The organism is Halomonas sp. NCCP-2165 (assembly GCF_023708045.1).
Classification (GTDB): domain Bacteria; phylum Pseudomonadota; class Gammaproteobacteria; order Pseudomonadales; family Halomonadaceae; genus Bisbaumannia; species Bisbaumannia pacifica.
In genome coordinates, this window is sequence record NZ_BRCY01000006.1 from 115,210 (window position 1) to 171,454 (window position 56,245).

46 protein-coding genes and 1 pseudogene (2 of these 47 running past the window's edge) are annotated in these 56,245 nt (G+C 67.6%); 21 read left to right on the forward strand and 26 right to left on the reverse strand.

The window, feature by feature from the left end:
- From NFU04_RS05105 to NFU04_RS05115, 3 genes are all read right to left on the reverse strand, one after another.
- Nucleotides 1-686 carry the 5' portion of a DUF2254 domain-containing protein gene (locus NFU04_RS05105; protein ID WP_251308420.1) on the reverse strand. It extends 646 nt beyond the left edge of the window, so 686 of the gene's 1,332 nt are visible here — the first part of the coding sequence; its start codon is at nucleotides 684-686; its stop codon lies beyond the left edge, outside the window.
- Nucleotides 687-823: 137 nt separating this feature from the next.
- On the reverse strand, nucleotides 824-2,485 hold the full coding sequence (gene ettA / locus NFU04_RS05110; protein WP_251308421.1) for an energy-dependent translational throttle protein EttA: 1,662 nt from the start codon (nucleotides 2,483-2,485) through the stop codon (nucleotides 824-826).
- Nucleotides 2,486-2,597: 112 nt separating this feature from the next.
- Nucleotides 2,598-4,013, reverse strand: coding sequence for a PhoH family protein (locus tag NFU04_RS05115; RefSeq protein WP_251308422.1), 1,416 nt, complete (start codon nucleotides 4,011-4,013; stop codon nucleotides 2,598-2,600).
- 382 nt (nucleotides 4,014-4,395) lie between these two features.
- On the opposite strand from NFU04_RS05115, the gene NFU04_RS05120 reads away from it, so the two are divergent.
- Nucleotides 4,396-4,773: a CidA/LrgA family protein gene (locus NFU04_RS05120; RefSeq protein WP_251308423.1), complete on the forward strand. Its 378-nt coding sequence runs from the start codon at nucleotides 4,396-4,398 to the stop codon at nucleotides 4,771-4,773.
- Nucleotides 4,770-5,480, forward strand: a complete 711-nt coding sequence (locus tag NFU04_RS05125) for an LrgB family protein (protein WP_251308424.1) — start codon at nucleotides 4,770-4,772, stop codon at nucleotides 5,478-5,480. The genes NFU04_RS05120 and NFU04_RS05125 overlap by 4 nt, the downstream gene beginning before the upstream one ends.
- A gap of 11 nt (nucleotides 5,481-5,491) precedes the next feature.
- Here the strand turns inward: NFU04_RS05125 and nirD are convergent, their stop codons facing one another.
- From nirD to NFU04_RS05150, 5 genes are all read right to left on the reverse strand, one after another.
- A complete protein-coding gene (gene nirD / locus NFU04_RS05130) occupies nucleotides 5,492-5,890 on the reverse strand; it encodes a nitrite reductase small subunit NirD (protein ID WP_251308425.1) in 399 nt (132 codons plus the stop codon).
- Nucleotides 5,891-5,935: 45 nt separating this feature from the next.
- Nucleotides 5,936-8,455, reverse strand: coding sequence for a nitrite reductase large subunit NirB (gene nirB, locus NFU04_RS05135; RefSeq protein ID WP_251308426.1), 2,520 nt, complete (start codon nucleotides 8,453-8,455; stop codon nucleotides 5,936-5,938).
- A 1-nt stretch (nucleotide 8,456) separates the two neighbouring features.
- On the reverse strand, nucleotides 8,457-9,740 hold the full coding sequence (locus tag NFU04_RS05140) for an NAD(P)/FAD-dependent oxidoreductase (protein WP_251308427.1): 1,284 nt from the start codon (nucleotides 9,738-9,740) through the stop codon (nucleotides 8,457-8,459).
- Between the two features lie 200 nt (nucleotides 9,741-9,940).
- The gene (locus NFU04_RS05145) at nucleotides 9,941-10,987 is read right to left on the reverse strand and encodes a CmpA/NrtA family ABC transporter substrate-binding protein (protein WP_251308428.1); all 1,047 of its coding nucleotides are present in this window, start codon (nucleotides 10,985-10,987) and stop codon (nucleotides 9,941-9,943) included.
- Nucleotides 10,984-11,583, reverse strand: a complete 600-nt coding sequence (locus NFU04_RS05150; RefSeq protein ID WP_251308429.1) for an ANTAR domain-containing response regulator — start codon at nucleotides 11,581-11,583, stop codon at nucleotides 10,984-10,986. The genes NFU04_RS05145 and NFU04_RS05150 overlap by 4 nt, the downstream gene beginning before the upstream one ends.
- A gap of 593 nt (nucleotides 11,584-12,176) precedes the next feature.
- Here NFU04_RS05150 and NFU04_RS05155 point away from each other — a divergent pair.
- From NFU04_RS05155 to arfA, 3 genes are all read left to right on the forward strand, one after another.
- A complete protein-coding gene (locus NFU04_RS05155; RefSeq protein WP_251308430.1) occupies nucleotides 12,177-14,909 on the forward strand; it encodes a nitrate reductase in 2,733 nt (910 codons plus the stop codon).
- Nucleotides 14,897-15,829, forward strand: coding sequence for a uroporphyrinogen-III C-methyltransferase (cobA, locus tag NFU04_RS05160; RefSeq protein ID WP_251308431.1), 933 nt, complete (start codon nucleotides 14,897-14,899; stop codon nucleotides 15,827-15,829). Before NFU04_RS05155 ends, cobA begins: the two co-directional genes overlap by 13 nt.
- Before the next feature lie 79 nt (nucleotides 15,830-15,908).
- Entirely contained in the window at nucleotides 15,909-16,049 is a 141-nt protein-coding gene (arfA, locus tag NFU04_RS05165; RefSeq protein ID WP_251308432.1) for an alternative ribosome rescue factor ArfA, read from the forward strand.
- A gap of 102 nt (nucleotides 16,050-16,151) precedes the next feature.
- On the opposite strand, the gene NFU04_RS05170 is transcribed toward arfA, so the two are convergent.
- Complete coding sequence (locus tag NFU04_RS05170) at nucleotides 16,152-16,745, reverse strand: GNAT family N-acetyltransferase (protein ID WP_251308433.1); 594 nt, start codon at nucleotides 16,743-16,745, stop codon at nucleotides 16,152-16,154.
- Between the two features lie 162 nt (nucleotides 16,746-16,907).
- Between NFU04_RS05170 and NFU04_RS05175 the strand changes: the two genes are divergently transcribed.
- The 4 genes from NFU04_RS05175 (at nucleotide 16,908) to NFU04_RS05190 (ending at nucleotide 23,472) form a co-directional block, all read left to right on the forward strand.
- Entirely contained in the window at nucleotides 16,908-18,257 is a 1,350-nt protein-coding gene (locus NFU04_RS05175; protein ID WP_251308434.1) for a purine-cytosine permease family protein, read from the forward strand.
- Between the two features lie 336 nt (nucleotides 18,258-18,593).
- Nucleotides 18,594-20,339, forward strand: coding sequence for a caprolactamase subunit beta (capB, locus tag NFU04_RS05180; protein WP_251308435.1), 1,746 nt, complete (start codon nucleotides 18,594-18,596; stop codon nucleotides 20,337-20,339).
- 19 nt (nucleotides 20,340-20,358) lie between these two features.
- Nucleotides 20,359-22,449, forward strand: coding sequence for a caprolactamase subunit alpha (gene capA / locus NFU04_RS05185; protein WP_251308436.1), 2,091 nt, complete (start codon nucleotides 20,359-20,361; stop codon nucleotides 22,447-22,449).
- 75 nt (nucleotides 22,450-22,524) lie between these two features.
- Nucleotides 22,525-23,472, forward strand: coding sequence for a helix-turn-helix domain-containing protein (locus NFU04_RS05190; RefSeq protein ID WP_251308437.1), 948 nt, complete (start codon nucleotides 22,525-22,527; stop codon nucleotides 23,470-23,472).
- A gap of 66 nt (nucleotides 23,473-23,538) precedes the next feature.
- On the opposite strand, the gene NFU04_RS05195 is transcribed toward NFU04_RS05190, so the two are convergent.
- From NFU04_RS05195 to NFU04_RS05210, 4 genes are all read right to left on the reverse strand, one after another.
- On the reverse strand, nucleotides 23,539-24,015 hold the full coding sequence (locus NFU04_RS05195) for a peroxiredoxin (protein WP_251308438.1): 477 nt from the start codon (nucleotides 24,013-24,015) through the stop codon (nucleotides 23,539-23,541).
- A 147-nt stretch (nucleotides 24,016-24,162) separates the two neighbouring features.
- Nucleotides 24,163-25,572: an NAD(P)/FAD-dependent oxidoreductase gene (locus NFU04_RS05200; RefSeq protein ID WP_251308439.1), complete on the reverse strand. Its 1,410-nt coding sequence runs from the start codon at nucleotides 25,570-25,572 to the stop codon at nucleotides 24,163-24,165.
- Nucleotides 25,573-25,583: 11 nt separating this feature from the next.
- On the reverse strand, nucleotides 25,584-27,071 hold the full coding sequence (locus NFU04_RS05205; protein WP_251308440.1) for a Na+/H+ antiporter NhaC family protein: 1,488 nt from the start codon (nucleotides 27,069-27,071) through the stop codon (nucleotides 25,584-25,586).
- Nucleotides 27,072-27,111: 40 nt separating this feature from the next.
- Nucleotides 27,112-28,401: an NAD(P)/FAD-dependent oxidoreductase gene (locus NFU04_RS05210; protein ID WP_251308441.1), complete on the reverse strand. Its 1,290-nt coding sequence runs from the start codon at nucleotides 28,399-28,401 to the stop codon at nucleotides 27,112-27,114.
- Between the two features lie 136 nt (nucleotides 28,402-28,537).
- On the opposite strand from NFU04_RS05210, the gene NFU04_RS05215 reads away from it, so the two are divergent.
- The 4 genes from NFU04_RS05215 to NFU04_RS05230 all read left to right on the forward strand — a co-directional run bounded on the left by NFU04_RS05215 (nucleotide 28,538) and on the right by NFU04_RS05230 (nucleotide 33,465).
- Nucleotides 28,538-29,197, forward strand: coding sequence for a GntR family transcriptional regulator (locus NFU04_RS05215; RefSeq protein WP_251308442.1), 660 nt, complete (start codon nucleotides 28,538-28,540; stop codon nucleotides 29,195-29,197).
- Between the two features lie 67 nt (nucleotides 29,198-29,264).
- On the forward strand, nucleotides 29,265-30,128 hold the full coding sequence (locus tag NFU04_RS05220; RefSeq protein WP_251308443.1) for a LysR family transcriptional regulator: 864 nt from the start codon (nucleotides 29,265-29,267) through the stop codon (nucleotides 30,126-30,128).
- Nucleotides 30,129-30,274: 146 nt separating this feature from the next.
- The gene (locus tag NFU04_RS05225) at nucleotides 30,275-31,099 is read left to right on the forward strand and encodes a formate dehydrogenase accessory sulfurtransferase FdhD (RefSeq protein ID WP_251308444.1); all 825 of its coding nucleotides are present in this window, start codon (nucleotides 30,275-30,277) and stop codon (nucleotides 31,097-31,099) included.
- Entirely contained in the window at nucleotides 31,096-33,465 is a 2,370-nt protein-coding gene (locus tag NFU04_RS05230) for an FdhF/YdeP family oxidoreductase (protein WP_251308445.1), read from the forward strand. The genes NFU04_RS05225 and NFU04_RS05230 overlap by 4 nt, the downstream gene beginning before the upstream one ends.
- 55 nt (nucleotides 33,466-33,520) lie before the next feature.
- Here the strand turns inward: NFU04_RS05230 and NFU04_RS05235 are convergent, their stop codons facing one another.
- From NFU04_RS05235 to NFU04_RS05255, 5 genes are all read right to left on the reverse strand, one after another.
- Complete coding sequence (locus tag NFU04_RS05235) at nucleotides 33,521-34,135, reverse strand: NADPH-dependent FMN reductase (RefSeq protein ID WP_251308446.1); 615 nt, start codon at nucleotides 34,133-34,135, stop codon at nucleotides 33,521-33,523.
- 31 nt (nucleotides 34,136-34,166) lie between these two features.
- Entirely contained in the window at nucleotides 34,167-35,108 is a 942-nt protein-coding gene (locus NFU04_RS05240; protein WP_251308447.1) for a pirin family protein, read from the reverse strand.
- Between the two features lie 150 nt (nucleotides 35,109-35,258).
- Nucleotides 35,259-36,611, reverse strand: coding sequence for an MFS transporter (locus tag NFU04_RS05245; RefSeq protein ID WP_251308448.1), 1,353 nt, complete (start codon nucleotides 36,609-36,611; stop codon nucleotides 35,259-35,261).
- A 328-nt stretch (nucleotides 36,612-36,939) separates the two neighbouring features.
- A complete protein-coding gene (locus tag NFU04_RS05250; RefSeq protein ID WP_251308449.1) occupies nucleotides 36,940-38,529 on the reverse strand; it encodes a peptidoglycan DD-metalloendopeptidase family protein in 1,590 nt (529 codons plus the stop codon).
- 223 nt (nucleotides 38,530-38,752) lie between these two features.
- The gene (locus tag NFU04_RS05255) at nucleotides 38,753-39,604 is read right to left on the reverse strand and encodes a pirin family protein (RefSeq protein ID WP_251308450.1); all 852 of its coding nucleotides are present in this window, start codon (nucleotides 39,602-39,604) and stop codon (nucleotides 38,753-38,755) included.
- A 96-nt stretch (nucleotides 39,605-39,700) separates the two neighbouring features.
- On the opposite strand from NFU04_RS05255, the gene NFU04_RS05260 reads away from it, so the two are divergent.
- Entirely contained in the window at nucleotides 39,701-40,600 is a 900-nt protein-coding gene (locus NFU04_RS05260; protein WP_251308451.1) for a LysR family transcriptional regulator, read from the forward strand.
- A gap of 87 nt (nucleotides 40,601-40,687) precedes the next feature.
- The gene (locus NFU04_RS05265; protein WP_251308452.1) at nucleotides 40,688-41,692 is read left to right on the forward strand and encodes a glutathione S-transferase family protein; all 1,005 of its coding nucleotides are present in this window, start codon (nucleotides 40,688-40,690) and stop codon (nucleotides 41,690-41,692) included.
- Between the two features lie 4 nt (nucleotides 41,693-41,696).
- On the opposite strand, the gene NFU04_RS05270 is transcribed toward NFU04_RS05265, so the two are convergent.
- The gene (locus tag NFU04_RS05270; protein ID WP_251308453.1) at nucleotides 41,697-41,810 is read right to left on the reverse strand and encodes a DUF188 domain-containing protein; all 114 of its coding nucleotides are present in this window, start codon (nucleotides 41,808-41,810) and stop codon (nucleotides 41,697-41,699) included.
- A gap of 46 nt (nucleotides 41,811-41,856) precedes the next feature.
- Nucleotides 41,857-42,327, reverse strand: coding sequence for a YaiI/YqxD family protein (locus tag NFU04_RS05275; protein ID WP_251308454.1), 471 nt, complete (start codon nucleotides 42,325-42,327; stop codon nucleotides 41,857-41,859).
- A 402-nt stretch (nucleotides 42,328-42,729) separates the two neighbouring features.
- Here NFU04_RS05275 and NFU04_RS05280 point away from each other — a divergent pair, with 402 nt between their 5' ends.
- The 3 genes from NFU04_RS05280 to NFU04_RS05290 all read left to right on the forward strand — a co-directional run bounded on the left by NFU04_RS05280 (nucleotide 42,730) and on the right by NFU04_RS05290 (nucleotide 46,659).
- Nucleotides 42,730-44,433 carry a DEAD/DEAH box helicase gene (locus tag NFU04_RS05280; protein ID WP_251308455.1) on the forward strand — a complete coding sequence of 568 codons (1,704 nt, stop codon included), beginning with the start codon at nucleotides 42,730-42,732 and terminating at the stop codon, nucleotides 44,431-44,433.
- 113 nt (nucleotides 44,434-44,546) lie between these two features.
- Entirely contained in the window at nucleotides 44,547-45,530 is a 984-nt protein-coding gene (locus tag NFU04_RS05285) for a DMT family transporter (protein WP_251308456.1), read from the forward strand.
- A gap of 151 nt (nucleotides 45,531-45,681) precedes the next feature.
- Nucleotides 45,682-46,659, forward strand: coding sequence for a DMT family transporter (locus NFU04_RS05290; RefSeq protein ID WP_251308457.1), 978 nt, complete (start codon nucleotides 45,682-45,684; stop codon nucleotides 46,657-46,659).
- A gap of 55 nt (nucleotides 46,660-46,714) precedes the next feature.
- Here the strand turns inward: NFU04_RS05290 and NFU04_RS05295 are convergent, their stop codons facing one another.
- Both NFU04_RS05295 and argE read right to left on the reverse strand, forming a co-directional pair.
- Nucleotides 46,715-47,419, reverse strand: coding sequence for a glutamine amidotransferase (locus NFU04_RS05295; protein WP_251308458.1), 705 nt, complete (start codon nucleotides 47,417-47,419; stop codon nucleotides 46,715-46,717).
- A gap of 13 nt (nucleotides 47,420-47,432) precedes the next feature.
- Nucleotides 47,433-48,587: an acetylornithine deacetylase gene (argE, locus tag NFU04_RS05300; RefSeq protein ID WP_251308459.1), complete on the reverse strand. Its 1,155-nt coding sequence runs from the start codon at nucleotides 48,585-48,587 to the stop codon at nucleotides 47,433-47,435.
- A 15-nt stretch (nucleotides 48,588-48,602) separates the two neighbouring features.
- Here argE and NFU04_RS05305 point away from each other — a divergent pair, with 15 nt between their 5' ends.
- The 3 genes and pseudogenes from NFU04_RS05305 (at nucleotide 48,603) to NFU04_RS05315 (ending at nucleotide 51,187) form a co-directional block, all read left to right on the forward strand.
- Nucleotides 48,603-48,752 (forward strand): hypothetical protein, encoded by a 150-nt coding sequence (locus tag NFU04_RS05305; RefSeq protein ID WP_251308460.1) that lies wholly within the window; start codon nucleotides 48,603-48,605, stop codon nucleotides 48,750-48,752.
- 168 nt (nucleotides 48,753-48,920) lie between these two features.
- The gene (gene fic / locus NFU04_RS05310) at nucleotides 48,921-50,027 is read left to right on the forward strand and encodes a protein adenylyltransferase Fic (protein WP_251308461.1); all 1,107 of its coding nucleotides are present in this window, start codon (nucleotides 48,921-48,923) and stop codon (nucleotides 50,025-50,027) included.
- A 227-nt stretch (nucleotides 50,028-50,254) separates the two neighbouring features.
- A pseudogene (locus NFU04_RS05315) lies at nucleotides 50,255-51,187 on the forward strand (5'-nucleotidase).
- A 52-nt stretch (nucleotides 51,188-51,239) separates the two neighbouring features.
- On the opposite strand, the gene NFU04_RS05320 reads toward NFU04_RS05315, so the two are convergent.
- The 4 genes in view from NFU04_RS05320 to NFU04_RS05335 are tightly spaced (at most 34 nt apart) and all read right to left on the reverse strand, a layout consistent with a single transcriptional unit that may run on beyond the window.
- Nucleotides 51,240-51,521, reverse strand: a complete 282-nt coding sequence (locus NFU04_RS05320) for a DUF503 domain-containing protein (RefSeq protein ID WP_251308463.1) — start codon at nucleotides 51,519-51,521, stop codon at nucleotides 51,240-51,242.
- 34 nt (nucleotides 51,522-51,555) lie between these two features.
- Nucleotides 51,556-54,852 carry an AAA family ATPase gene (locus tag NFU04_RS05325; protein WP_251308464.1) on the reverse strand — a complete coding sequence of 1,099 codons (3,297 nt, stop codon included), beginning with the start codon at nucleotides 54,850-54,852 and terminating at the stop codon, nucleotides 51,556-51,558.
- The gene (locus NFU04_RS05330) at nucleotides 54,849-55,010 is read right to left on the reverse strand and encodes a hypothetical protein (RefSeq protein WP_251308465.1); all 162 of its coding nucleotides are present in this window, start codon (nucleotides 55,008-55,010) and stop codon (nucleotides 54,849-54,851) included. Before NFU04_RS05330 ends, NFU04_RS05325 begins: the two co-directional genes overlap by 4 nt.
- Nucleotides 55,007-56,245, reverse strand: the 3' portion of a protein-coding gene (locus NFU04_RS05335; RefSeq protein WP_251308466.1) for an exonuclease SbcCD subunit D C-terminal domain-containing protein. The gene runs 12 nt beyond the window's last position; only the last 1,239 of its 1,251 coding nucleotides appear in the window; its start codon lies off the right edge, out of view; its stop codon occupies nucleotides 55,007-55,009. Before NFU04_RS05335 ends, NFU04_RS05330 begins: the two co-directional genes overlap by 4 nt.

Sequence of the window (56,245 nt, forward strand, 5' to 3'; positions counted from 1 at the left end):
TGCAGGTCGGCGTTCTGCAGGTAGCCTGCCCGGGTGGCGCGAATCTCGTGACAGCGCCTCAAGGGCACCGCCGAGGCCGCAACGAAGCGCCAGCGGGGATGCTGTTCCCGGGCCTTGGCCCGAGTCATGGAGACTAGGGTGGTCTGATGCAGGTTGCTGATCACGGCATCGACCTGGATCGACTGGGAGGCGTTGTGGATAAAGAAGACGAACAGTCCCAGGCAGTGGGTGACCATGGCGCAGGCGGCGTAAACCGCGAGGGAGCGCCAGGTCGCCTCTTCATCGGCCACATCGGGCACGATCAAGAGCATCAGAATGAACAGGATGGTGCCGAGGTAATGCCCCAGTACCCACTGGTGGCGACGCTCGGAGATCAGCCCGAAGACCAGCTTGTGAGAGAAGTTGCCGCCGGCCTGGGAGAGCACCGACATCACCATCGAGAAGCTGAATACCATCAGCGAAATCATCCCGCCGAGCAGGGCGGCGAGCAGCGACTGGGCGTCGCTCGGCGAGGACAGGCTCAGTCGCCGAAGGGCCAGGGGCAGGACATCGTCGGTGACGGGGGGCAGCCAGGCCAGTAGCCCCAGGGCGACGTAGGCCAGGGCGGCCAGTGTCGGCAGGTAGGCGATGCTGGTGGTGAAGCGCTTGAACAGCTCGATTGGGTGAAGCAACTGAGTCATCGACATGGCGGTTCCTTCCCTGACAGGCCTTCTGACTTATGAGCCCTTCCTCGGCGTGCTGCAAGGGGGATTCCCAACGCAAATGCCCCCGACGAGAGGCTCGTCGGGGGCATTTGCGTTGCCTGGGGGCCGTGGGCCTGGGCTCAGGCGTCGATGCGCTTGTACTTCATGCGGTGCGGGGTGTCGTTACCGACCCGCTTCTTGTGATCCGCCTCGTACTCGGTGTAGTTGCCCTCGAAGAACACCACCTGAGAATCGCCCTCGAAGGCGAGCACATGGGTGGCGATACGGTCGAGGAACCAGCGATCGTGGGAGATCACCATGGCGCAGCCGGGGAAGGCCAGCAGGGCCTCTTCCAGGGCGCGCAGGGTCTCGATATCCAGGTCGTTGGAGGGCTCGTCGAGGAGCAGCACGTTGGCGCCCTGCTTCAGGGTCTGGGCCAGCTGCAGGCGGCCGCGTTCCCCCCCGGAAAGGTCCGACAGGCGCTTCTGCTGGTCGTTGCCCTTGAAGTTGAAACGCCCCACATAGGCCCGCGAGGAGACCTCGTAGCCGTTGATATTGAGGATGTCCTGGCCGTCGGAGACCGCTTCCCAGACCGTCTGCTTGTTGTCCAGGGCGTCGCGGAGCTGCTCCACATAGGCGATGTCGACGGTCTCGCCGATCACCACCTCGCCGACATCCGGCCGCTCGGTGCCCTTGACCAGCTTGAACAGCGTCGACTTGCCGGCGCCGTTGCCGCCGACGATGCCGACGATGGCCCCCGGTGGCACGGTGAAGGAGAGGTCCTCGTAGAGCAGCTTGTCATCGAAGCGCTTGGAGACCCCATGGAACTCGATGACCTTGTCGCCCAGGCGCTTGCCGGGCGGAATATAGATCTCGTTGGTCTCGTTGCGCTTCTGGAAGTCGCCGGACTGCATCTCCTCGAAGCGGTTGAGGCGCGCCTTGCTCTTGGCCTGGCGACCCTTGGCGTTGGAGCGCACCCACTCCAGCTCGTGCTTGATGGCCTTCTGGCGCGAGGCCTCCTGCTTGGCCTCCTGCTCCAGGCGCTTCTCCTTGGATTCGAGCCACTGGGAGTAGTTGCCCTCGAAGGGGATGCCCTGGCCGCGGTCGAGCTCGAGGATCCAGCCGGCCACGTTGTCGAGGAAGTAACGGTCGTGGGTGATCGCCACCACGGTGCCGTTGTAGTCGTGGAGGAAACGCTCCAGCCAGGCCACGGACTCGGCGTCCAGGTGGTTGGTGGGCTCGTCCAGCAGCAGCATGTCGGGACCGGAGAGCAGCAGGCGGCACAGCGCCACGCGGCGGCGCTCGCCCCCGGAGAGGTTGCCGACCTTGGCGTCCCAGGGTGGCAGGCGCAGGGCGTCGGCGGCGACCTCGAGCTTGCGCTCCAGGTTATGGGCGTCGGCGGCCTCGATGATGTTCTCGAGACGCGCCTGCTCGGCGGCCAGGGCATCGAAATCGGCGTCCGGCTCGGCATAGGCGGCGTAGACGGCGTCGAGCTTTTCCTGGGCCGCCTTGATCTCGCCCAGGGCCTCTTCCACGGTCTCGCGGACGTTCTTGTCGTCGTCGAGCTCGGGCTCCTGGGGCAGGTAGCCGACGTTGATGCCCGGCATGGGGCGCGCCTCGCCCTCGAACTCGGTATCGACGCCGGCCATGATGCGCAGCAGGGTCGACTTGCCCGCGCCATTCAGGCCCAGCACGCCGATCTTGGCACCGGGGAAGAAGGACAGGGAGATGTCCTTGAGGATCTGCTTCTTGGGGGGCACGATCTTGCCCACCCGGTTCATGGTGTAGACGTATTGCGCCATGGAAAGCCACTTCGGTTGAGGGGTTTTTTCGCTGGCACGATGATAGTGCCCGGGGCCCGGAAAGGCCAGCCGGCGGCAAGTGCCGCCGGTAGCCTCTGGCGTGTCGATGGGGTTAGAGCAGCTCTTCGGCGGCCAGGGCCAGCCGCGAGCGCTCGATGCTGCGCAGGGTGATATGGCCGGCATGGGGCCAGTGGCGGAAGCGCTGCACCAGCGCCGCCATGCCGCAGGTGTTGGGGGTGAGGTAGGGAGTATCGATCTGCCCTACGTTGCCCAGGCAGACGATCTTGGTGTTGCGTCCGGCCCGGGTGACCAGCGACTTGAGCTGCTTGGGCGTGAAGTTCTGCGCCTCGTCGATGATCAGGAAGGTGTCGTTAAGGGTCCGCCCGCGCATGAAACCCGGCGAGCGGATCTGCACCCGGGAGCCGATCAGCGAGCGAGTGGCATCCTCGCTCCAGCTGGTGGAACCGTCCTTCTCGTCGCGCAGCAGGTTATCCATGTTGTCGTGGAAGGCGCCCATCCAGGGCGACATCTTCTCTTCCTCGGTGCCGGGCAGGAAGCCGATGTCCTCGCTCATGGAGATCGGCGCCCGGGTGAAGACGATACGCTCGAACTGCTTGGTGTCCAGGGTCTGCTGGAAGGCCGCCGCCAGGGTCATATAGGTCTTGCCGGTGCCGGCGCCGCCGGCGATGGTCACCAGGTCCACCTCGGGGTCCATCAGCAGGTTCAGGGCGAAGTTCTGGCGGCTGTCATGGGCATGCACGCCCCAGACGCTGGCCTTGTGGCGATAGTTGGTGAGCAGCTGCAGGCGCGCCCGCCCCGGCTCCAGCTCGCGGACGATGGCCTCGAAATGGGCGCCGTTCTCGTCATCGGAGACCAGCATGCCCACGTGCCAGTCGTCGGGCAGCTCGCCGCGCAGGGCATAGAAGGTGTGGTGATCGGCGCGTTCCACCTCCACCTCGACGGCCAGGGATTCCCAGAGGGCGCTGCCGTCATGACCGGCACTGGCGACGATCTGGGCGCCCTCGGTCATGGCGTCGCTGTCGTCGAAGGCGCGGTCGGTCAGGTAGTCCTCCACCGGCACCTTGAGGGCCGCGGCCTTGACCCTGAGGTTGATGTCCTTGGTGATCAGGACCACCGAGGCGTCCGGGTACTCGTCGCGCAGGCGACAGGTCTCGGCGAGGATCTGGTTGTCGGGACTCTCCTCCAGGTGGTCCAGGGGGGCGAGGTCCTGATAGCAGAGAAAGCGCAGGCGTCCGCTGGGGGCGTCGTTGGCCCGGGGAATCGGGATACCGTGGGGGATCTCGTCGAAGTCGACCTGGTTGGTCAGCTCCGAGAGGGTACGGCTGACCTGGCGGGCGGTGCGGGCAATTTCACGAATGCCGTTCTTGTGCTTGTCGAGCTCCTCGAGGACCGTCATGGGGATGGCGACGTCGTGTTCCTCGAACTGATAGATGGCCGTGGGGTCATGCAGCAGGACATTGGTATCCAGCACGTAGAGCCGAGTGGGCTTCTTGTCGATTCGCACCATCGTTGGAAGCGCTCCTTGGTTGACGGCATGATCGACATTGGCAGTGACACCTTACGGTCATATGACACCCTGTCATAAGGGCACCGCGCCAATGCCGCTTCCCTGGTATGACGTCCCTCCTCTATGGCCCGGGATACTCCCTTTGACCCTAGAATGCGCCGGCCGATTCATGAGTTCCAGCACCCGGGTTCAACGTTATTTAGCGCCTGTCGATGCGCCCCGGTGGGGTGCGTGTCGGGCATAGGGCGCGGGTCCCGGCGGCCGGAGCGAGGCGGGCCATCCCGCGATAATGATAGCGTGATAACCTTAGTGCGACTTTCATGATGGCTTGCCGCCGTTACCCCGCGGCAGGCTCCCTCTATCGTCGTTTTCTGGAGATGGCATGACACTGTTGCGCGGGTTCCTGTGGCTGCTCGGGTTCCAACTGCTGGGGCAGGCGGCCGTCGAGTGGCTGTCGCTGCCGGTCTCCCACGCCATGGCCGGGCTGCTGTTGCTGCTGGTCTGGCTGTTGGTGACGCGGCGGCTCAACGAGAGCGTGGCCACGGCGAGTCAGGCATTGATCGGGCTGCTCGCCATGCTGATCATGCCCGGGGTGGTGGGGGTGTTCTTCGTGATCGACGAGTTCGCCGGCCATTGGACGGCGGTGATGGTAGCCCTGGTCCTGGGGACCCTGCTTAGCGTGTTGACCACCTTCTGGTTGATGCGGCGCTTTATGCCCGGGGATCTGGCGAGTGGCGATACGCCGGAGCCACGGCCATGAGCGGCTGGCAGGCGTCGATACCGAATGGCCCCATCCTGGCCATCGCCCTGACCCTGGCCGCCTATCTCGGCGGCGTCCGGCTGTTCGAGCGGCTCGGCCGGCCGAGCTGGTGTCCGGCGGTGCTGATCGGGGCGTTGTTGATCGCCACCGGCCTCTGGCTGCTGGGCATCCCGTACCGCGATTACCGGCACGATATCGCCTGGCTGACCCTGCTGCTGGGGCCTGCCACCGTGGCCTTGGCGGTGCCCCTCTACCAGCAGCGCCAGGCGATCTTCGCCCTGTGGAAGCCGATCCTCTGCTGCCTGCCGCTCGCCGCCGCCCTGGCGGCATGTTATGCCGTGGCGATCGCCTGGCTGCTGGGGGCGCCGCCGGCGGTGCTGGCCTCCCTGGCGCCGAAGTCGGTTACCGCGCCCCTGGCCATCGGCATCCAGGAGCAGATCGGCGGCTCGCTATCGCTGATGCTGGGCGGCCTGCTGATCACCGGGGTCATGGCGACCCTCTTCGTGAGCTGGCTGGCGCGCCTGCTCGATATTCGCGACCCACGGCTGATCGGCTTCACCCTGGGCGTCAATGGCCACGCCATCGGCACCGTCCGCGCCTTCGAGCTCGGCCCCACCGCCGGCGCCTTCGCCTCCCTGGGCATGAGCCTGACCGGGGTCTTTACCGCGCTCTTCCTGCCGCTGGTCTGGCGGCTCTTCGGCGCCTGAGGGCAGGCCCTTCAGGCGTGGATCAGCACCCGCTCGCCGTCGAAACGCACCGGCCAGGTGCGCAGTCGGACGGCGTCGTCCTCCAGGCACTGGCCATCGGTGAGGCGGAAGTGCTGCTTGTAGAGCGGCGAGGCGACGACGGGGTCGCCCTGGAGGTCGCCGACGATGCCCCGGGCGATGACGTTGGCGCCGGAGAAGGGATCGTGGTTATCCAGGGCATAGAGCGCCTGCTCGTGGCCCGGCTGCGGCGTGTTCGGGCCGCTTGGAAGGTAGAACAGGGCCACCTGGGCGGGGCCGTCGGCGGTCTCGATCCAGGCGGCGACGCCGGAGAAGGGCACCAGGTCGGCGTGGTCACAGAGGGCTTGCCAGGTCATCTCGGTCTCGTGCTCAAGGGCGGTAGCGGTGGTCATGGGAGTCTCCATTGTCTTGGGTGAGGGCGTCCGGGGCGCCATTCGCTAGGCGGGCCTTAGCTGGCCGCGCTCGCTGGTCATAATGATGTCCGGGTCCGGGCGGCTGTCGTTGACGAAGCTTCTGAAGCGCTTGAGCTTCTCCGGGTCCTTGACGGCATTCGCCCATTCGCACTCGTAGGTGTCCACCACCGCCTGCATCTGGCGCTCCAGCTCCTCGCCTATCCCTAAGCTGTCCTCCAGGATCACCGCCTTGAGGTAGTCGAGGCCGCCCTCCAGGTTCTCGCGCCACACCGAGGTGCGCTGCAGGCGGTCGGCGGTGCGCACATAGAACATCAGCACCCGGTCGATGGTGCGGATCAGTGCCTCGTCGTCCAGGTCGGTGGCGAACAGCTCGGCATGGCGGGGGCGCATGCCGCCGTTGCCGCAGACGTAGAGGTTCCAGCCGTGCTCGGTGGCGATCACGCCGATGTCCTTGCTCTGGGCCTCGGCGCACTCCCGGGTACAGCCGGAGACGGCCAGCTTGAGCTTGTGGGGCGAGCGCAGGCCCTTGTAGCGATGCTCGAGGCGGATCGCCATGCCCACGCTGTCGTCGACGCCGTAGCGGCACCAGGTGCTGCCGACGCAGGACTTCACGGTGCGCAGCGACTTGCCGTAGGCGTGGCCGGTCTCGAAGCCCGCCTCGATCAGCTCGCCCCAGATCGCCGGCAGGTCCTCCAGGCGGGCGCCGAAGAGGTCGATGCGCTGGCCGCCGGTGACCTTGGTGTAGAGCGCGTACTTCTGTGCCACCTGGCCCAACACCACCAGCTTGTCCGGGGTGATCTCCCCGCCGGCGATGCGCGGCACCACCGAGTAGGTGCCGTTCTTCTGCATATTGGCCATAAAGGTGTCGTTGGTGTCCTGCAACGGGATATGTGCCGCGTCGGTGATCGGCTCGTTGAAGCAGGAGGCGAGGATCGAGGCCACCGCCGGCTTGCAGATATCGCAGCCCAAGCGATGGGTCTCGGGATTGCCGTGCTTCTCCATCAGCTCGCCGAAGGTCTTGATGCCCTCGACGCGGACGATATCGTAGAGCGCCTGGCGGGTATGGGCGAAGTGCTCGCAGAGGGAGCGGTCCACCTCGACGCCGCGGCTCTCCAGTTCATGGTCGACTACGCTCTTGAGCAGGGCCGCGCAGCCGCCGCAGCCGGTGCTGGCGCGGGTCGCGCCCTTGACGGTGGCGAGGTCGCAGGCCCCCGCGTCGATGGAGGCGCAGACGTCGCCCTTGGTGATGTTATGGCAGGAGCAGATCATGGCGGCGTCGGGCAGGGCGTCGGGGCCCAGCGCCGGGGCGCCCTCGCTCGAGGGCAGGATCAGCGAGGCGGGATCCTGGGGTAGCTCGATGCCGCCCGCGTAGTACTGCATCAGGGTGTCGTAATAGCCGTTGTCGCCCACCAGCATGGCGCCGAGCAGTCTCTTGCCGTCGCCGGAGACCACCAGCTTGCGGTACTCCTGCTTGATCTCGTCCAGGTAGCGGAACATCCGCGCGCCGGGGTGCTGGGTGCCGTGGGCGTCGCCGATGGCGCCCACGTCGACGCCGAGCAGCTTGAGCTTGGTGCTCATATCGGCGCCGCGGAAGGTCTCGGCCTCGCGGTCGAGGACGTCGGCCATCAGGGTGTCGGCGGCGGCCCGGGCCATCTGGTAGCCGGGGGCCACCAGGCCGAAGATGCTCTGGTTCCACAGCGCCACCTCGCCGACCGCCAGGATCATGGGGTCGCTGGTCAGGCAGCGGTCGTCGATCACCACGCCGCCGCGCTCGCCGAGTTCCAGGGCGCTGTCGCGGGCCAGCGCGTCCCGGGGGCGAATGCCGGCGGAGAAGACGATCAGGTCGGCCTCCAGCACCTTGTCGTCCTGGAATACCATGCGATGGCGGCCGGCCTCGCCGTCCTCGATGCGCTGGGTGGCGCGCTCGGTGAGCACCTGCACGCCCAGCGCCTCGATCTTCTCGCGCAGCAGTTCGCCGCCCTCGGCATCCACCTGCATGGGCATCAGCCGCGGGGCGAATTCCACCACGGCGGTATCGAGATTCAGGCCACGCAGGGCGTTGGCCGCCTCCAGGCCCAGCAGGCCGCCGCCCACCACCACGCCGGTGGCGGCGTTCTCGGCGGCGGCGCGGATGGCGTCCAGGTCATCCAGGGTGCGGTAGACCAGGCAGCCCTCCCGGTCGTTGCCGGGAATCGGCGGCACGAAGGGATAGGAGCCGGTGGCCAGCACCAGGCGGTCGTAGGGATAGCGGCCCCGGGGGGTGACCACCTCGCCCGCGTCGCGGTCGATGGCGGTGACGGCCTCGTCGAGGCGCAGTTCGATGCCGTGCTCGGCGTAGTAGTCGGCGGTGGACAGCGCCAGCGATTCGGCGTCGCGGCCGGCGAAGTACTCGGAGAGGTGGACCCGGTCGTAGGCGAGATGACGCTCCTCGCCGAAGACGGTGATCCGGTAGCGCCGATGGGCGCCGCGCTCGATGAGCTGCTCGACCAGGTGGTGGCCGACCATGCCGTTACCGATGATGATCAATGGCTGTTGCGTGGACATCTTAGGCGGCCTCCTTCACGGGGCGGGACGTTGAAGCGGATAAGGGGGTGTCGAGCAGGGCGTCGGCATCGGCCGCGCCCAGCAGCAGGGCCGGGCGGCAGGCGCCGAGGTCGCGGCCGGTCTGGGCCTGGGCGAAGTACCAGGGGCCCATGGCGGTATCGCCATAGAGCACCGCGCCCTCCAGGCGGCCGTCGCGCAGCAGCAGCCGGCGGTAGTCGCCCTGGTCGGGGTCCTGGTAGACCAGCACCTCGTGGTCGTCGTCGGGATCAATGGGGCCGAAGGCGTAGAGGGAGATGCCGCTGACCTTGAGCTTGGTGGCGGTCTCGGCCTCCCGGTAGCCTGGCGTTGGCTCGCCGGACAGGCGCGCGGCCAGTACCTCCACCTGGCGCCAGATCGGCTCCACCAGGCCGTAGGTGTGGCCGGCGAACTCGCAGCATTCGCCGAGGGCGTGGATATGCGGGTCGGAGCTGGTGAGGCCGTCGTCGACCCGGATGGCGCGGCCCATGGCCAGGCCGGCGGCCTCGCCCAGTTGGGTATTGGGGGCGATGCCGGCGGCGATCACCACGCAGTCGGCGGGCAGCCGGCGCCCGTCCTCCAGGTGCGCCGCCGCCACCCGGCCGCGGCCGTCGTCCTCCAGTCGTGCCAGGCGCGCGCCGGTATGGATCGCGAGGCCGCGGCCGCGAAGTGCTGCCTCCAGCAGGGCGGCGGCGGTGGCGTCGAGCTGGCGATTCATCAGCCGGCCGGCGCGCTGCAGCACGCCGACCCGGGCGCCGCGCTTGCGCATGCCCTCGGCGGCTTCCAGGCCCAGCAGGCCGCCCCCCACCACCAGGGTCTCGGCGCCGGCCTCGGCGGCGGCCATCAGCGCCTCGGCGTCGTTGAGGTCGCGGAAGCCGTGGACCCCCGCCAGCTCGATGCCGGGCACCGCCGGCATGGCCGGCCGCGAGCCGGTGGCCAGCACCAGGCGGCCATAGTCGAGGGTGCGTCCCGCGTCGGTGGTCAGGCGCCGGGCCCGGCGGTCGATATCGGTGACCCGCTCGCCGAGGAGCAGCTCGATGCCCTGGTCGGCATACCAGGCCGCGTCGCGCAGGGTCAGGGCGTCGCGGGCCATCTCGCCGGCAAGCCAGGGGGAAAGCAGGATGCGGTTGTAGGCCGGGGCGGCCTCCTCGCCCAGCACGATGATGCGTGTCGGCCGATCGGCCCGCTGGAGCAGGGCCTCCACCAGCCGATGGCCGGCCATGCCGTTGCCGATGATCACCAGGGGCTCGTCCGGGGTGAGTTGAGGCATGGGGAGCGTCTCCTGTCGTGGCGAAAACCAAAAACGGCGCCTTCCTCTGGCCCGTAGGCCAGGGGAAGACGCCGTTGTCTGAATCCTGTCGAGGCGATCGCCGTTGATGCCCCGTACTGATCAAGGACTTTCAAGAACCCGGCCAGAATGCCGGGGTAAGTCGATTTTTTCTGTGATTACATAGGGTTGTAATATCTCCGTCAGGGGGTGGCATGGCCGGCGCCTGCACCCGCCTGGTGCAGGGCCGCGTCATAATGCACGGGGTCATGGCAGGCCCGCAGGCCGGCCAGGCCCAGGCGCCGCCCCTCCCGGCGTAGGGCCTGGTCCAGGTGCTCGGCGACGCCGGCGGCGGCCTGGGGATCGGGGCGCAGGCTGCCGGCGAGGCGCTGACGCATCGGTGCCTCGTTGAGGGCCAGCCGCGACAGGTGGGCCACCGAGCGATCCAGGTAGGGGGGCAGGGCCAGCCACTCCAGGGCACGGCGGGCGTGGCCGGGGTCCGCCGCCAGCCAGTCGCTGGCCCGCTGCAGGGCGACGATCAGTCGCGCCAGGGTGGCCGGATAGTCGCGCGCCCAGGAGCGGGTCACCCCAAGCACCTTCTCCGGGGCTTCCGGCCAGAGCTGGGCGCCGGTGGCGACGATGCGCCCCGCGCCCCGGTGCTTGGCCAGGCTGCCCCAGGGCTCGCCGGCGCAGTAGCCGTCGATCTCCCCGGCTTCCATGGCCTCCACCATGCGCGGCGGCGGCAGCACCACCAGCTCGACGTCGCGCTGCGGGTCGAGGCCGCCCAGGTCGAGCCAGTGGCGCAGCTGATAGTGCTGGCAGGAGTAGGGGTAGACCATGGCCAGCCGCGGCGGGCGGGGCAGCGTCGGCAGAACCGCGGCCAGGGCCCGGGCGCCGCGGGCCGGGTCCACCGCCAGGTGGGCGTGGCTGGCCTCGGCGAGGCGTTCGGCGAGCACCAGGGCATTGCCGTTGCGGGACAGGGTCACCGGGGCCAGGGTCTCGCAGGGGGCCCGGCCCAGCCCCAGGCTCATGGCCAGCGGCATCGGGGCGAGCATCTGGGCGCCGTCCAGCAGGCCGGCGGCCACCCTGTCGCGCAGGGTCGACCAGGTGTTCTGGCGGGCCAGGGTCACGTCCAGGCCCTGGTCGGCGAAGAAGCCGGCCTCCCGGGCGATCACCAGCAGGGCCGAATCCAGCAGCGGCACGAAGCCCAGGGTCAGGTCGGGACGTTCGGCATCCGGTAGGCGGGTCATAGGCCGTTCTCCAGGCGTTCGAGGATATCGATGACGTTGTCGGCCACCTGGGCGATGCGCTGGCCGCGATCCATGGCCAGCTTGCGCAGCATGCGGTAGGCCTGCTCCTCGTCGGTGTTCTGATGCTTCATCAGCAGCCCCTTGGCGCGCTCGATGCGCTTGCGTTCGCTGAGCTGGCTGCGGGTCTTGTCCAGCTCGCGGCGCAGCGACTGGAAGGCATCGAAGCGGGCGATGGCCACCTCGATGATCGGCTTGACCCGGCCGGGCACCAGGCCGTCCACCACGTAGGCGCTGACCCCGACCTTGAGGGCGGCCTGCAGGGTGTCCGGGTCGTGTTGATCGGCGAAGAAGACCACCGGGCGGGGGTTCTCGCGATTGAGCAGTGCCATGCTGTCCAGGGTGTCCCGGTCCGGGGACTCCATGTCGATGATCACCACATCGGGGGCATGGCGGACCACCATCTCGTTGAGGCTGGCGGGGCTGGTCAGGCGGCAGATCACCTGGTGCCCCTCGTGGGTCAGAGCCTCCTCGACCATGGCGGCGCGCACCACTTCGTCGTCGACCAGCAATATCTTCAGGGACGTGGGTGGGGACATAACGGGACTCGCGGGAAGATCAGGTCTTATAGCCCTGCAATAAGCGTTCCAGCTCGCCGGGGATCGGATCAGGGCACCCAGGGCTATCGCAGTCGCGTGCACTCTGTAGGAGGCCCGGGGCTACCCTGGGGGCAGGTCGTCGCGGGGCGCTGTAAACCCCTCCCTGGGCGCTACTTTTGCCATCCCTGGCAAAAAACACCCGCTCCATCCTGCCCCCAGCGCCCCTCGTCATTCCGATGGCGATAGCCCTGGAAGTGGGCCGACTTGTTTGCTGCCTGGCGAAGGCCTGCACCGCCATGGGGTGGCCGGGATTGCGTCGATAGGGTGCAGTCGCGTCTCGAGGCGCCTTGTGATGGTGCGTGGGGGCGCGGTCGGGGTAACCCGGGGGCCTGGTCGTTCGCCAAGATACTCAGGCTAGTCAAATGGTTAGATATGTTTTCCGGGCATATGGCATACGCCTTGCTTACCAGGAAGTAACCCGGGACCAATGGCGGTCCTGTCGATATCAGCAGTTCAGCGAACACGACGATGGCGTCCTGCTCACGGCCTAGCGGCCGAGGGAGGGCGCCATCGTCGTTTCAAGAGGCAACCCTATGCATCAGGCGCGAACCACCTGCCCCTATTGTGGCGTCGGCTGCGGCGTACTGGCGGAGCTGGAGGACGAGCGGATCGTCGGCGTCAGCGGCGACAGCGAGCACCCGGCCAACTATGGCCGCCTCTGCGTCAAGGGCTCGGCCCTCCACGAGACCCTCGGTCACCGGGGCCGACTGACCCGGCCCCGGGTCGACGGCGTCGAGGTGGACTGGGAGACGGCGCTGTCCGCCGTGGCCGAGCGCCTGGCGGCGACCCGAAGCGAGCACGGCGACGGCGCGGTGGCGGCCTACCTTTCCGGCCAACTGCTCACCGAGGACTATTACGTGGCCAACAAGCTCTTCAAGGGCTTCCTCGGTACCCCGCACCTGGATACCAACTCGCGGCTGTGCATGGCCTCGGCGGTGGCCGCCTACAAGCGCAGCCTGGGTGCCGACGCCGTGCCCTGCAGCTATGAGGACCTGGAGGAGGCCGAGCTGGTGGTGCTGGTGGGCTCCAACCTGGCCTGGAACCACCCGGTGCTCTATCAGCGGCTCAAGGTGGCCAAGACCCGCAACCCGTTGATGCGGGTGGTGGTGATCGATCCCCGGGTCACCGACAGCTGCGAGATCGCCGACCTCTACCTGGGCCTCAGGCCCGGCAGCGACGCCCGGCTGTTCAATGGGCTGCTGGCCTGGATGGCCGACAAGGGCCGGCTCGACCGGGTCTACCTGGAGCGGCACACCCAGGGCCTCGAGGAGGCGCTGGCCGCGGCCCGGGAGGAAGATGCCTCGGTGGCCGCCGTGGCCGCCGACTGCGATCTCGACCCGGAGCGCCTGGAGACCTTCTACTACTGGTTCGCCAGCCAGTTGCACGTGGTGACCCTCTACTCCCAGGGCATCAACCAGTCCTCCAGCGGCACCGACAAGTGCAACGCCATCATCAATTGCCACCTGGCCGGCGGCAAGCTCGGCCTGCCCGGGGCCGGGCCCTTCTCGATCACCGGCCAGCCCAACGCCATGGGCGGCCGCGAGGTGGGCGGCCTGGCCAACCAGCTGGCCGCCCATATGGACTACCACACCCCGGGCGCGATCGAGCGGGTGACCCGCTTCTGGGCCACCGAGTCGCTGACCCCGAGCCTGCCGGAGGGGCCCGGGCACAAGGCGGTGGAACTCTTCGAGGCGATCGAGCGGGGCGAGGTCCGGGCGCTATGGATCATGGCCACCAACCCGGCGGTCAGCCTGCCCCGGGCCGACCGGGTACGGGCGGCGCTGGAGACGTGCCCGCTGGTGATCGTCTCCGAGTGCATGGCCGACACCGACCTGCTGGCCTATGCGGATATCGTGCTGCCGGCCTCGAGCTGGTCGGAGAAGAACGGCACCGTGACCAACTCCGAGCGGCGCATCTCCCGTCAGCGCGGCCTGCTGCCGCCGCCGGGGGAGGCGAAGCACGACTGGTGGATCATCACCCAGGTGGCCCGGCGGCTGGGCTATGGCGAGGCCTTCGACTACGCGCATCCGTGTGAGATCTTCGACGAGCATGCCCGGCTCTCCGGCGTCGAGAACCTGCCCGGAACCCCGGGCGAGCGGCTGTTCGATATCTCCGGCCTGGCGGGGCTCGATCGCGCCGCCTATGACGCCCTGGCACCCATCCAGTGGCCGGTCAACGCCGCCGCGCCCCGGGGCACCGCGCGGCTCTTCGAGGACGGCCGCTTCGCCACCCCGGATGGCCTGGCCCGGCTGATTGCGGTGCGCCCGCGGGCTCCGCAGCAGGCGCTCTCCGAGGCGCGGCCGCTGCGCCTCAACACCGGGCGTATCCGTGACCAGTGGCACACCATGACCCGCACCGCCCGGGCGCCGCGGCTGATGAATCACCGCGCCGAGCCCTTTATCGAGATCACCCCCGAGGATGCCCTGGCGCTGGGCGTCGGCGACCAGCAACTGGCCCGGCTGCGTGGTGCCGGCGGCGACTACCTCGGCCGGGTGCGGCTCACCAGGGGGCAGCGCCGGGGCGAGGTGTTCGTGCCCATGCACTGGAGCGACCGCTTCAGCGGGAGCGCGCGCATGGGCAGCCTGCTGGAGGCCCACCTCGACCCGCTCTCCGGCCAGCCCGAGTCCAAGCATGGCGCCGTGGCGCTGACGCCGCTGCCCATCGCCTGGGAGGCGACCCTGCTGGTGGCCGATGGCCTCCCTGTCACGCCCGACTGGTGTACGGAGGCCGCCTACTGGGCGCGAATCCCCCTGGCCCATGGCCAGCGCTGGCAACTGGCCGGCAGGCCTGAGCAGGCCGATCGCGACTGGCTGGCCTGGCTCGCGGGCCACCTGCCGGTGGCTCCGACGCTGTGGCTCGACGATCCCGCCGGCGGGCGATTGCGTGCCGCCGGCATCGAGGACGGTCGCCTGCGCTGGTGGCTGATGGTGGGCCCCCCGGCGGAGTCGCCGGGGCTGGCCTGGCTCGATGAACGCCTCGCCGAGGCCGCCCGGGGCGAGGCCCTGTCGGCCGAGCGCCGGCGCCGCCTGCTGGCCGGCTGCGACGACGGCGCCGCCGACAGCGGCCCGGTGGTGTGCAGCTGCCATCAGGTGGGCCAGAAGGCCATCGTCGCGGCGATCCGCGGCGGCGAGGCCAGCGTCGAGGCGCTGGGTGCCCGCCTGGCCTGCGGCACCCAGTGCGGCAGTTGCATCCCCGAACTCAAGTCCCTGATCGAAGCGCACCGCGAGACGCGTGCCGAAGAGGAGAGCACCCCATGCGAACCCTGACCCCGAACAGCAAGGCCCGACTGGCATGGGATGCCCTGCTGGCACCGCTTCGCGGCCTGGCCCGGCGCATCGCCGACACGACCGCCTGGCGAACCGATGGCGTGGACCAGCGGAAGGGCACGGCCCTGGGCGGCGACTGCCGCCCCGGCAGCGTCTACCTGGTGGGGGCCGGCAGCGGCGCGGCGGAGCTGTTGACCCTCAGGGCCGCCCGATTGCTGGGCGAGGCCGATGCGGTGGTCTATGACCGCCTGGTGGGGGATGAGGTGCTGGCGCTGATTCCGGCCCACCGGGAGCGTTACTACGTGGGCAAGGCCCGGGGCCAGCATAGCGTGCCCCAGGCGGAGATCGGCGAGCTGCTGGTGGAGCTGGCGAGCCAGGGCAAGTCGGTGGTGCGCCTCAAGGGCGGCGACCCCGGGGTCTTCGGGCGCATGGGCGAGGAGCTCGCCGCCCTCGATGCGGCGGGGGTGCCCAGCGAGATCGTGCCCGGTATCACCGCCGCCTCGGCGGCCTGCGCCGGCATGGGCATTCCGCTCACCGACCGGGCCCATGCCCAGCAGCTGCGCCTGGTCACCGCCCAGCTGTGCCGGGTGGATGGCGAGCCGGACTGGGCGGCGCTGGCCCGTCGCGACGAGACCCTGGTGTTCTATATGGGCCTGGCCAAGGTCGAGGCGATCTGCGCCGGGCTGCGCGGCGCCGGCCTGCCCGACGACTGGCCGATCATGCTGGTGGCCAATGCCAGCCTGCCCGAGCAGCGGGCGCTGATCGGTACCCTGAGCGAGATGCCCGCCAAGCTGGCGGCCGAGCCGCTGCCCTCGCCCTGCCTGATCGTCGTGGGCAGCGTGGTGCGGATGGCGGCGCAGCGGCAGCGCCGGGTGGCCGGGGCCGAGGCCGGGGCCGAGGCTGGGACGGCGAAGGAGTGAGGGAACCCCCGGGCACGGGGAGAGTCCCAAGGCGCCGGGAGGCGGTGTTCGTCTCCCGTGTCATCCAAGGAGTGCCTCGATGAAGAAGACCGGCAAGATTCGCGATAATGCCCTCAAGGCGACGCTACGCACCCCGCTGTTCAAGCAGCGCCGCGAGACTCCCAAGAAGGGCAAGGGCAGCTACTCCCGCAAGGGGCGGGCGCCTCGCCAAGCGGCCTGACACGGCCGTTTCGCCAGGCGCCTGTCTCGCCCATTATTCCAACCTCACGCTTCCCCAAGAGGTCCTCCATGGAGGGCCTCGTCGATTCTTGGCGTCGGTCGATCAGCGGCGCGCGCCACGCCAGTCGGCGGCGCTCAGCCGATAGAGGCAATGGGGGCGCAGCGGGTGGCCCCGGGGCAGGGCGGGGTGCTCGAAGGTCTCGGCGCGACGCATGCCGAGCCGCGCCATCAGCGCTTGGGAGCGGTGATTGTCGAGGGGGGTGAAGGAGACCACCTCGTCGAGCCCCAGCGAGTCGAAGGCCACCGCCAGGGCGGCCTCGGCCGCCTCCCGGGCATAACCGTGTCCCCAATGGGGCCGCGCCAGGCGCCAGCCGATCTCCACGCAGGGCGCGAAGGGCAGGTCGTCCCGGGGAATATGCAGCCCCACGAAGCCGATAAAGGACGCCGGTAAGGACGCCTGTAGGCTCTCGCTCTGTTTTATCTCCACCGCCCAGAAGCCCCAGCCTCGCTCGGCGATCAGCCCACGAATGCGTTCGGCCAGGGCATCGCTCTCGGCTCGGCTCAGCGGCGCCGGGAAGTGCGCCATCACCTGCGGGTCGGCATTCAGGGCGGCGAAGGGCGCCAGGTCGCTCTCCCGCCACTGGCGCAGCCGCAGCCGCGGCGTCTCGGGTTCGATAAGAAAATTCTCCGACGACATGGTGCCCTGAATGCCAATTCATGAGGCTCTAGCCGGCAAGCCGAGCTCTCCTCCGCTGAGTAGGGTGAAAACCAGGCGCTGTATTGAACGCAAGCAGCGCTACACCCTTCGTTGCCGGCCTGGGTGGCCGGTCTGGATAACAAGCACAAAAAGGTAACCCAAATGACCCAGCGAGAGAAAGTGAGCGACCTCGACTATGCCGAGGGGCCTGTGCCGGAGTCTGGGCGCATGCCCCGTGGCAACTTGATGATGGCTTGGTGGGCGGTCTGCAGTGCTATCTTCTATCTGGTAGTCGCTGCGGCCATGGCGCGCCACTACGGCACTGCTAATGCCTTGATCGGAATTGTGTTAACGGTGTTGGCCTATGGTGCCATCAATGCGGTGATCAGCCGCTATGCCATGCGTACCGGGTTGACCGTGGCGCTCTTCTCCAAGGTGCTGTTTGGTCGCTTCGGAGCCATGGTGGCCACCTTGATATTTTTTGCCACTGCCCTCTACTACGCGGTCTTCGAAGGTTATGTCATGGCCCTGGTATTGGCCGAATGGAGTGGCTATCTCTCTATGGCAATGGCTACCGCTATTGTGGTGGTGCTGGGGGTGTCGCTGATTTTTGGTAGCGTGCAGCATTGGCTGGACAAGTTTAATGGGGTGTTGCTACCAGTCTATGTCGTGGGAATGTTGATCGCCGTGGGGATGGCGATAAGCGAGTTCGGGTATCCCGATAATTGGCTGGCGCGTGTGCCGGATGGTGGAGCCCCTACCTTTGGGTGGTTGCATACCTTTGCCTACTATATGGGTGTCTGGGTATTGATGATGTTTACCTTTGACTATGCGCGTTTTGGGCGCCCTAAGGATGTGAAATTTCATTCACGAATCACCTTCGGTGTGCCGTTCTATTTAATGGCGTTCCTGTTCAGCGGGGTAGTGGGTATCCTGCTCGACTCCATGATTCCCATCGGCGGATTATCCGAAGCCTCTATCGTGCTGGGGCTGCTGGAGTTGATGGGGGTGGGTGGCCTACTACTGGTATGGGTAACGCAGAGCCGGATCAATACCGCCAACTTTTATCTGGCCACGGTCAACTTCGAATCCCTGGTTCGCAAGGTGACAGGTCGGCGACTGGGTAAGGTGTTCGCCGGTTGCCTGATTGGTGCCATGGCCTATGGGTTGATGATGGCAGATGTCTTTACTTATCTGCTTCAGGCGCTGGCCTATCAGGGGGTGTTCGTGGTGGCCTGGGTGGGTGTGGCCCTGGCGCATATTCTATCGCCCACCTATCAGAGCCGCTTTCAGGGCCATGTGGAGCTGGATAATGCTCATATTCCGGCTTTCAACCCTTGTGGTCTTCTGGCCTGGGGGGGAGCGATCCTGGTGGGCATTGTGTTGATGCAGTTGCCTACCTTGGTTGGCTTCTCAGCCCCGGTGACCTTTTTCTGCTCTTACCTACTCTATGAACTGGGACTGCGCCGGGCTAATCCGGCCTGGTACATGGCGAGTCTGCTCAAGGAGTGATTGTCGGTTGATACGCTGCTGCCGGAGTCCTGGACTTCGGCAGTATTTTTTGTGCCGAAAAAAGCCGCCCAAGGGCGGCAAGTCGAGGCGTGACATGGCTCTCCTCTCAGCGTGTCACTCAGAACCACCTTAGCCGTCGATGGATTTTTTGGATTGTCGCTCAGTGTACTCCAACTTGGATGGTCGAGAGTGCACTGAGTGACAATTCACGGCTCGCCAGGTGGCAATCTCCGGTTTCCGCCGATCCGTAGTGTAAGGGGTATGGCCTCGGCCATCGGTATCATCGACGTGCGTCGTGATATCGCAAGGCTCACAACGACAATATCGGAGTCCCATATGTCGACCATTGATCCCATCACGCTAGCCGTGGTCAGGGGGGCGCTGGAGACCGCCCAGCGAGAGATGACCCTGACTCTTGAGAAGACAGGCCGCTCCAGTGTTTTCAACCTGGCTCACGACTACTCTAATGCTCTCTTCGATCACTTGCCTGAAATGATACTTCAGGGGCAGGACATTCCGATTCATCTAGGCTCCCTGATTCCTGCTATGAAGGCCGTGGCGGGCTTCTACGGTGAGGACATCGCCGAGGGTGATGTTATCTACCACAATGATCCGGCCTATAAGGGCAGTCATATCATCGACTGCTGCATGTATAAGCCGGTCTTCTTTCGAGGCGAGCTGGTGTTCTGGACGGTATGTAAGGGCCACCTCACCGATATTGGTGGCCCTGTGCCGGCGGGTTACAACCCGGATGCCAAGGAGATCTATGCGGAGGGGCTGCGCATCCCTCCGGTCAAGTTATGGGAGAAGGGAAAGCGGCGCGAGGACGTGATCAACCTGCTGCTGACCAATATGCGGGCACGCGAAAGTCAGGAAGGTGACCTGAACGCTCAGTACGGCGCCTGTCGCGTGGGGGAGCGTCACTTGCTGGCGCTTCTGGAGCGCTATGGGGTGGATACTGTCAAGGCAGCCATTGCCGAACTCAAGGCCATGGCGGATCGCCAGATGCGCAGCCTGATTCGCCAAGTGCCGGATGGTGATTACCTTGGCAAGGCCCGATTGGAAGATTCCGGCCATGGTCTCGGTGATCTCGAGATCACCGCCCGTGTATCGGTGCGCAATGATGAGGTAGCGATTCACATCGATAGCCCGCCCCAGGTGCCCTATTTCATCAACTCCTACGAGGGCAACTCCATGTCCGGGGTGCTGCTGGGGCTGATGATGTTTGCCCAGTTGCCGCCTCCCTACAACGAGGGGCTTTACCGCTGTGTCAGTGTCGATATGGGGCCGCCGGGCACCCTGTGCAATGCCACCGAGCCGGCCCCCCATGCCAACTGCACCACCACGCCCATGGAGACCCTGACCGACGCGGTGCGCCTGGCCTTTGAGCAGGCCGCCCCGGATCGGGTCAGTGCCTCCTGGGGGCACGCCAGCGGTATCAATATTGCCGGCAAGGACCCGCGGCGTGGTGATGACCAGTACGTCACCATGGTGCTGGCCTCGATCATCTCTGGCGCGGGGGCGACCCGGGGCATGGATGGCTGGCACTCCCGCGGGCCGCTGTGCTGCTTTGGTGCCCTGATGTCGGGGGATATCGAGCTACTCGAGTACTCCTATCCGATCCTGATCCACCGCTATGGCCTGATGACCGACAGCGGCGGTGCCGGCGAGCGACGCGGTGGCTCCGGCACCTGGTTGGAGATCGAGCCCCTGGATCACGTCATGACGACCGTTGCCTTCGGCGAGGGGCGGCAGTATCCCACTGCCGGTGCCGCAGGCGCCCGGAACACCCTGATCGAGCCCAAGCTGGGTCGATTGATCCATCGCCATGGCGACGGCAGTGAGACCGCCTATGACCATAACGCCATGCTGGATGTCTCCCCCGGTGAGCGGGTGATCAATATCAATCCTGGTGGCGGCGGCTTTGGTGACCCCTTCACCCGCCCCGTGGAGGAGGTACTCGATGACATAAAGAATGGCCTGGTGTCTCGTGAGGGAGCCCGGCTCGACTACGGGGTGATCGTGACTGCCAGTGGTGAACTCGACATCGAGGCCACCCACCAACAGCGCCAAGCCGGCTGATCCTGAGGAGGACACAACAATGAAACATGATTATCGACTGGGCATCGATGCCGGCGGTACCTTTACCGACTTTATTATCGCCGATCGGGAGGGCCGGGTGAGGCTGTTCAAGAGCCCATCCACGCCTGAGGATGGCACCAAGGCGATCCGGGCTGGTCTGGCGCAGATCTCTGACGCCCTGGGCAAGCCTGCGGCCGAGATCGTGGCCAACGCCGATCTCTGCATCAACGGTACCACCGTCGCCCTGAATGCCTTGATCGAACGTCAGGGCGTCAAGGTGGGGCTGCTCTGTTCGGCGGGGCACGAGGATAGCCTGGAGATCCGTCTCGGTCACAAGGAAGACGGTTACCGCTACGACCCGGAATACCCCCCGGCGCACATGCTGGTGCCACGCCATCTGAGGCGCCCGATCGGTGGACGAATCCTGAGCGATGGCCGTGAGCGGGAGCCGCTCGACGAGGCAGCGATTCGCGAGGCGCTGGGTTATTTCCGCGATCAGGGAGTCGAGGCGGTGGCGATCTCCTTCCTCTGGTCTGTGGCCAACCCGGATCACGAGGCTCGGGCCCTGGCCCTGGTGCGTGAGCTCTTACCCGAAGTGTTCGTCTGTGCCGGCAGTGAAGTCTATCCCCAGGTGCGTGAATACACCCGAACTTCTACGACGGTGGTAAATGCCTATCTCAGCCCTGTGATGCAACGCTATGTGTCGCGCATCGATGCCCTCTTCGAGGAGTTGGGAGCACGCCATCCGGTGCAGTATTTCCAGTCCAATGGTGGCCTGGCCCAGGGCAAGATGATGAGCGAGCGTGCCGTAACCGCCATCAACTCCGGTCCTGCGTCGGCTCCCCAGGCCGGACTGCATGTGGCGCGTCCCTTTGGGATCGACAACGTCATCACCGTGGACATGGGAGGCACCTCCTTCGATATCACCCTGACCCGGGGAGGGCAGACCAACTTCAGCAAGGACGTGGACTTCCTGCGCTACCGCATCGGCGTACCGATGATCCAGGTGGAGACCCTGGGTGCGGGCGGGGGCTCCATTGCACACCTCAACGACCAGGGCATGCTCCAGGTGGGGCCACGTAGTGCCGGGGCGACCCCCGGGCCGGTCTGCTATGGAAAGGGGGGGCGGGAACCCACGGTCACCGACGCCAACCTGGTGCTTGGCTACCTGAACCCGGACGCGGTGCTCGGTGGCACGGTGCGTCTGGACCGCGAGGCGGCTTATCAGGCGATATATGACAGGGTGGCGAAGCCGCTGGGCATCAGTGTAGAGCGGGCCGCCTTCGGTATCTCGACCCTGGTCAACCTCAATATGGTCAACGGCATTCGTCGTGTATCGGTGGAGCAGGGCTATGATCCCCGCGATTTCGCTTTGATCGGTGCCGGCGGCGCCGCCGGTATGCACCTGGTCCGCCTGGCCGACGAGATGGGGATTCGCCAGGTGCTGGTGCCGAAGGTCGCCTCGGGATTGTGCGCCTTTGGCCAGATCATCTCCAATGTTCAGTACGAGAAGCTTTCCTCGTTGCCGCTGCCCCTGGATGAGGATGAGGCTCATCGCGAGGTACTCAATGAGCGGTTAGCGACATTGCGAGACCAGGGGGTGGAGCAACTGCGGCAGGATGGTTTCGAACGTAACGAGATCGACTGTCACTATCGACTCGAGATTCGCTACCTCGGCCAGATCCACGAATGTACCGTGGAGTTGCAGTCCGATCATCTGGATGCTCAGGGCTGGAAAAATCTCAAGGCCGCCTTCCATGATCGTCATGAGGCACTTTATTCCTACAGTGAGCCACATAGCGCCATTGAGCTGGTCAACCTGGAGTGCTCGGTGGTAGGACGGGTGGCGCCACCGCGGATGCCGGAACTCGCGCCGCGCGGTCTCGATCTAGAGCAGGCTCGCAAGGGGCAGCGTGATATGCTCTTCGACGAGAGTGGCGATTGGGCGCCCGCCCCGGTCTACGATGGCGAGAAGCTCGATCCGGATCTTTGCATACGCGGACCGGCGGTGATCGAGGAACCGACAACCAATATCGTCATTCCGCCCGGTTGGCAGGCGAGTCTGACGCGTACGGCCACTTATCTGTTGACCCCGGACGAGGGCGCATAAGGCTCATGGATGGCAAGACGTGGGGGCGTATTGGCGCCCCCCGACCTCATAACAACAAGAGTGACGAGGTGACCCATGACTCTAGAGGTACAGGCCATCGAGGCGCGGGATCAGTGGGCTCGCATGGTATCGGCGACCTATTTTCCACTGACGCTGAACTATGGCGACGACCAAGGTGGGTTTCAGGGTTCTCTCAAAGTGTGGAAGGCGGATAACGACCGTTTTTCCCTTTCACGTCTGTGTTCCGATCGACTGGAATACGCTCGCAATGAAACACAGATCGCCGATGACAGCGAGTCTTCCTTCCTGGTGACCATTCCTCAGCACACCAGTGTCTATTTCGATCAGCATGGCCGCATCCTGCGTTGCCGACCCGGCGGCTTTATCGTCGAGCAGGGGGATGCACCCTACCGCTTCGGTTACGAGCATCGCAATGCCATGTGGGTCTTCAAGGTGCCCGGCGAAGCGATGCAGCATCGAGTGCGGCGTCCCGAGCGTTACTCCCAGCACTGTTTCGACGCTGAGAAGGGCATGGGGCGGGCCTTCGTCGAGTTCTTGATGATCTGTGCCGAACGCCACGAGGAGTGTTCGCCGAGCGATCGTAATCGACTCTTCGAGCAGGCGTTAGGCATGCTGTCACTGGTACTCGAGCAGGACGAACGGGTACTGAATAGCGAGCAGTCCCACCTAAAAACGGCACACTTGATGCGTATCGAGCGCTTTATCGCCAGTCAGCTCGGCAACCCTGAGCTGGATCCTGCCCTAGTGGCTGCCCACAGCGGCATCTCGCTGCGTTACCTACACAAACTCTTCTCCGAGACCGGCCATACCGTCAACGAATGGATTCGTCGCCAGCGCCTGGAGGCGGCGCGCCGAGATCTCTGCGATGCGGCCTGTGGCATCACCATTGGCGAGATTGCCTACCGCTGGGGATTCTCTGACCAAGCCCAGTTCTGTCGAGCCTTCCGCCGCCAGTTCGGCTGCTCCGCCAGTGAGATGCGTCGCCGTATACTGATCGATTAGCCAGAGCTGATATCTTATCGGCCGAGGGCCGGCGATCGCCGGCCCTCGGGGACTCGCGGTCGATCGTTACAGCTGGGCGAGGATGGTCTCGGCGCTGCTCTGGTCGATGCCCTTCTCGTCGACGCCCAGGTACTCCACCACGCCGTCGTTGGCGATCAGCGCATAGCGTTGGCTGCGCACGCCCATGCCGGCGGCGGTGAGGTCCTTGCTCAGGCCGATGGCCTCGGCGAAGTCGGCGCTGCCGTCGGCCAGCATGGTGATGGCCTGGGCGTTCTGGTCCTTCTGCCAGGCGTCCATCACGAAGGCGTCGTTGACCGAGGTGCAGACGATGGCGTCCACGCCCTTGGCGAGGATCTCGTCGGCCTTGATCACGAAGCCCGGCATATGGGTATTGGAGCAGCCGGGGGTAAAGGCACCGGGCACGGCGAAGAGCACCACCTTCTTGCCGGCGAAGAGCGCATCGGTGTCGATGTCCTCGGGGCCCTGGGCGCCGTTGGTCTTGAGGGTCAGGTTGGGCAGCTGGTCGCCGATGGCAAGACTCATGTCGGGGATCCTTCTCGTCGGTGGAATCGGTCGCGCCGGGGCATCCCCCGGCGCGACCAATGTAGCAGGAGCGGCGCCTCCCGGCGAAACTCCGTTACGCCTGATGGGGGAAGGCGGCGAAGCCCTCGGCGCCGGTCATCTCCCGACTCACTCGATGATCGAGGCGAAGGCATCGTTCACGCGCGTCAACGCCGGCTTGAGCAGCGGCGCTTTCCGGTTGTGTTTCATCAGCGCTTCCTCGCCGGCGTAGCTCAGGGTGATGGCCTGGGCGGCGAGCCAGCGTAGCGGTTCGGGTTCCCAGCGCTTGAGCAGGCGGCGGTGGCTCTCGCCGGTGAAGGCCCAGGGCATGCGGGCGAGCGGCGTGTCGCGCTCGAGGATCAGGTCGACCAGGGTGCGGGCGAACAGGTGCGAGGCGGCCACACCCTCGCCGGCGTAGCCGCCGGCGGTGGCGAGGCCGGCGGCGCGGTCCAGGATGGCGTGGGGGCGGAAGTTGCGTGACAGCCCCAGCGAGCCGCCCCAGCCGTGGGTGATGCGCACGTCACGCAGGGCGGGGAAGAGGTCCGCCAGCAACGTGTGGCGCAGGCGGATATCGTCGTCCGAGATGGCCTGGTCGGCCTTGGGACGCGCGCCGAAGCGGTAGCTGCCGCGGGCGCCGAACACCAGGCGACCGTCGGCACTGCGGTGGCCGTAGGTGATCAGCCGGCTGGCGTCGGCGAAGGCCGGGCGCCCGGCCAGGCCGATCTCCTGCCACAGGGCCTCGGGCAAGGGCTCGGTGGCGATCACCAGGCTCTGCACCGGGATGATATGGCGGCGGAAGTCGTGGAAGCGCTCGGCGTAGCCCTCGGTGGCGCCGATGATCAGCGGCGCCTCGATGCTGCCCTCGTGGGTGCTCACCTGGTGGCGGCCCAGGGTGGTGGCGCGGCTGTGCTCGAAGATGGTGACCCCCAGGCGTTCCACCGTCGCCGCCAGGCCCTCGACCAGCTTGCGGGGGTGCAGGGTCGCGCAGTGGCGGTGGTAGATGCCGCCCCGGCCGCCGCGGAAGCGCGCCTGTTCGGCCAGTTGCTCGGCGTCGAGCCAGTAGCAGTCCGCCTCTGCATGGCCCAGGGCGTGCAGGTGCGCCAGGTAGTCGCGCTGGATGGCGACCTGATCGGGGTAGCGGGCCGCGGCGTAGATTACCCCACCCTTGTGGAAGTCCGCGTCGATGCCCTCCCGGTCCAGTACCTCGCCGATGGCATCGACGTTGTCCGCGAGCAGCCGACAACATGCGCGGCGAGCCGTCAGGGCCAACGGGGTGAGGTGGCGCTCCAGCCCCGCGAGGCTGCCCACCACCCAGCCGCCGTTGCGCCCGCTGGCGCCATGGCCGACGCGCTCGGCCTCCACGATCACCACCTCGAGGTGGGGCGCCAGGGTCTTGAGGTAGTAGGCGCTCCACAGCCCGGTGAAGCCGGCGCCGACGATGGCCACGTCGGCCTGGTGCCGTCCCCTCAGGGGGGGGCGGGGCGCGGGCCGGGCGGCGGCGCTGTCGGTCCAGTAGTTGGCGTGGGTCGAAGTCCGCATGGTTTCCTCTCTCACAGGTAGCCCAGGGCCAAGTAGGCCGCGGCGGCGAGACAGCCGGCCAGGGCGGCATAGGGGATCTGGGTGAAGGCATGCTGGAAGGGCGTGCAGCCACTGGCCTGGGCGGTCAGCACCGTGGCATCCGAGTAGAAGCAGGCGTGGCTACCGAAGGTGCTGGCCGAGAGGGTCGCGCCGATCACCAGCGTCATGTCGGCCCCCAGGTTGTGGCCCAGGGTGGCGACGACCGGCAGGATGATCACGAACACCCCCCAGTTGGAGCCGGTGGCGAAGGACACGAAGCCCATCAGCGAGAAGATGACGAAGGGCAGCATCTCGGCGGTGATCAGCGGCTGCACGCTGGTGATGATGTACTCGTTGAGACCCAGCGAGGTGTTGACCTCGTTGAACAGGAAGGCCGCCACCAGTACCGCCAGGGCATCGAGCATCGACTTGAAGCCCTCGAGGATATTGTCGAAGGTCTCGCCGGGGGTGAGCTTGCGCAGGCCGATGAAGGCCACGATCATGCCGGCCAGGGTGACGAAGATCCCCATCAGGAAGTCCAGATCGAACCACCAGGTGAAGAAGGCCAGCGAGGCCATCGGCAGCAGGAAGGACCAGACGCTGCCGCGGGCATGGGAGTGGGCCTCGAGGTGGGCGATCTCGGCGTCGATATGCTCGGCGCCGGGGGGGACGCACTGGCCGCTGTCCCGGGCACGCCGCTCGGCGGCCTTCAGCGGTCCGAACAGCGGGATCTTGCCGTGGATGACCAGCGGCACCATGGCCACGGCGATCCAGGGATAGAACATGTAGGGAATGGCCTGGATGTAGGTCAGCACGCCCTGGCCGTCCTCGGCGATGCCGTTCTTCTCGATCAGCGCACCGAAGAACACCGCCCAGGTGGAGATGGGGATCAGCACGCTGACCGGGGCGGCGGTGGAGTCGATCACATAGGCGAGCATCTCCCGGGAGGTCTTGAAGCGGTCGGTGACCTTGCGCATGGAGGTGCCGACCGCCAGGGAGTTCAGGTAATCGTCGACGAACAGCACGATGCCCATGAACCAGCAGCCCATCAGCGCCCGGGGCTTGTTGACGGTGTAGCGCATCAGGGCATCGGCGAAGGCCCGGGACGAGCCCGACTTGAGCAGCAGGGCGATGATGCTGCCCATCAGGCCGCAGACCATGATCACCCAGGCGACGTCCTCGTCGGTCATCACCGTCATCAGGCTCTCGGCGAGGCTGCCCAGTGCGCCGGTGGGATCGATCATCAGGGTGCCGGCGAAAGCGCCGAACACCAGAGGTTCCAGGGCGCGCCGGGTCCATAGCGCGAGGATCAGCACCAGGGCCGTGGGCAGCAGCACCAGGGGGCCGTCGAGCGATTCGCTGCCGGCGCTGGAGACCACGGCGCCGACGCCTGCCGTCAATGCCACCGCCACGACGGCCATCACCAGCCAGTGATGCCACGGCCGGCCGCCCCACTTGATCACCTTGTTGTTGGCTTCCATGAATATCTCCTCGGTGTTGTCATTGTTTGAGGGTGAGACTTCAGCGCAGCCGCTCGAGCAGCTGGTAGTACCACATGCCGGTGGCCAGCAGGACGTTGCCGAGTCGATCGCTGACCGGGACCCGCCAGTGCCGGACGTTGGCAAAGGCGTCGAACTCTTCCAGGTGGCCGCAGACCGCCTTGGCCATGATCTCGCCGATGATGTGCGAGGTGGCGATGCCGTGGCCGGAGTAGCCCTGGGCATAGAAGACGTTGGGCGAGAGTCGGCCGAGCTGGGGGACGCGGTTGATGACGATGCCGGCCATGCCCTGCCACTGGTAGTCGATGGCCACGCCCTTGAGCTGCGGGAAAGTGTGCTCGAGGCGCGGGCGCAGCTCGGCGGCGATGTCCGCCGAGTCGCGGCCGGAGTAGTTAGCGCCACCGCCGAACAGGAGACGCTTGTCGGCGGTGAGCCGGTAATAATCGAGCACGAAGCGGGTGTCGTAGACGGCCAGATCGTCGGGATTGAGGGCCGCCGCGGTGGCCGCGTCCAGCGGCGCCGTGGTGACGAGGCCGAGTGAGGCCGGGAAGAGCTTGCCGCCGAGCCGGCGGCGTTCGAGGCGGTGGTAGGCGTTGCCGGCCAGTACCACGCTGTCGGCCCGCACCCGGCCGTGTGTGCCGATCACCGTCGGGGTATCGCCGTGGGTGATCTCCACCACCGACGAGTGCTCGAAGATCAGTGCGCCCAGGCTCGCCGCGGCGCGGGCCTCGCCGAGGCACAGGTTTAGCGGGTGCAGGTGCAGGTTGTAGTCGTTGCGGATGGCGCCGTGGTAGAGCTCGGTGCCCAGCACTTCGCGCACCGCCGCGGCATCCAGCCAGTGGACGTGCTCGCCGATCCAGTGCCGCTGGGAAGCCTCGTAGTCCGCTTTCAATGCCTTCACATGACTGGGCTGGTAGGCCGCCTGCAGGTGCCCGCGCTTGAGATCGCAGGGGATGGCGTACTTGGCGACCCGCTCCTCGATGATGCGATGCCCCCGCCAGCGCAGGTTCCAGACGAAGTCCGCCGCTTCCTCGCCCAGGGTGCGGCGCATCTGGCGGCGCATGGCGTCCTCGCCGGATAGGCTGCCGGTGACCTGGCCGCCGTTGCGACCGCTAGCCCCCCAGCCGACCTTGTTGGCCTCGATCACCGCCACTCGATAGCCCCGCTCGGCCAGTTCCACCGCGGTGGCTACCCCGCTGAAGCCGCCGCCGACGATGGCCACGTCGACGCGATGTTCGCCTTCCAGGCGTGGGTAGTCGGACTCCTGGTGGATCGTCGCGGCGTAATAGGAGGCGCAGCGCGGCTGACTCATAGGGGGCTCCTCGACAAGCGGATGGGGATTGTTGTTGGTGTGATCACACGCATGTGATCACACTAGCAGAGGCATCACCGGGCCACAACGGGTATGCTGTTGATTATCCCGAAACCACACTCGACGACGACACGGCATGACCATGGATCAGACGACCCAGCACGAGTCTTTCTCGCCGGATACCGCCTCCACCCGCCTGCATCGCGACCTGCGAGTGAGGATGTGTGAGGGGGACTTTTCGCCAGGGGAGGTGATCTCGATCCGTCGCATCGCCGCGGAGTACGGCACCAGCGCGATGCCGGCCCGGGAGGCCGTGCGCTGGCTGGTCACCGAGGGGGCCCTGGTGTTCTCCGACAGCCGCACGATCATCGTGCCGTCCCTCTGTCGTGAGCGCTTCCAGGAGGTGCTGTTCGCCCGCAGGAGCCTGGAGACCCAGGTGGCGCGCCAGGCCTTCCCCAACGTCGGCGCCGCCGATATCGCCGCGCTGGAACGCCTCGATGCCGGTATCAACGCGGCCATCGAGGCGGGCGACATGCAGCGTTATATGCGGGGCAACTACCGCTTCCACTTCCACCTCTATCGGCTCAGCAACTCCCGGGTGCTGCTGCCACTGGTCGAGATCCTGTGGTTGCAGTATGGGCCGAGCATGCGCCATATCGGCACCCGCTGGGGGGCCTCGAGTATCGCCGACGACCACCACCGGGACGTCACCTGGGCGCTGAGGCGCGGCGATTGCGAGGCGTTCTGCCGGGCCATCGCCGCGGACATCGAGCAGGGCATGATGCTGCTGGACTGAACCGGCCCCCCAGGTCGATTTGCCATTATAGGGCTCGTCTATCACTGCTACCCCTAGGGGGTGACGCTTGGATCATCGTCAGCTCGCCTTCCTGGCCGCCCTGGCCCGGGAGCGCCACTTCGGCCGCGCCGCCGCGGCCTGCCATGTCACCCAGCCGACCCTCTCGGCGCGGTTGCGCGGCCTGGAGGAGGAACTGGGGGTGCGGTTGATCCGTCGCGGGCGCCGCTACGAAGGGCTGACCCCGGAGGGAGAGCGGGTGCTGGGCCATGCGCGGCGCATCCTCGGCGAGTTCGAGGCGCTGCGCGGCGAGCTGGCCCCGGGCGCGCCCCTCACCGGGCGCCTGACCCTAGGGGTGATCCCCACCGCCCTGGGTGCCCTGTCGGCGTCGCTGGCCGGACTGCGGGCGACCCATCCGCGCCTGCGGGTGCGTCTGCGCGAGCTGGCCACCCCGCGCCTGGCCCAGGGGCTGGAGAACGGCGAGCTGGACCTGGTGCTGGGCTACCTGGATGCCCCGGCGATGGCCGGTTTCGCCCATCGTCCCCTTCACGAGGAGCGCCCGGCGCTGCTCGCCTCGCCGCACCACTTTCGCCTGCCCGAGAGGCCCGACTGGGCGAGCCTGGGGGACTATCCGCTCTGCCTGCTGACCCCGGAGATGCATAACCGCCAGCTGCTGGCGGCGCGGCTCCAGGCACCCGGTGAGTCCCTGGAACCCCAGCTGGAGGCCAACTCCATCGCCGCCCTGCTGGCGCTGGTGGGGGCCGGGCTGGGCGTCGGGGTCTTGCCGGAGGCGTGCCTGCCGGCCACCGCTTCCGGGATCCTTGCCCGGCGTCTGCCGGGGCCGGGGGATCGGGTCGGCCTGCTGTGGCGGCCCCAGCGGCCGCGCAGTCGCCTGCTGGAGGAGGTGCTGGCGGCCTGGCCGGCGTCGTCCTGAGGTCATTTGATAGATGGTATCTATGATGGGATCGCTCGCCTCCATTGGCGAGGGGGCGATGCCCCCGGGTAGGCTGCCGGCATCCGTTGCTGTCCCCGGAGCGACCCACGATGCCTATCGCCGCGACTTCCCCCGTCACGACTCCGATGCCTGCCCCGGCGCCACTCCGGCGCCGCCGGGCCGTCTGCGATAGTGCCTCGTCCTATCGGGATAGCCGCCGGTGCCCCCTGCGTGACCAGAGCGGTCCCTGTGAAGCGCCCCTGACCCTGCTGCTCAACGACCGCCCCATGGCGACCCTGTTGGCGACGCCGGAGTCCCTGGAACCGCTGGCCCTGGGCCATGCCTATACCGCCGGCTGGATCAGCCGGGCCGACCAGGTCACGGAGGTGCGCCTGGCCCGGCTGCGCCATGGCCTGGCGGTGCATCTCTCGGTGGCGCCGCGGATCGAGGCCCAGGCCCTGGAGTTGCAGCGCGCCGCCCCCTCGCTGTCTAGCTGCGGCGCCTGTGGCCTGGCCGAGGAGGGCCAGCTGCTGGCCGGGCTGCGACGCCTGCCGGCGCGGTCGCCCCTGGCGGCGGCGGCCCTGCGCCGCGGCCTGGAGGCCCTGACTACGCAGTCGGCGCCGGGCCAGCATCTGGCCCTGGGCCTGGACGCACGGGGCCGCCCCCTGGCCCTGGGGCGCGATATCGGCCGCCATAACGCCCTGGACCGGGTGATCGGCGAGGGGCTGCGGCGGGCGGTCGAGCCGGGGCAGTATTTCGCGGCCCTGCTGGTCTCCAGCCGCTGCAGCCTGGAACTGGTGCACAAGGCGGTGCGCGCCGGCATCACCACCCTGGCGACCCTGGCGCTGCCCTCCGATATGGCGGTGGAGGTGGCCCGGGCCTGTGACCTCAATCTGATCTGTTGCCACCGCGGGCGTGACCTGGAGCTGCTTAGCGGCCAGCGGCCCGATACCCCGGAGACCCTGTTATGAGTCAAGTCGACACCTCGCCCGAGGCGGCACTCCCCTTGACCGAGGAGCGCCTGGCCGGCACGCCTTCGCTAGCCCCCTATGCCGGCCCCGCCGGGGGCTGGGGCGCCCTGAAGAGCGTCGGCCGCCAACTGGCGCGCAGCGGCGCCCCGCTGACCGGGGCACGGGCGCTGCTGGCCATGAATCAGGCCGACGGCTTCGACTGCCCGGGCTGTGCCTGGGGAGATCCCACCCATGGCGCCGCCTTCGAGTTCTGCGAGAACGGCGCCAAGGCGGTGGCCTGGGAGGCCACCGCCAAGCGGGTGGACCGCGACTTCTTCGCCCGCCATTCGGTGAGCGAGCTGCTGAACTGGGACGATTGCCGCCTGGAGGCCCAGGGTCGCCTCGTCGAGCCCCTCTGCTACGATGCCGCCACGGATCGCTACCGGCCCATCGGCTGGGACGCCGCCTTCGCGCTGATCGCCGAGCGCCTGGCGGGCCTCGACGACCCGGATCGGGCGCTCTTCTATACCTCGGGGCGGGCCAGCAACGAGGCCGCCTACCTCTACCAGCTGTTCGTGCGCCTGTTCGGCACCAACAACTTCCCCGACTGCTCCAATATGTGCCACGAGGCCAGCGGCCTGGGCATGAAGGCGAGCCTGGGGGTGAGCAAGGGCACGGTACGCCTGGAGGACTTCGAGGCGGCGGATGCCATCTTCGTGATGGGCCAGAACCCCGGCACCAATCACCCGCGGATGCTGGGGGACCTGCGTCGGGCGGCGGAGCGGGGTGCCACCATCGTGGCCATCAACCCCCTGCGCGAGCGGGGCCTGGAGCGCTTCGCCGATCCCCAGCGCAAGGTCGAGATGCTGCATGCCGGCAGCCATCCCATCGCCGGCCACTATGTGCAGCCGCGCCTGGGTGGCGACATGGCGCTGCTGCGCGGCCTGGCCAAGGCGCTCTTCGCCAGGCAGGCGGCGGGCACCTTTACCCCGGATCGCGCCTTTATCGAGGACCATGCCCGGGGCTACGCGGCCTGGCGGGAGGCGGTGCTGGCCTGCGACTGGGCGACCCTGGAGGCCCAGGCCGGCGTGGACCGGGAGGAGATGGAACGGCTGGCCGAGATCTACGCCGACGCCCCGCGGGTGATCATCACCTGGGCCATGGGCATCACCCAGCACGAGCACTCGGTGGCCACGGTGCGCGAGATCATCAACCTGCTGCTGCTGGGCGGCCATATCGGCCGCGTCGGGGCCGGCGCCTGTCCGGTGCGCGGCCACTCCAATGTGCAGGGCGACCGCACCATGGGCATCGACGAGACGGCGCCGACCTGGCTGCTGGATGCCCTGGAGGCACGCTACGGGGTGCCCATGCCACGCGCCCCCGGGCTCAATACCAAGGGCGCCCTGCAGGCCCTGGAGGCGGGGCAGGCCGAGGTCTTTATCGGCCTGGGCGGCAACTTCGCCCGGGCCACCCCGGATACGCCGCGCACCGAGGCGGCCCTGCGTCGCGCCGGGCTGACGGTGCAGATCAGCACCAAGCTCAATCGCAGCCACCTGATCACCGGGCGAGAGGCGCTGATCCTGCCCTGCCTGGGGCGCAGCGAGATCGATCGCCAGGGGCCCGAGGGGCGGCCCCAGCGCATCAGCGTCGAGGACTCCATGTCGGCGGTGCATGCCAGCGCCGGACGCCTGGCGCCGGCCTCGCCCGAGCTGCGCTCGGAGCCGGCCATCGTCGCCGGGATCGCCGCGGCGACCCTGGCCCGGGTGCTGCCGCGCCGCGGCATCGAGCCTGGTGTGGTCGATTGGGCGGCCCTGGTGGCGGATTACGACCGTATCCGCGACGAGATCGCCGCGGTGATCCCCGGCTTCGCGGACTTCAACGCCCGCCTGGCGGCGCCCCGGGGCTTTATCCTCGACAACCCGGCCCGACAGCGTGAGTTCCCCACCGCCTCCGGGGCCGCCGAATTCGCCGCCGGTGCCCTGCCCGAGGCGGTGATGCACCAGCGCCTGGACGGGCGCCCGGGCTGGCTGACCCTGCAGACCCTGCGCAGCCACGATCAGTACAACACCACCGTCTATGGCTATGACGACCGCTATCGCGGGGTCAAGGGGCAGCGCCGGGTGCTCTTCGTCAATCCGGACGACCTGGCGCGGCTGGGGCTGCGCGACGGCGACTGGGTGGATCTGCTGGGCGAGTCCTATCGGGGCGAGCCGCGTCGGGCGCCGGCCTTCCGCCTGGTGGCCTATGACACCCCGCCGGGCTGCTGCGCCGCCTACTACCCGGAGACCAATGCGCTGATGCCCCTGGAGCGGGTGGGCGAGGGCAGCGATACGCCGGTGGCCAAGGCGGTGGCGGTACAACTGGTGCCCAGCCGCCGGCTGGCCTGAACGTCACGGCGTGCCGGGGGAGGCTCAGCGGCCAGGCCGCCGGGTCTCGTAGCGCTCATGGGTGCTCTCCACTGGCGTCATCGGCGACATTCAGGCGGCTCAGGGTGTTGACCAGGCGCCGGCAGAGGGCATCGAGGCGCTGGCGCACGGCTTGCTCCTCCAGGTCGCCATCTTCGCCGAAGGCCTGGGCGGCGCGAGGCAGGGCCAGGGGATTGGGCAGCACCATCACCCCCAGGTTGCCCAGTAGCTGGCGGGTCAGGCCCAGGCTGCGCATGCCGCCCAGGGCCCCGGGGGAGGCGGCCACCACCGCCGCCACCTTGTCGGCGAACAGGGCCAGGCCGCTGCGCTCGCCGTCCGGGCGGGTCATCCAGTCCAGGGTGTTCTTGAGCAGCGGGGTGGGAAAGCCGTTGTACTCCGGCGAGGCGATCAGCAGCCCCTGGTGCTCGGCGAGCAGGGCCTGCAGGCGCCGGGCCTGGGCCGGCAGCCCCTCGGTGGCCTCCAGGTCGCCGTCGTAGAGGGGCAGGGGGTAGTCCTTGAGATCGATCCGGGTGACCCGGGCGCCGTGGCGCTCCAGGCACGCGGCGGCGAGCCGCGCCAGGTGGCTGTTATGGGAGCCCCGCCGGGTGCTGCCGGCGAAGACCAGGATGCGGGGGGCAGGGGTTGCGCTCATGGGGCCTCCTTGGCTGGGGTCGAGAAGAGAGTCAGGCCTTCCAGGGCAACGGCGGGGGCGTCAGCCGCGGGCCATCGAACTCGGGAATGCTGCCGAAGCGGGGACTCTCGGCCTCCCAGTCGCGCTGGGCCTCGCTGATCTCCGCCTTGCTGTGGCCGACGAAGTTCCACCAGATCAGGATCTCCTCGCCCAGGGGCTCACCGCCCACCAGCAGCACCCTGCCGCCGGCGGGCAGCGTCACCGTGACCTCGTCGCGGCCGCGACCCAGGTAGGCCAGTTCATGGGTGGCGAAGGTCTCGCCCTCGATCTCCAGGTCGCCCTCCAGGGGCAGCAGGCCGTATTCGAAGTCGCCGCGCAGCGGCAGGCGCAGCTGGCTGCCCCGGGGGCTGGCCAGGTCCAGGGCCATCAGCGGCGAGAAGGTCAGGGTCGGGGCCCGGTGACCGGCGAACTCGCCCACCAGCAGGGTCAGCTCGGTGCCCTCCTCTTGCCAGCGCGGCAGGCTCGGGTAGTGATCGAAGCGCGGGTCGGTGCGACGGTCCGCCTCGGGCAGGGCGATCCATAGCTGGGCGGCGTGGAGGGTCGCCTCGCCGGGCAGCGACTCCTCGGTATGGCTGATGCCGCGACCGGCGGTCATCAGGTTGACCTGGCCGGGGCGGATCACCTGGGCGGTGCCCAGGCTGTCGCGGTGGAGGATCTCGCCTTCGATCATCCAGGTGAAGGTCTGCAGGCCGATATGCGGATGGGGGCCGATCCTGAGGCCGGGGTCGTCCGCCGCGAAGTCGGCGGGGCCGATATGGTCGAGGAAGCACCAGGCGCCGATCAGCCGGCGCTGGCGGCGGGGCAGGGCGCGGTTGACGGGAATGCCGCCCACCTCGGCGCTGTGCGGCGTGACGTGCTGCACCTGGCGCTTGCCATCGACGATGGGACAGTCGAGGGAGCTGGCGAGCTCGCGTTCGTTGACGAGAGTGCTCATGATCCGGGTTTCCTGACGGTCAAGGGGGAAGGCTCGGCCCTTAGCATAGGCCCTTCGCATAGGCCCTTCATGGCCTTGCCAGGGGCCGAGCCCTCGACGCGCTATCGACGGCCCGACCGGGGCGCGTGTCCCGCCCTGATCGGTCGGTGTTTAGCGCAGCGAGAGGGCGCCGGCGCCGCTCTCCTCGCCCAGCGCCTCCCGGTAGGCCTGGGCCTCCTCGGCCTCGACCTCGGGGGAGAAGCGCACCAGCAGGGCGCAGGAGGCCAGCACCAGGACCGCCAGGCCCAGGTAGAAGAGCCCCTGCTGGTAGCCGATGGCCTCGGAGCGGAACAGGAAGGCGGCGGCCACCGCCCCCACGTTGCCGCCGGCGCCGACGATGCCGGCCACGGCGCCGATGGCCTGCTTGTTGACGAAGGGCACCACGCCGTAGGTGGCGCCTTCGGCCATCTGCACGAAGAGGCTGAACACCAGCATGATGCCGATGGCGTAGGAGAGCACGTGCATCTGCGAGAAGCCGATCAGGGCGATGCCCTCGCAGAGCAGGGCGATGAAGAGCCAGCGCACCCGGCCCTTGAGGCCGCCCTGGCGGGCGAAGAGGTCGGAGAAGACGCCGCCCAGGGTGCGGGCGAAGAGGTTCATCAGCCCGAAGAGCCCGGCGATCATGCCGGCGGTGGCCAGCGTCAGGTCGAAGTGATCGAAGAAGTAGATGGCGGCGATATTGTTGATGGTCAGCTCGACCCCGAAGCAGGCGGCATAGACCAGGAACAGGGCCCAGACGCGGATGTCCCGGGCGGCGGCCAGGAAGCTCCGGCCGGCGCCGTGCTCGCCGTTGGCCTCGGCCAGCTCGCCGCGCTCGCGGAGCTCGTCGAAGTTGCCGTCCGGGGCGTCCTGGGTGAAGCGGTAGTAGGCGATGCCGGTGAGAAAGAGCACCACCCCGGGCACCACCATGGCCAGGCGCCAGCCCAGGGTCTCGCTGACCCCGAGCATCAGCAGGCCGGAGAAGATCAGCGGCATCAGGATCTGGGTGGTGCCGCCGCCCAGGTTGCCCCAGCCCGCCGAGGTGGCGTTGGCGGTGCCCACCACATTGGGGGCGAACATCATGGTGGTGTGGTACTGGGTGATGACGAAGGCGGCGCCGATGGCGCCGATGGCCAGGCGCGCCAGCAGGAAGGTCTCGAAGCTGTCGGCCAGGCCGATGCTCATCACCGGGAGCGAGCCCAGCAGCAGCAGGCCACTATAGGCCTTGCGGGGACCGATCTTGTCGCACAAGACGCCGATCGCCAGGCGCACGATCACGGTGATCAGCACCGAGGCGATGATGGTATTGCCGATCTGGGTCTGGGTGAGGGCCAGGTCCTCGCGCACCACCGCCATCAGCGGGGCGATGCCGAACCAGCCGAAGAAGCACAGGTGGAAGGCGAACCAGGAGAAGTGGAAGGCGCGCATCTGGGGCGTATTGAAGCTGAACAGGCGAATCCTGTTGGCCTTGTTGCGAAGTTCCATGGGCAGTGACCTCGTCGGATGAGCGGGTTCGAACATCGCGGCATGGCAGGCGGCCGTGGCCACTGCCCTGTCGCGCCTTCATCGTTGAAGGGCGGTTCGACGCACTCGTACTCCGCGGAGCCTGGTCTACGCCTACCAGTCGGGTACCTGAACTTTGCAACTCCTTTGCCGTTATCAGTCTTGTGCTTTTATTTCAGTGGCTTGAGTCAGAATGGCGGGGCCGTGGTGCGGGGGGGAGTGGGCCAGGGTGGTGCAGGGGCAACGGGCGAGGCCCCAACGCAGAACGCCCCGCACAGGGGCGGGGCGTTCCGAGGGGGTGGCGCCAGGCTCAGCTATCGCTGTCCGGGCGCGGCTCGCGTGGCGTGCTGGCCAGCACGGTGCCGGCCTCGCCGCTCTCCAGGCGTGCCAGGAGCTGCTCCGACTCTTGCTGGAAGGCGGCCAGGGCATCGCCCTCCAGGCGCTGACTCTCCGGCAGCTCGACACGCATGGCATCCACCGGCTGATTATTGACGATCACCTCGTAGTGCAGGTGCGGGCCGGTGCTGCGGCCGGTATTGCCGGACAGGGCGATCTGCTCGCCCATGCTGACCCGGTCGCCGCGGCTGACCTGGGGACGCGAGAGGTGCAGATAGCGGGTACGGTAGCCGTTGTCGTGGCGGATCACCACATAGCGGCCGGCGGCGGAGTGGTTGCCGACTCGCTCCACGCGACCATCCGCGGGGGCGATCACCGGGGTGCCCGTCGGCATGGCGAAGTCGGTGCCGTAGTGGGGGCTGACCCGGCCGGTCACCGGATGGGTGCGGCGCCGGTTGAAGGAAGAGCTGAGGCGATAATTGCCATTGAAGGGGTAGCGCTCGAAGGCCGGGTCGAGGCCGCGGCCGTCGGCGGTATAGAAGCGGTCGTCGGCGCTGTTGCGGAAGACGGCGAGATCCATCCGCTCCCCCTCGTACTGCACCGCCAGGATGCGCGAATCCAGGGGCTGGCCGTCGATCATGTCGGATTCGACCAGCACCTGAAAACGATCGCCGCGACGGGTATCGCGGCGGAAGTCGAGCTTCTTGGAGAGCACATTGGTGAGCTGGGCCACCTCGCTGGCGTTCAGGCCGGTGGCCTGAGCCGATCGGGCGAGGCTGCCGCTGACGCTGCCGGCGAAGAGGCGCTGGGTGGCCTCGCCGGCCCGCTCGATATCGGCCGTGGCGAAGGCGACCTCGGCGTCTTCCTGGCGCTCGACCAGGTAGCCACGGCGTGCGTTGACCATCACCTTCAGGGCCTGCAGGCGCCCCTCTTCATCGAGCATGTAATCGAAGCTCTGACCGACTCGCCAGCGGGTCAGGACATTCTCGTCCGGCAGGCTCTCCAGCAGCCGCAGGGCCTCGCTGTAGCCCATGCCCAGGTGGCTCTGCGCCAGCACTGCGAAGGTGTCGCCGGCCTGGACGGTATAGGTCTCCCAGCGCGGCTCGAAGACTTCCTCGGCCTGGATCTCGTCCTCCAGGTAGATGTTCTCGCTATCGATCAGTGCCAGGGGGCCGTCGTCGAAATCGTCATAGGAGGTGGCGTCCTCCCACTCGCCTGTCCGCAGGGCCGCCAGGCCCAGGGCCACGCGCAGTGCCTCGGGGCTCAGGCCTGGGCGAGAAGTGGCGCCGGCGGCGGCGGGAAAGGGCGTGGCCAGGGCCGGCAGGCGCTCCTGGGCGGGCGTATCGCGATGCCAGGCGTCATCGCCGCCCTGGGCATCGGGCAAGGTGACGCCGGCGGAATCGGCGCTCTCTTCCAGGGAGATCACTCGGGTGATCTGGGGTGACTCGTCGCGGGAGTCGATAAGGGTGAAGATCTGTTGTGCGCCCAGCACGGTGACCATGGTGGCAACGGGAAGCAGCAGCAATTTATGCGTGCGGGGCAGCGAATGAAGGATTCGCAACATAGGAAATGGCCGTGAAAATGGTGGAAAAGAGTGCCAAAAAACCCAAGAACCATACCCTATGCTGTGTAGCCTGCCTAGCCTGTATATGCAAACAGAAACCCCGGGCCTCCTCTGGGAGGCCCGGTGCAGACGGCTCGCTAGCATAAACTAATTGACCTTAGGTGCAAGCCCGATGCCGTGGCCCGTCGATCGCCCCGCGACGAGGACGCGGCGCCCTGGCGCCTTATCCGTCGATAAAGGTGCCGTTGCGATAGTCGAGCAGGGCCTGCTCCAGCTCCGCCTGGGTATTCATCACGAAGGGGCCGTAATGGGCGATGGGCTCGCCATGGGGATGGCCCGCCAGCAGCAGCGCCTCGCCGGCGCCCGACAGGCCGCTCAGCTCGAGTCGCTGGCCGGCGCCCAGGCTGGCCAGTTGGCCGGCGCTGACGACCTGTCCGCCGACGTTCAGTTCGCCGGCGAAGACGTAGACCAGCAGGGTCGGTGCCTCCACCGTCAGGCTCAGGCGACGCTCCGCGGCGAGCCTGACATGGGCCACGGCGCCGCGGCCCGCCAGGGCATCCAGGGGACCCTCGACGGTCTCGCCATCCGCGGCTTGCCAGCGGCCGCCGAGGGCGATCAGCTCGCTCCCCTCCCGGACCAGGCGCGGCATCTCGGCGCCGCTCACGTCGCGGTAGGTGGCCGGACTCAGCTTGTCGTCGGCGGCCAGGTTGAGCCACAGCTGGAAGGCGTGCAGCCCCTGGCTGTCGGTCAACGGCATCTCCGAGTGAATGATGCCGCGCCCGGTATGCATCCACTGGGCGTCGCCGGCGGCGATGGTGCTGGAGTGGCCCAGATGATCCTCGTGGGTCAGGCCGCCATGCAGCACATAGGTCAGGGTCTGGATGCCGCGATGGGGATGGGGCGGAAAGCCGGCCAGGTAGTCGTCGGGGCGATCCGAACCCAGTTCATCGAGCATCAGGAAGGGGTCGATGCCGCCACCGAACTCATGGATGCGGCGGATCTTGACCCCGGCGCCATCCTGGCTGGGTTGGTTGCGGCGCAGTTGGGTAACCTCACGAAGCCGTGGAGTCGTCATGGGGGTGCCTCCGTTGAAGTGTCTGACTCGCATGTTAGTCTGATTTTTTCGAAAATTAAGCGCATTAAATCGCCGTTATCATTCGAGGATATAGAAATGTCCCGCGTTACCCTGGCCCAGTGGCAGACCCTCGCCGCGGTGGTGGACCATGGCGGCTTCGCCCGCGCCGCCGAGGCCATCCATAAGAGTCCCTCGACCCTCAATCATGCGGTGCACAAGCTGGAGGAGCAGCTCGACGTCAAGGTGCTGGAGCCGGTGGGGCGCCAGGTACGCCTCACCGAAGCGGGGGAGCTCTTGCTGCGCCGCGCCCGGCAACTGCTGGAGAGTGCCGAGTCCCTGGAGGACGTGGCGGGACGCCTGGCCGAGGGGTTGGAGGCGGAGGTGGTGCTGGCGGTGGATCAGCTGTTTCCCCCGGATGCCCTGGCCCGGGCCCTGGATGCCTTCTCGAGCGCCTACCCCCATGTGCGGGTGCAGCTCCACGAGACGGTGCTCAACGGTGGCATCGAGATGCTCTATGACGGCCGCGCCGATCTGGTGGTCAGCGGCCAGGCGGCCCAGGGCTTCCTGGGCGAGCCGCTGGTGACGGTGCGCTTTCTCGCCGTGGCTCACCCCGACCATGCCTTGCATCGACTGGGGCGCGAGCTGGACCTGCGCGATCTAACGCAGCACCGCCAACTGGTGGTACGCGACTCGGCGCAACGCCAGTCGATGGACTCCGGCTGGCTCAAGGCCGAGCAACGCTGGACGGTCAGCCACCTGGATACCTCCATCGGCATGCTGGAGCGGGGCCTGGGCTTCGCCTGGCTGCCGGAGACGCGTATCCAGTCGGCCCTGGCCGCCGATCGGTTGCGTCCGTTACCCCTGACCGCCGGCGGCACCCGCGAGGTACCCATGCAGTTGATCTATCGGGACCGGGATCGGGCCGGCCCGGCCACCCGGGCGATGGGAGCCAACCTGGTCGAGGCGGTGACGCGCTGCAAGAATGATTCGATTTGATCGAATGGTTGTCGGGAAATTATCGGCTTGATAGTCGAAATGATCGGATTATTCTGGGGCCATGATTCATCACCCGAGGAGAGCGGCATGGGCCTTCTGATCGACGGCGAGTGGAGCGACCAGTGGTACGACACCAAGACGCACGGCGGCGAGTTCGTGCGCGAATCCGCCCAGTTGCGTGATTGGGTGACCCGCGATGGTCGCCCCGGCCCCGACGGCCAGCCGGCACTGCCCGCCGAGGCGGAGCGCTTCCACCTCTATGTGTCCCTGGCCTGCCCCTGGGCCCATCGCACCCTGATCATGCGCATGCTCAAGGGGCTCGATGGCCTGATCGGCAGCTCCCATGTCAGCCCGCTGATGCTCGATCAGGGCTGGACCTACGAGGAAAGCGAGGGCTCCAGCGGCGATCCCGTCAACGGCGCCGCCTACCATCGTGAGCTCTATACCCTCACCGATCCCCACTACACCGGCCGGGTCACGGTGCCGGTGCTGTGGGACAAGCAGGAACGGCGGATCGTCAACAACGAGTCGGCGGAGCTGCTGCGCATCTTCAACGACGCCTTCGATGGCCTGACCGGCAACGACCTGGACCTCTACCCGGCGGACCTGCGCGAGACCATCGACGCCATCAACGACGACGTCTACGCGCATATCAACAATGGCGTCTACAAGAGCGGTTTCGCCACCGACCAGGCGGTCTACGAGAAGCATGTGACGGCGCTGTTCGCGGCCCTGGACCGGGTGGAGGCACGCCTGGCCGAGCATCGCTACCTGGCGGGGGAGTGGCTGACCGAGGCGGATATCCGCCTGTTCACCACATTGGTGCGTTTCGACGCGGTCTATCATGGCCACTTCAAGTGCAACCTGAGGCGCATCGAGGACTACCCGAACCTCGCCAACTATGTGCGCGAGCTCTATCAGTGGCCGGGGATCAAGGAGACGGTGAGCCTCGACCATATCAAGCGCCACTACTATTACAGCCACGACACCATCAATCCCACCCGCATCGTGCCCCAGGGCCCGGCGCTGGACTTCGAGCGGCCCCATGATCGAGACCGCCTGCCGGGCCAGGGCATTCGCCGCAAGGGCTAGGGCCTTACCCTTTCCGGGCCAGCCAGCGATCCAGGGCATTGGCGAACTCGCGGCGGTCGGCGTCCGAGTATCCCTTGGACCCGCCGGTATGCTCGCCGCTGGCCCGTAATGTTTCCATGTAGGGCTTGTATCAGGCGCATCTGTACCCCGGGAGCAGATGCGGTTTATGCCCCTTTCCTGGCCAGCCAGCGATCCAGGGCATTGGCGAATTCGCGGCGGTCGGCGTCCGAGTATCCCTTGGGCCCGCCGGTATGCTCGCCGCTGGCCCGAAGGGTTTCCATAAAATCCCTCATCTGCACCCGGGCGCGAATATTGTCCGCGTTGAGGGACTCGCCGCGGGTGGTCATCACCTTGGCGCCGCGCCCCAGGGCCTCCAGGGCCAGGGGCAGGTCGGAGGTGATCAGCAGGTCGCCGGGCTGAATGCGCTCGACGATCTCGTTGTCGGCGGCGTCGAAGCCGCTGGCCACGCTCAGCGATTTCACCCACCTCGACGGCGGCAACGGAATGCCGTGGTTGGCCACGAACCAGGTGGGGGTGGCGGTGCGCTCGGCGGCGCGCACGATGATATCGCGCACCACTCGGGGACAGGCGTCGGCATCCACCCAGAGTTGGGCGGGTGAGGCGGACTGGGACATAAAGGCTCCAGGGATTAAGGCTGGCGTCGCGGGGAGGTCGATGGTAGCATGCGCGCTCCTCGCATGTGTTGACCCCACCATCGTATTGGATCGTTCTTGTCGCCGCGTGTCGTCATGACCGCTCCGAGACAAGGCTTTGCAGGACGCCCGGCAAACGGCCGGCGTCGCTTTTGGAGATGGAGCGCCCTCGCCCCCGGCGAACCAGCGCATCAAGGTCGCCACAGCGGTTCGCCAAGGAGAGAGCGCGACGCTGCGCCTCCCACGAACCGAATGCCAGGTGCGACCGGCGTCTCAACCCCCGTTGTCGATGTGGCCACGAGCCGCATGCTCCCGCACGTGTTGCGGGGTAGAGACGCCACCATGTTTCGTTGCCGGCCCGGCCGGCCTATCAAGGTGTGATTAATGACCTCGACTCCCGTCGTTTCCTCCAGCTTTGCCGAGCTGGAACTGCTCCCCGCTGTCCTTTCCGCCATCGAGAGCCAGGGCTATACCGAGCCTTCGCCGATCCAGGCGCAGACCATTCCCGCCCTGCTGGAAGGGCGTGACCTGCTGGGCCAGGCCCAAACCGGTACCGGCAAGACCGCCGCCTTCGCCCTGCCGCTGCTGTCGCGCCTCGAGCTGACCCGCCGCGAGCCCCAGGTGCTGGTGTTGGCGCCGACCCGCGAGCTGGCCCAGCAGGTGGCCGTCTCCTTCGGCAAGTACGGTCAGAACCTCAAGGGCCTGGAAGTGGCCACCCTGTGCGGCGGCCAGGAATATCGCGAGCAGTTGGGGGCCCTCAAGCGCGGCGCCCAGGTCGTCGTGGGTACCCCCGGCCGGGTGATCGATCACCTGGACCGCGGCAGCCTCAAGCTCGACGGTCTCACCGCCCTGGTGCTGGACGAAGCCGACGAGATGCTGCGCATGGGCTTTATCGACGACGTCAAGCGCGTCGTCGCCGACACCCCCAAGAACGCCCAGCGGGTGTTCTTCTCCGCCACCCTGCCGGCGGAGATCGAGCGCATCGTCGACCGCTACCTGGTGGACCCGGTGAAGGTGGCCATCGAGTCACGCACCACCACCGGCGAGAACATCGAACAGCGCCTGGTGCGCGTCGAGGGCGCCGCCAAGCTGGAGGCGCTGTCGCGCATCCTCGAGGTGGAGCCGGTGGATGCCGCCATCGTCTTTGTGCGCACCCGGGCCGCCTGTACCACCCTGGTGGAGCAGCTCACCGCCCGCGGCGTCAACGCCGCCGGCCTCTCCGGTGACCTGGACCAGAGCCTGCGCGAGCGCACCATCACCCGCCTCAAGCGCAGCAAGGTGGACGTGCTGATCGCCACCGACGTGGCCGCCCGCGGCCTCGACGTGCCGCGCATCACCCACGTGGTCAACTACGACCTGCCCCAGGACAGCGAGGCCTATACCCACCGTATCGGCCGTACCGGCCGTGCCGGTCGCAGCGGCGTGGCGATCACCTTCGCCGGCTTCCGCGAGACCCGCAAGGTGCGCTGGCTGGAGCAGGCCACCGGCCAGCAGATGAGCGAGATGCCGCTGCCCGACGAGGCCGCCATCCGCGCCCATCGCGACCAGGTCTTCCAGCTGCGCGTGCGCGATGCCCTGGTACAGGGTGCCGACGAGCAGCGCGCCCTGGTGGAGGCCCTGGTGGCCGACGGTCAGGACCCGGTGGAACTGGCCTGCGTGCTGGCCGCCCTGGCCCGCGCCGACGAGGCGCCCATCGGTCGCCTGCCGGCCCCTCGCGAGCGCGGCCCCCGCGAGCGTGGAGAGCGTGGAGAGCGCGGTGCGCCCCGCGATCGCGCCCCCCGCGAGGGCATGACCCGCTATCGGGTCGCCGTGGGTCACAAGGACGGCGTCAAGCCGGGCCAACTGGTCGGCGCCCTGGCCAACGAGGGCGGCATCGAAGGCAAGCGCATCGGTCGCATCGATATCCGCAACGCCTTCTCGGTGGTGGAGCTGCCCAGCTCATTGCCGTCGAGCATCCTGGCCAAGATGGCCCGGGCTCGGGTCGCCGGCCGCGAGCTGGAGATCCGCGAAGACGGTGGCGCCCCCGAGCGGGCCCCGCGGCGTCGCCAGGATGGCGATGCACCGATTCGTCGGCGTCATAGCGCCTAACGAAGCGGTTGCTGCCCGCGCGCCGGGCGGCTCACCCCCACCAACAGGTCGGAGCCTAGCTCCGGCCTGTTGTCGTTGGTATCCCCGAACCCTGTCGACAAAGAGGAAGTGTCATGTGGAAGCGGCTGCCGTTTCGTCTGCGTGGTTATCTGATCACCGTGCTCGGTGTGTTGCTGCTCTCGCCGGATGCGCTGTTGATCAAGGACACCAGGGTGGATGTGGCCACCTTCATGTTCTGGCGGGGCCTGCTACTGGGCATCGTGCTGCTGCTGATTGCCGCGCTGCGCTACCGTGAGCGCCTGCCTCAGGCCATTCGTGCCTGTGGCCCGGCCGCGCTCTGGTGCCCGCTGGCCTTTGCCGCCAGCGCCTGGGCCTTCGTGGTGGCCAACCGGCTGACCGCCGCGGGCAATGTGTTGGTGATGCTCAACCTGGCGCCTCTGGTGGCGGGGCTGATCGGCATGCTGCTGTTCGGCCAGCGACTGCGCCGCCAGACCTGGGTGGTGATCGGGCTATGCGTCGTCGGGGCCAGCCTGATGGCCGCCGGTGAGATGGGGCAGGGCAGCCTGCTGGGCCTGGGGGTGGCGCTGATCATTCCGATCTCCATCGCCGTGAACACCACGGTGGCCAGCGCCCAGCGGGGCAGTGGTACCCGGGGCATCGATACCACGGTGGTGCTGCCTCTGGGGTGTCTCGCCATGCTGCTGCCGGCGGCACTGATGGGGGGCGTCCAGTGGCCCGAGCCCGAAGATATCCAGCGCCTGGCGATGATGGGACTGCTCCTGCCGCTGGCTTATTTCCTGATCCAGACCGGCGCACGCTATCTGCCGGGCGCCGAGGTCAGCCTGATGATGCTGGTGGAGACCCTGGTGGGTACCCTGCTGGTCTGGTGGTGGGTGGGCGAGGTGCCGACGGCGCTGGCCTTCCTGGGCGGTGGCATGATCATTGCCGCCATGCTCTCCAGCTCCCTGCGCGACCTCTATCGGCAGCGCCGCAAGGCCGCCGACGGCGCCCTGGATGCCCGCCGCCTGCACGATGAGGCGGCAGAGGAGAGCATCGCGCGGGGCGAGCCCGCTCCCCCGGTGGGGGAGCGTCACTGACCGCACCCTGGGGGCCGCCGATGATATGGGCGGCTTTCCCGGGGCGGCGTCGTCAGACGAGTCGTAACCACGCAGGCCGGGGACGTTCCCCGGCCTGCGTTTTTTTGGTGACTGCCGAGACTGACGGAACCCCTTATCAAGGAGATATGCCATGTGCCAGGGACTCTCGAGGCGCGCCCGCGGTTACCTGATTACCGGGCTCGGGGTGCTGCTGCTCTCCCCCGATGCCCTCTTCGTCAAGGCCACCCAGGTGGAGGTGGAGGTGTTCATGTTCTGGCGGGCGCTGTTGCTGGGGCTGATGCTGGGCCTGGTGGCCCTGGCCCGTTACGGTCGCCGGCTGCCCGAGGCGCTGCGTGCCTGCGGTCCGGCGGCCCTGTGGTGTCCGCTGGCCTTCGCCGGGTCCGCCTGGGGCTTCGTGGCGGCGGTACGCCTGACCGCCGCCGGCAATGTGCTGGTGATCCAGAACCTGGCGCCGCTGGTGGCGGGGTTGCTGGGGCTGTTGCTGTTCCGCCAGCGCCTGCGTGGTCAGACCTGGGTGGTGATCCTGCTCTGCGTGCTGGGGGCGGGGCTGATGGCCGCCGGCGAGGTGGGCAAGGGCTCGCCCCTGGGGCTGCTGATGGCCCTGGCGATTCCGCTGTCGATCGCCATCAACATGACCGTGGCCAGCGCCCAGCGCGGCGTGGATACCACCGTGATCCTGCCGCTGGGCTGCCTGGTGATGCTGCTGCCGGCGCTGGCCCTGGGCGGCATGCAGTTACCGCCGCTGGCGGACCTGCTGCGACTGCTGCTGCTGGGCGTGGTGTTCCTGCCGGCGGCCTACTACCTGATCCAGAGTGGCCCCCGCTACCTGCCGGGGGCCGAGGTCAGCCTGGTGATGCTGCTGGAGACCCTGGTGGGCACCCTGCTGGTGTGGGCGTGGGTCGGTGAGGTACCGCCACCGCTGGCCTTCGTCGGCGGTGGCCTGATCCTCGCCGCCCTGCTGGGCAGCGGCCTGCTGGACCTGCTGCGCCAGCATCGCAAGGTGGCCGAGGGGGCCCCGGACCCCCAGCGGATTCTCGCCGAGGCCGCCGAGCGGGAGGGCGGAGACGACTCGCCGGGGCTAGCCGAGCAGCCGCGCGAAGCGCGTTAGCAGCGAGCCGCTTTCCGGGGTGTCGGTCACCCCGTCGAACGGGCCTGGGGGCCAGTTACAAGAGACGCGCGAAGCGCGTTAGCAGCGAACCGCTTTCCGGGGTGTCGGTCACCCCGTCGAGCAGGGCCTGGGGGTCCTGTCCCTGGTCGCGCAAGGCCTCTACCTGGCGAGCCAGGTAGGCGTGCATCACCGCCGGGGTGAATTCCGGATGAAACTGCACGCTCCACTGGCGCGGCCCGTAACGCAGTGCCTGATGGGCATCATGGGCATTGCGGGCCAGCACCGTGGCATCCCGGGGGGCCTCGAGCACCGACTGGGCATGGGTCAACTGGGCCGGGAAGCGCTCGGGCAGGGCGCCGAACAGGGCATCCTCACGGCCCGCCGCGGTGAGTGTCAGCGTATGGGTGCCGGACTCGCGCCCCGCCGGGTGATAGTCGCTGACGCCGCCGAAGGCCGCGGCCATCAGCTGGTGCCCGTAGCAGACCCCCAGCATCGGCAGCTCTCGCCGGCGGGCCTCGCGAAGCCAGGGCTTGAGCGCCTCGCTCCAGGGCTCGGCATCGCTGACCATGCTATGGGAGCCGGTGAGATAGAGGCCATCGATCCCGTCCAGGTCGGGCAGCGCCTCGTGGCGGGCATCGAAGACCTCCGCGGCGAAGCCCTCCCGGGCCAGGGCCTGGCGAAACAGCGCCTCGAAGTCGCCATGGGCCTCCACCACCTCGGGGAAGGCATCGCCGGTCTTGACGATCAGTAGTCGCGGCATGGGAGCCATCTCCTCAGGTCGTGGTCAGGTGCTGGCCCAGCGCCGCCATGAAACGGCTGCCCGCCTCCAGCTCGGCGAGCTCGATATATTCGTCCGGCTGGTGGGCCTGAGCGATGCTGCCGGGGCCGCAGATCAGCGTGGGCAGCCCTTGGCGCTGAAACTGGCCCGCCTCGGTGGCATAGGCCACGGCGCCGGCGGGGCGCTCGCCCAGCAGCGACTGGCAGAGCTCGAGCACCTCGGCGTTGTTGTCGTCGGCCAGGGCCGGCACCGTCTCGTTGAGGGCCTCGGTGACGATGGCGGCCTGGGGCGCGCGCTCGCGCATCTCCGCCTCGAGCTCGGCGGCCCGGGCCTGAACCCGGCCCAGCAGCTCGTCGAAGCGATCCGACGGCAGGTGACGGATCTCCCACTCGAAGACACACTCCCGGGCCATGATATTGATCGCCGTGCCGCCGGCGATCTTGCCTACATGCAGGCTCGAGTGGACCACGTTGAAGGCCTCGTCGACGCGCCCCTCGGCCCTGAGCTCCGCCATCACCTCCTCGATATAGGTGACCAGCCGGGCGGCGACATGGATCGCCGAGACCCCCTGGTCGACCTGGCTGGAGTGGCTGGCGCGGCCGGTGACGGTGGTGCGCAGGTTGGTGGCGCCCTTGTGGGCCACCACCGGGTGCATCAGGGTCGGCTCGCCGACGATCACCGCCGCGGGGCGCGGATGTTCGGCCATCAGCCTCTCGATCATGCGCGGGGCGCCGATGCAGCCCACCTCTTCGTCGTAGGAGAGCGCCAGGTAGAGGGGCACCGGCAGGTCCAGCCGCACCCACTCGGGTACCTGGGCCAGGGCACAGGCGATAAAGCCCTTCATGTCGCAGGTGCCGCGGCCGTAGAGGCGGCCGTCGCCCTTGTCGGTGAGGGTGAAAGGGTCGCTGGACCAGGGCTGGCCATCCACCGGTACCACGTCGGTATGCCCGGAGAGCACGACGCCCCCGGCCACCTCGGGCCCGATGCGCGCCAGGAGGTTGGCCTTGCGCCCGTCGTCGCTCTCGATGCGCTGATGGGGCACGCCATGGTCGTCGAGGTAGGCCTCGACCCAGCGGATCAGTTCCAGGTTGGAATCCCGGGACACGGTGGGAAAGCCCACCAGGGTCTCGAGCAGTTGGCTGGCGGTCATATCTGGCTCCTGTCGATGATGGGAGCAGCCTACCACGACCGCCCCGATGCCGGCAGCGAGCAGGACGCGGACGAATGCTCTCGCGCAGGGCTCGACCGCCTGGCCAAGCGGCTCAACCACGAGGTCCTCGAGGCCCTCAACGACGCCCTCTGGAAGGCGAGCTGACATGTTCAAGAAACGAGATTTTTTCGACACGCTGCGCGGGCATGTCGATGGCATCGACACGTCGTTACGACATGTTTAAAAATCTCGGTTTATTCGACACGTCCTCTGGATATGTCGACGGCATCGACATAAGCTGACGACGTGTCGATTTTCGAGGAAAAAATGAACATGAGCTGGCGCCCCGACCAACCTCACAATGACTTGCCGCCGCTGCCCCCGGTCGAGGAACTCGAGACGCCGGCCGTGCTCAAGGCCTGTATACCCGCTCGAGCGGCCCTGGCGGAGCTGAAGCAGGCGGGGGCGCTGCTGCCCAACCAGAGGCTGCTGATCAACCTGTTGCCCCTGCTGGAAGCCCGCGACAGTTCGGAGATCGAGAACATCGTCACCACCACCGATCGGCTCTTCCAGTTCGCCCAGGAAGATACCCATGCCGATCCGGCGACCAAGGAGGCATTGCGCTATCGCACCGCGCTGAGCCGTGGCTACCGGGAACTGGTCGGGCGACCGCTGTGTACCAATACCGCCGTAGAGATCTGCAGCACCATCAAGGGCGTGGAGATGGAAATTCGCCGGGTGCCGGGCACCACCTTGACCAATCTGGCCTCCGGCGAGGTGATCTATACCCCGCCCATGGGGGAGGAGGCTCTGCGGGAAATGCTGGCCAACTGGGAGCGCTACCTGCATGAGGAGGATGGCGTCGACCCCTTGATCAAGATGGCCGTGGCCCATTACCAGTTCGAGGCGATCCATCCCTTCACCGATGGCAACGGCCGTACCGGGCGGGTACTGAACATCCTCTACCTGATCGAACGGCAGTTGCTGTCGTTGCCGATCCTCTACCTCAGTCGTTACATCGTGCTCAACAAGCCCGACTACTACCGCCTGCTGTTGGCGGTGACGCGTGAAGGGCAGTGGCAGGAGTGGCTGCTCTATATGCTCAAGGCCGTGGAGTACACGGCGCGCTGGACCACCGACAAGATCGCGGCGACCCGAGCCCTGATCGAGGAGACCACGGGTTACATCCAGCAGGAGCTGCCTCGGGTCTATAGCCATGAGCTGGTGCAGGTGATCTTCGAGCAGCCCTACTGCCGCATCCATAACCTGGTGGAGCGCGATATCGCCAAGCGCCAGACGGCCTCGAACTATCTGCAGCAGCTATGCGATATCGGCGTACTCAAGGAGGTGCGAGCCGGTCGTGAGAAGCTCTTCGTACACCCCAAGCTGGTCGCGCTGATGACCGAAGACGGCAACGAGGTCGTTCCGTACCTGAAATAGCGCCGCTACGATTCGTGGCACTGGGTGAGAGCGGTATCCCAAGCCTGGCGCGCCGCCCACCCCTGATCTGATCAGCGGTGAGTTCTCGGCCAGGGTGCTGCTGGAGCGCGTCAAAGCGGAGACAGCCAAGCAGAAGCCGGCGGCGGAAACGGTAACCACATAAGCTGGCTCTACTTTCAGTTTTATGATATCTGTTTTCAAGGGCTTTCTATGTAATCGGAGTCGCTATGCCTTATGATTTAACCACTAGGCTGGTCGTGGGTCTTTCTTCTAGCGCATTGCTCAACCTTCAGGACTCCGATGAGGTGTTCCGTACCCAGGGAGAGAAAGAATACCGTAAATATCAGAGGGAAAAGCAGGATGAGCCTTTAGATAGAGGTGTTGCTTTTCCATTTGTTAGGCGCCTTCTTTAACTTAATAAGCTGTGCCCGGAAGACCCGCCTGTCGAAGTGATTCTCTTGTCGAGAAATGATCCTGATACTGGGCTTAGGGTGATGAACTCGATAGAGTATTATGAGCTTGGCATGACGCGCGCTGTCTTTCTTCAAGGAAAATCTCCGTATAAGTATATTCCCGCTTTTGATATTGAGCTTTTTCTCTCGGCTAATCATCAGGATGTAAAGCAGGCAGTTCTTTCGGGATATCCGGCGGGGCAAATCCTTAAGGGTGATATAGTAGATGATCAAACTGATTTTGAGCTTCGAATTGCGTTCGACTTTGACGGTGTGATTGCTGATGATGAAGCCGAAACGGTTTATAAGTCAAGTGGAGAGCTTGATGATTTTCATAAGCATGAGTCTAAAATGGCGAATGTTGCCCATAATCCTGGTCCATTGAAAAGTTTTCTTCAGAGGGTTTCTAATATTCAAAAGCTAGAGCTGAAAAAGGCAGAGGAAGACCCATCTTATGATCCGGTTCTTAAGGTGTCTATCGTAACGGCACGTAATGCACCTTCCCATAAGCGTGTTATCAATACAATGCGTGAGTGGGATATATTGGTTAATGAGGAATTTTTTATGGGAGGGGTTGAAAAGTCAAAGGTGTTGGATATCTTGAAACCCCATATATTCTTTGATGATCAAAAGCTTCATTTGGAGCCTTCGTCTTCGGTTCTTCCTTCTGTGCATATTCCTTTTGGAGTTGCTAATAAGAAAAAGTAGGTGACGAAGTCGGGGACGTACCCCTTTCTCCCTGGGGCATAGGCGCCGGTCGCTAGAGCAACTCCCGGGTCGCCTCCATCACCCGCCCGTCGACGCCGCGCTGGATCTTGTCCTCGATCTCCGCGAGCAGCGACTCCACTTTCTGTGCTGTGGTGGCGGTGGCCACGAAGGTCCATTCGCTGGCCTCCAGGCGGTCGAGGTCGCCGCTCTCGCAGACCGCCACCGCCGGCTGGCGGCCGAAGCGTTCATGCAGGCCGCCCATGCGCTGGCGCTTCTCCTTGAGGGAGCGACAGCCGGGCAGCGAGAGGCGCAGGGTCAGGATACCGATATGCATGGTGTCGTCTCCGGGGGCGTGTGAGTCTCAGCGCTTAGACACTGACCAGCCGGGCGCGGCTGGTGCCGTTGCCCAGCGGCTCCACCCGGATCTGCACCGGGATGCGTTCGTGCATCTCCTGGACATGGGAGATCACCCCGACCCGGCGGCCCAGGGCCTGGAGGCCGTCCAGGGCCTCCATGGCCAGGGCCAGCGACTGGGGGTCGAGGCTGCCGAAGCCCTCGTCGATAAACAGCGACTCGATCGTCAGCTCCCCGGAGGCCATGGAGGCGAGGCCCAGGGCCAGGGCCAGGGAGACCAGGAAGGTCTCGCCGCCGGAGAGGGAGTGCACCGAGCGGGTCTCGTCGCCCATGTCATGATCCACCACCAGCAGGCCCAGTTCGCTGCCGCCGCGAATCAACCGATAGCGGCGGCTCAGGCTGCCCAGGTGGGCGTTGGCGTGCTCCAGCAACTGCTCCAGGTTGTAGGCCTGGGCGATGCGTCGGAAGGCCTTGCCTTCGGCGGAGCCGATCAGCTCGCTGATCTGGCCCCAGCGGCGATACTCGGCGCGGGCCGCCTCCAGCGCCGCCCGGCCCTCTTGCTGGCGGGCACGCTTGCGGTCGTCGTCATTCCGGGCATAGACGGCGGCGTCGCGGACCTGCTGGGCTTCCTCCCGCTTCGGGGCCAGCTCGGCCTGGGCCGCGCTGGATGCCGCCTCTTGTTGGGCCAGCTCGGCGTCCATGGCCTCGGCCAGCAGGGCCTCGTCCTCGGCCTGTGGGGCGACTTCACGGCGATGGGTCAGCAGTTGCTGGCGGCGCTCGGCCAGGGTGGCGGCGGCCTGCTGGCGGCGACGTTCGGCCTCGTCCAAGGCCCGCTCCTGAGCCCTGGCCTCGTCCTCGGGCTGGGCCAGCAGGCGGGCCAGGGTGGCATCGTCCAGCTCGGGATGTCGCTGCCGCCAGGCGTCCAGTTCCTGATCCAGGCGTTCCAGCTCCCGGCGTAGCTGGGCCAGCCGCTCGGCCTCGTGGTCTCGGCGCTGGTCGAGGCGCTGGTACGCCTGCTCGGCGGCGTGTCGTTGGGCGAGGGCGCTGTCCCGGGCCTGGGTGGCCTGGGCCTGTTGCCGATCCAGCTGTTGCTGCCAGGCATCGGCGCTGGGGTAATCACCCAGGCGGGTGCGCAGCTCGGTGGCCAGGCGCTCCCGCTCCTGGTGCAGAGGAGGAAGCTGGGCCTCCAGCTTGGCCAGCTCCTGGTCGAGGCCCTGGCGGCGGGCCTCGAGCTGGGCCAGCGCGATCTCGCCCCGGCGCAGTCGCTCATCGAGGGGAGCCAGGGCGCGTTCGGCCTCGGCGAAGGCGGCCAGCGCCTCGGCCTGCCGGTCACGCTCGTCTTCGCTGGCCTGTTGCCGGGACGTCAGCCAGGCGTCCCGGGCTTCGACGGCGATGGCGGCCAGCTCGTCCCATAGCGACTCTGCCTGCAGCGCCTGGTTGGCCGCCGCCAGGCGATGTTCGGCCGCCGCCAGGTCGCTGGCCAACTGCTTCAGGGCACGCTCCGCCATGCGGTAGTCACCCACCCGTTCCTGGTGCCGGCGTTGCGCCTGGTCGAGCCGCTCCCGGGCCTCGCCCAGTTGGCGCGCCTCTTCGGCCTCCTGGGCGGCGAGCTGGGCGGCCTCGGGGCTGGTGGGGGGGCGTTGGCGGTAGGGGTGGTCTAGGCCGCCGCACACCGGGCAGGGTTGCTCCTCCGCCAGGGTCTCGCGGAGCCGCGCCACGCTCTCGCTGCGTACCGCCCGCTGCCGCTCGATCAGGGCCGAGACGCTGTCCAGGTGAGACTGGGCATGGTCCAGTCGCTCACGGGCGGCCTGGCCCTCCGCGAGAAGGGTGTCGCGGCGCCGACTCTCTTCCTGACACTGGCGGACGAGCTCCTGGCGCCGGTGCTCGGCGCGCTGCTGCTCCTGCCAGCGGCTGGCCAGTTCCCCCAGGGCGAGGCGGCGGCGGGCGGCCCGGTCATGGCGCTCCTGAACCGCTCGGCGGACGGCGTCACGGTCGTCATGATCGCCCAGCAGGCGGGTCAGGGTGGCCTGCCAGCGGTCGCGCTCCTGCAGCAGCTGTTGCCGGGCATCGAGCTGCTCCTGGTGCCGGGTCGCGAGTTGCGTCGCTTCGGCCTGCCGTTCCTGACGGGTCCGGGTCAGCGTCGCCAGCTCCTGCTCCACACCGGCCAGTTGCTGGGCCAGTTCGCGGGCGATACGTACTTCGGGCTCGGCGGCCTGGCGGGCCGCCACGGCCGTCTCCAGCGTCGCCTTGGCCTGGTCGAGGGTCTCGGCGGCATGGCGTTGCTTGGTCTCGGCCTCGGCCAGGGCCTGATGGGTCTCGGCGTGGCTGGCCTCGAGGCTGGCGAGCTCTTCGGGCAGGGCGGCCTGGCGCGCCAGGGCATGGCGCTGGGGGGCGAGCAGGCGTCGCCAGTCCCGCTCGGTGCGGGCGGAGGCCAAGGCCTGCCAGTGGGCCTCGGCCTCTTGCTGGCTCGCCAGGCCCTGCCGGTAGGCGTCACTCAGGTGCCGGTCCGTGGCGTGCCACTGCCGGCGCCGCTCCAGCTCGGTGGCCTGTCGGTTGAGCTCGGCGAGGCGGGTCTCGGCGGCCTCGACCTCGCGCTCCAGGGTGGCCCGGGCCTCGGCCTCGGCGGGCAGGTCGTCGGCGAGCCGGGCCTCCAGCTCGGCCACGCCCTTCCTGGCCTCGCTGGCGCGGCGGTAGGCGGCGATGGAGATCCGCGAGTACTCGGCGGTGCCGGTGAGGCGTTCCAGCAGGTCGCTGCGCTCGTTGTCGTCGGCCTTGAGGAAGGCGGCGAACTCGCTCTGGGCCAGCAGCACGGCGCGGGTGAACTGGTCGAAGGTGAGGCCCAGGCGCCGGGGCAGCAGCTCGGCGAACTCGCGCTTCTGGGTGGTCAGCAGGCGGTCGTCGTCCAGGTCGGTGAGCGACTGCTCCACCGCCTGCAGGCGCCCCCCGACCTTCTCCCGGGCGCGGCGCACCGCCCAGCGGGCCCGGTAGCGGCGACCGTCGCGGCCCAGGAAGTCCACCTCGGCATGGCCGCTGGCCGCCCCCCGGCGCAGCAGGGTGCGGGGGTCGGCGGTGCCGACCGTCTCGCCCGCCACGTCGGGCAGCGGCGCTTCGCGGCCGGGGGCCTGGCGCAGCCGTGGGGTATTGCCGTAGAGCGCCAGGCAGAGGGCATCGAGCAAGGTGCTCTTGCCGGCGCCGGTGGGGCCGGTGATCGCGAAGAGGCCGGCGTCGCGCAGCGGCGAGTCGGTGAAGTCGAGCGCCAGGGGGCCGGGCAGGGAGGCGAGGTTCTGCAGGCGCAGGGCGAGGATTCTCATGGGCGTCCCTCCAGCAGGGGCTCTCTCAAGTTCCCGGCGCCGGTGGGGCCGGTGATCGCGAAGAGGCCGGCGTCGCGCAGCGGCGAGTCGGTGAAGTCGAGCGTCAGGGGGCCGGGCAGGGAGGCGAGGTTCTGCAGGCGCAGGGCGAGGATTCTCATGACGGCTCCCCCTCGTCGAGGACGTCCTGGAGCAGGCGGTCGAAGTCGGCCATCACCGCCTCACTCGGGGGCGCCTCCCAGTGGCGCGCCCAGGTGTGCTGGAAGAGCTTGCGCGGGCCCAGGGAGGCGAGATCGACCCGGGCCGCGGTGGGTGTCTCACCGCCCCGGGGCAGGCGCCGCTCCAGGCGCAGCAGGCGTAGCGCCTTGCCTTCCAGGGCGGCGTCGATGCGCGCCCGCAGGTCGGGAAGCGGCGCCTCCAGTTCCACCCGCACCTCCAGCCAGGGCCACTGTTCCCGGGGCAGGGCCGGGTCCTGGGGCAGGGCCTCCAGCTCGGCCAGCACCGCCTCGAGGGGGGCGGGGCCGACCCGATGCATGGCCACCGGGCGGGGAATCGGCAGGCTCTCCACGTCGGCCAGCGCGGCGCCCTTAAGGGTCACCGCCACCACCTGATGGGGGTAGCCCACCTCGCTGAAGTCCAGGGGCAGGGGGCTGCCGCTGTAGCGGATGCGCGCCTCGCCGACGCGCTGGGGACGGTGCAGATGGCCGAGGGCCACATAGGCGATCTCGGCGGGGAAGAGGGTGGCGGAGAGCGACTCCTCGCCGCCGATCACGATGGGCCGTTCGCTGGCCTCGGAGACGGCGGCACCATGCAGGTGGGCATGGCTCATGGCCACCAGGGCCTGATCCGGCCGGCGGCGCGCCCGGGCGGCCTCGATCAGCTGGCGATGCACCCGCTCGATACCGGCCACGTAGTCGTTGCCTCCCTCCGCGGCGGGGTCTGCCGCCAGGCCGTTGCCGGTGACCTCGGCGGGGCGCAGGAAGGGCAGCGCCAGGCACCAGGCCCGAGTCTCGCCCGCGGCATCGGTGAGCGGAACCAGCAGGCGTTCGGCGTCCAGGCGGCCGTCGTCGAGCCAGCGCACCCGGCCCAAGGCATGGGTGCGCAAGCGCCTCATCAAGGGGGCCGGCAGCTCGATACGGTTGCCGCTGTCGTGGTTGCCGGCGATCAGCACCATATCGAGGTTCGGCAGCCGCTCGTGAGCGCCGACGATAAAGTCGTACAGCAGTTCCTGGGCGCGCAGCGAGGGATTGACCACGTCGAAGATATCGCCGGCCACCAGCAGGGCATCGGCCTGGCGTTCCACCAGGGTGTCGAGCAGCCAGGTGAGGAAGGCGTGGTGCTCCGCATGGCGCTCCTGGCCATGAAAGGTCTGGCCGAGATGCCAGTCCGAGGTGTG

Excerpts from the sequence above, each read along its gene's own strand:
- NFU04_RS05280 (WP_251308455.1), top strand. The coding sequence starts at position 42,730 with ATGACCTCGACTCCCGTCGTTTCCTCCAGCTTTGCCGAGCTGGAACTG.
- NFU04_RS05255 (WP_251308450.1), bottom strand. The coding sequence starts at position 39,604 with ATGACGACTCCACGGCTTCGTGAGGTTACCCAACTGCGCCGCAACCAA.
- NFU04_RS05115 (WP_251308422.1), bottom strand. The coding sequence starts at position 4,013 with ATGGTGCGAATCGACAAGAAGCCCACTCGGCTCTACGTGCTGGATACC.
- fic (WP_251308461.1), top strand. The coding sequence starts at position 48,921 with ATGAGCTGGCGCCCCGACCAACCTCACAATGACTTGCCGCCGCTGCCC.
- NFU04_RS05230 (WP_251308445.1), top strand. The coding sequence starts at position 31,096 with ATGAGTCAAGTCGACACCTCGCCCGAGGCGGCACTCCCCTTGACCGAG.
- NFU04_RS05285 (WP_251308456.1), top strand. The coding sequence starts at position 44,547 with ATGTGGAAGCGGCTGCCGTTTCGTCTGCGTGGTTATCTGATCACCGTG.
- NFU04_RS05215 (WP_251308442.1), top strand. The coding sequence starts at position 28,538 with ATGACCATGGATCAGACGACCCAGCACGAGTCTTTCTCGCCGGATACC.
- NFU04_RS05175 (WP_251308434.1), top strand. The coding sequence starts at position 16,908 with ATGACCCAGCGAGAGAAAGTGAGCGACCTCGACTATGCCGAGGGGCCT.
- NFU04_RS05205 (WP_251308440.1), bottom strand. The coding sequence starts at position 27,071 with ATGGAAGCCAACAACAAGGTGATCAAGTGGGGCGGCCGGCCGTGGCAT.
- ettA (WP_251308421.1), bottom strand. The coding sequence starts at position 2,485 with ATGGCGCAATACGTCTACACCATGAACCGGGTGGGCAAGATCGTGCCC.
- NFU04_RS05305 (WP_251308460.1), top strand. The coding sequence starts at position 48,603 with ATGATGGGAGCAGCCTACCACGACCGCCCCGATGCCGGCAGCGAGCAG.
- NFU04_RS05320 (WP_251308463.1), bottom strand. The coding sequence starts at position 51,521 with ATGCATATCGGTATCCTGACCCTGCGCCTCTCGCTGCCCGGCTGTCGC.
- nirD (WP_251308425.1), bottom strand. The coding sequence starts at position 5,890 with ATGACCACCGCTACCGCCCTTGAGCACGAGACCGAGATGACCTGGCAA.
- NFU04_RS05245 (WP_251308448.1), bottom strand. The coding sequence starts at position 36,611 with ATGGAACTTCGCAACAAGGCCAACAGGATTCGCCTGTTCAGCTTCAAT.
- NFU04_RS05260 (WP_251308451.1), top strand. The coding sequence starts at position 39,701 with ATGTCCCGCGTTACCCTGGCCCAGTGGCAGACCCTCGCCGCGGTGGTG.
- nirB (WP_251308426.1), bottom strand. The coding sequence starts at position 8,455 with ATGTCCACGCAACAGCCATTGATCATCATCGGTAACGGCATGGTCGGC.
- NFU04_RS05155 (WP_251308430.1), top strand. The coding sequence starts at position 12,177 with ATGCATCAGGCGCGAACCACCTGCCCCTATTGTGGCGTCGGCTGCGGC.
- NFU04_RS05145 (WP_251308428.1), bottom strand. The coding sequence starts at position 10,987 with ATGACCCGCCTACCGGATGCCGAACGTCCCGACCTGACCCTGGGCTTC.
- NFU04_RS05210 (WP_251308441.1), bottom strand. The coding sequence starts at position 28,401 with ATGAGTCAGCCGCGCTGCGCCTCCTATTACGCCGCGACGATCCACCAG.
- NFU04_RS05275 (WP_251308454.1), bottom strand. The coding sequence starts at position 42,327 with ATGTCCCAGTCCGCCTCACCCGCCCAACTCTGGGTGGATGCCGACGCC.
- cobA (WP_251308431.1), top strand. The coding sequence starts at position 14,897 with ATGCGAACCCTGACCCCGAACAGCAAGGCCCGACTGGCATGGGATGCC.
- NFU04_RS05325 (WP_251308464.1), bottom strand. The coding sequence starts at position 54,852 with ATGAGAATCCTCGCCCTGCGCCTGCAGAACCTCGCCTCCCTGCCCGGC.
- arfA (WP_251308432.1), top strand. The coding sequence starts at position 15,909 with ATGAAGAAGACCGGCAAGATTCGCGATAATGCCCTCAAGGCGACGCTA.
- capB (WP_251308435.1), top strand. The coding sequence starts at position 18,594 with ATGTCGACCATTGATCCCATCACGCTAGCCGTGGTCAGGGGGGCGCTG.
- NFU04_RS05120 (WP_251308423.1), top strand. The coding sequence starts at position 4,396 with ATGACACTGTTGCGCGGGTTCCTGTGGCTGCTCGGGTTCCAACTGCTG.
- capA (WP_251308436.1), top strand. The coding sequence starts at position 20,359 with ATGAAACATGATTATCGACTGGGCATCGATGCCGGCGGTACCTTTACC.
- NFU04_RS05195 (WP_251308438.1), bottom strand. The coding sequence starts at position 24,015 with ATGAGTCTTGCCATCGGCGACCAGCTGCCCAACCTGACCCTCAAGACC.
- NFU04_RS05235 (WP_251308446.1), bottom strand. The coding sequence starts at position 34,135 with ATGAGCGCAACCCCTGCCCCCCGCATCCTGGTCTTCGCCGGCAGCACC.
- NFU04_RS05125 (WP_251308424.1), top strand. The coding sequence starts at position 4,770 with ATGAGCGGCTGGCAGGCGTCGATACCGAATGGCCCCATCCTGGCCATC.
- NFU04_RS05290 (WP_251308457.1), top strand. The coding sequence starts at position 45,682 with ATGTGCCAGGGACTCTCGAGGCGCGCCCGCGGTTACCTGATTACCGGG.
- NFU04_RS05295 (WP_251308458.1), bottom strand. The coding sequence starts at position 47,419 with ATGCCGCGACTACTGATCGTCAAGACCGGCGATGCCTTCCCCGAGGTG.
- argE (WP_251308459.1), bottom strand. The coding sequence starts at position 48,587 with ATGACCGCCAGCCAACTGCTCGAGACCCTGGTGGGCTTTCCCACCGTG.
- NFU04_RS05150 (WP_251308429.1), bottom strand. The coding sequence starts at position 11,583 with ATGTCCCCACCCACGTCCCTGAAGATATTGCTGGTCGACGACGAAGTG.
- NFU04_RS05265 (WP_251308452.1), top strand. The coding sequence starts at position 40,688 with ATGGGCCTTCTGATCGACGGCGAGTGGAGCGACCAGTGGTACGACACC.
- NFU04_RS05170 (WP_251308433.1), bottom strand. The coding sequence starts at position 16,745 with ATGTCGTCGGAGAATTTTCTTATCGAACCCGAGACGCCGCGGCTGCGG.
- NFU04_RS05140 (WP_251308427.1), bottom strand. The coding sequence starts at position 9,740 with ATGCCTCAACTCACCCCGGACGAGCCCCTGGTGATCATCGGCAACGGC.
- NFU04_RS05240 (WP_251308447.1), bottom strand. The coding sequence starts at position 35,108 with ATGAGCACTCTCGTCAACGAACGCGAGCTCGCCAGCTCCCTCGACTGT.
- NFU04_RS05190 (WP_251308437.1), top strand. The coding sequence starts at position 22,525 with ATGACTCTAGAGGTACAGGCCATCGAGGCGCGGGATCAGTGGGCTCGC.
- NFU04_RS05330 (WP_251308465.1), bottom strand. The coding sequence starts at position 55,010 with ATGAGAATCCTCGCCCTGCGCCTGCAGAACCTCGCCTCCCTGCCCGGC.
- NFU04_RS05225 (WP_251308444.1), top strand. The coding sequence starts at position 30,275 with ATGCCTGCCCCGGCGCCACTCCGGCGCCGCCGGGCCGTCTGCGATAGT.
- NFU04_RS05270 (WP_251308453.1), bottom strand. The coding sequence starts at position 41,810 with ATGGAAACATTACGGGCCAGCGGCGAGCATACCGGCGGGTCCAAGGGA.
- NFU04_RS05200 (WP_251308439.1), bottom strand. The coding sequence starts at position 25,572 with ATGCGGACTTCGACCCACGCCAACTACTGGACCGACAGCGCCGCCGCC.
- NFU04_RS05250 (WP_251308449.1), bottom strand. The coding sequence starts at position 38,529 with ATGTTGCGAATCCTTCATTCGCTGCCCCGCACGCATAAATTGCTGCTG.